General features: G+C 73.0%; 46 protein-coding genes and 1 pseudogene. 27 read left to right on the top strand and 20 right to left on the bottom strand.

The genetic code is table 11. The features are described 5' to 3' along the window. The first annotated feature begins 253 nt into the window (after positions 1-253). The 4 genes from ACFWU6_RS10885 to ACFWU6_RS10900 all read left to right on the top strand — a co-directional run bounded on the left by ACFWU6_RS10885 (position 254) and on the right by ACFWU6_RS10900 (position 3,558). Positions 254-1,840: a molybdopterin-dependent oxidoreductase gene (locus ACFWU6_RS10885; RefSeq protein WP_383980497.1), complete on the top strand. Its 1,587-nt coding sequence runs from the start codon at positions 254-256 to the stop codon at positions 1,838-1,840. Between the two features lie 92 nt (positions 1,841-1,932). Further along, a complete protein-coding gene (locus tag ACFWU6_RS10890; RefSeq protein ID WP_383812690.1) occupies positions 1,933-2,586 on the top strand; it encodes a fasciclin domain-containing protein in 654 nt (217 codons plus the stop codon). 169 nt (positions 2,587-2,755) lie between these two features. After that, the gene (locus ACFWU6_RS10895; protein WP_383812691.1) at positions 2,756-3,112 is read left to right on the top strand and encodes an STAS domain-containing protein; all 357 of its coding nucleotides are present in this window, start codon (positions 2,756-2,758) and stop codon (positions 3,110-3,112) included. Between the two features lie 11 nt (positions 3,113-3,123). Next, positions 3,124-3,558 carry an ATP-binding protein gene (locus tag ACFWU6_RS10900; RefSeq protein ID WP_383980442.1) on the top strand — a complete coding sequence of 145 codons (435 nt, stop codon included), beginning with the start codon at positions 3,124-3,126 and terminating at the stop codon, positions 3,556-3,558. A 24-nt stretch (positions 3,559-3,582) separates the two neighbouring features. Here ACFWU6_RS10900 and ACFWU6_RS10905 read toward each other — a convergent pair whose 3' ends face one another. Continuing rightward, on the bottom strand, positions 3,583-4,596 hold the full coding sequence (locus tag ACFWU6_RS10905) for an ABC transporter permease subunit (protein ID WP_383980444.1): 1,014 nt from the start codon (positions 4,594-4,596) through the stop codon (positions 3,583-3,585). Positions 4,597-5,259: 663 nt separating this feature from the next. On the opposite strand from ACFWU6_RS10905, the gene ACFWU6_RS10910 reads away from it, so the two are divergent. The 5 genes from ACFWU6_RS10910 to recQ all read left to right on the top strand — a co-directional run bounded on the left by ACFWU6_RS10910 (position 5,260) and on the right by recQ (position 9,874). After that, on the top strand, positions 5,260-5,763 hold the full coding sequence (locus tag ACFWU6_RS10910; protein WP_383812697.1) for an LLM class flavin-dependent oxidoreductase: 504 nt from the start codon (positions 5,260-5,262) through the stop codon (positions 5,761-5,763). Next, on the top strand, positions 5,760-5,954 hold the full coding sequence (locus tag ACFWU6_RS10915) for a hypothetical protein (RefSeq protein ID WP_383980446.1): 195 nt from the start codon (positions 5,760-5,762) through the stop codon (positions 5,952-5,954). The genes ACFWU6_RS10910 and ACFWU6_RS10915 overlap by 4 nt, the downstream gene beginning before the upstream one ends. Continuing rightward, complete coding sequence (locus ACFWU6_RS10920) at positions 5,951-6,913, top strand: ABC transporter substrate-binding protein (protein ID WP_383812698.1); 963 nt, start codon at positions 5,951-5,953, stop codon at positions 6,911-6,913. Before ACFWU6_RS10915 ends, ACFWU6_RS10920 begins: the two co-directional genes overlap by 4 nt. Positions 6,914-6,963: 50 nt before the next feature. After that, a complete protein-coding gene (locus ACFWU6_RS10925) occupies positions 6,964-7,728 on the top strand; it encodes an amino acid ABC transporter ATP-binding protein (RefSeq protein WP_383980448.1) in 765 nt (254 codons plus the stop codon). 124 nt (positions 7,729-7,852) lie between these two features. Continuing rightward, positions 7,853-9,874: a DNA helicase RecQ gene (gene recQ, locus ACFWU6_RS10930; protein ID WP_383980450.1), complete on the top strand. Its 2,022-nt coding sequence runs from the start codon at positions 7,853-7,855 to the stop codon at positions 9,872-9,874. 60 nt (positions 9,875-9,934) lie between these two features. On the opposite strand, the gene lysA is transcribed toward recQ, so the two are convergent. Together lysA and ACFWU6_RS10940 are read right to left on the bottom strand one after the other, a co-directional pair. Beyond that, positions 9,935-11,269 (bottom strand): diaminopimelate decarboxylase, encoded by a 1,335-nt coding sequence (gene lysA / locus ACFWU6_RS10935; RefSeq protein ID WP_383980452.1) that lies wholly within the window; start codon positions 11,267-11,269, stop codon positions 9,935-9,937. A gap of 13 nt (positions 11,270-11,282) precedes the next feature. Continuing rightward, complete coding sequence (locus ACFWU6_RS10940; protein WP_383801027.1) at positions 11,283-11,750, bottom strand: SAV_915 family protein; 468 nt, start codon at positions 11,748-11,750, stop codon at positions 11,283-11,285. 571 nt (positions 11,751-12,321) lie between these two features. Here ACFWU6_RS10940 and ACFWU6_RS10945 point away from each other — a divergent pair. The 3 genes from ACFWU6_RS10945 to ACFWU6_RS10955 all read left to right on the top strand — a co-directional run bounded on the left by ACFWU6_RS10945 (position 12,322) and on the right by ACFWU6_RS10955 (position 15,314). Then, positions 12,322-13,926: an ATP-binding protein gene (locus ACFWU6_RS10945; RefSeq protein WP_383980454.1), complete on the top strand. Its 1,605-nt coding sequence runs from the start codon at positions 12,322-12,324 to the stop codon at positions 13,924-13,926. Between the two features lie 159 nt (positions 13,927-14,085). Then, on the top strand, positions 14,086-14,733 hold the full coding sequence (locus ACFWU6_RS10950; protein ID WP_383801033.1) for a TetR/AcrR family transcriptional regulator: 648 nt from the start codon (positions 14,086-14,088) through the stop codon (positions 14,731-14,733). 116 nt (positions 14,734-14,849) lie between these two features. Next, positions 14,850-15,314 (top strand): hypothetical protein, encoded by a 465-nt coding sequence (locus tag ACFWU6_RS10955; RefSeq protein ID WP_383801035.1) that lies wholly within the window; start codon positions 14,850-14,852, stop codon positions 15,312-15,314. 30 nt (positions 15,315-15,344) lie between these two features. On the opposite strand, the gene ACFWU6_RS10960 is transcribed toward ACFWU6_RS10955, so the two are convergent. Together ACFWU6_RS10960 and ACFWU6_RS10965 are read right to left on the bottom strand one after the other, a co-directional pair. After that, positions 15,345-15,641, bottom strand: coding sequence for an STAS domain-containing protein (locus ACFWU6_RS10960; RefSeq protein ID WP_383980456.1), 297 nt, complete (start codon positions 15,639-15,641; stop codon positions 15,345-15,347). Next, a complete protein-coding gene (locus ACFWU6_RS10965; protein ID WP_383980458.1) occupies positions 15,638-19,843 on the bottom strand; it encodes a SpoIIE family protein phosphatase in 4,206 nt (1,401 codons plus the stop codon). The genes ACFWU6_RS10960 and ACFWU6_RS10965 overlap by 4 nt, the downstream gene beginning before the upstream one ends. Before the next feature lie 362 nt (positions 19,844-20,205). On the opposite strand from ACFWU6_RS10965, the gene ACFWU6_RS10970 reads away from it, so the two are divergent. Both ACFWU6_RS10970 and ACFWU6_RS10975 read left to right on the top strand, forming a co-directional pair. After that, positions 20,206-20,562, top strand: coding sequence for an STAS domain-containing protein (locus ACFWU6_RS10970; protein ID WP_383980460.1), 357 nt, complete (start codon positions 20,206-20,208; stop codon positions 20,560-20,562). Between the two features lie 122 nt (positions 20,563-20,684). Continuing rightward, entirely contained in the window at positions 20,685-21,149 is a 465-nt protein-coding gene (locus tag ACFWU6_RS10975; protein WP_383980462.1) for a DUF5709 domain-containing protein, read from the top strand. A 14-nt stretch (positions 21,150-21,163) separates the two neighbouring features. On the opposite strand, the gene ACFWU6_RS10980 is transcribed toward ACFWU6_RS10975, so the two are convergent. Further along, the gene (locus tag ACFWU6_RS10980; protein ID WP_383801050.1) at positions 21,164-21,526 is read right to left on the bottom strand and encodes an STAS domain-containing protein; all 363 of its coding nucleotides are present in this window, start codon (positions 21,524-21,526) and stop codon (positions 21,164-21,166) included. A gap of 158 nt (positions 21,527-21,684) precedes the next feature. Between ACFWU6_RS10980 and ACFWU6_RS10985 the strand changes: the two genes are divergently transcribed. From ACFWU6_RS10985 to araA, 7 genes are all read left to right on the top strand, one after another. Continuing rightward, positions 21,685-21,978, top strand: coding sequence for a WhiB family transcriptional regulator (locus ACFWU6_RS10985; RefSeq protein WP_383980464.1), 294 nt, complete (start codon positions 21,685-21,687; stop codon positions 21,976-21,978). A 530-nt stretch (positions 21,979-22,508) separates the two neighbouring features. After that, a complete protein-coding gene (locus ACFWU6_RS10990; RefSeq protein WP_383801055.1) occupies positions 22,509-23,036 on the top strand; it encodes a SigE family RNA polymerase sigma factor in 528 nt (175 codons plus the stop codon). Further along, on the top strand, positions 23,033-23,911 hold the full coding sequence (locus ACFWU6_RS10995; RefSeq protein ID WP_383980466.1) for a hypothetical protein: 879 nt from the start codon (positions 23,033-23,035) through the stop codon (positions 23,909-23,911). The genes ACFWU6_RS10990 and ACFWU6_RS10995 overlap by 4 nt, the downstream gene beginning before the upstream one ends. A 279-nt stretch (positions 23,912-24,190) precedes the next feature. After that, positions 24,191-25,222 carry a LacI family DNA-binding transcriptional regulator gene (locus ACFWU6_RS11000; RefSeq protein ID WP_383801061.1) on the top strand — a complete coding sequence of 344 codons (1,032 nt, stop codon included), beginning with the start codon at positions 24,191-24,193 and terminating at the stop codon, positions 25,220-25,222. Positions 25,223-25,444: 222 nt separating this feature from the next. Next, positions 25,445-27,169 carry a ribulokinase gene (locus ACFWU6_RS11005; protein ID WP_383980468.1) on the top strand — a complete coding sequence of 575 codons (1,725 nt, stop codon included), beginning with the start codon at positions 25,445-25,447 and terminating at the stop codon, positions 27,167-27,169. 7 nt (positions 27,170-27,176) lie between these two features. Further along, positions 27,177-27,845 carry an L-ribulose-5-phosphate 4-epimerase gene (locus ACFWU6_RS11010; RefSeq protein WP_383980470.1) on the top strand — a complete coding sequence of 223 codons (669 nt, stop codon included), beginning with the start codon at positions 27,177-27,179 and terminating at the stop codon, positions 27,843-27,845. Positions 27,846-27,856: 11 nt separating this feature from the next. Further along, complete coding sequence (gene araA, locus ACFWU6_RS11015; protein ID WP_383801069.1) at positions 27,857-29,362, top strand: L-arabinose isomerase; 1,506 nt, start codon at positions 27,857-27,859, stop codon at positions 29,360-29,362. Between the two features lie 47 nt (positions 29,363-29,409). On the opposite strand, the gene ACFWU6_RS11020 is transcribed toward araA, so the two are convergent. The 6 genes from ACFWU6_RS11020 to chvE form a co-directional block, all read right to left on the bottom strand. Further along, a complete protein-coding gene (locus ACFWU6_RS11020; protein WP_383980471.1) occupies positions 29,410-31,527 on the bottom strand; it encodes a SpoIIE family protein phosphatase in 2,118 nt (705 codons plus the stop codon). A 153-nt stretch (positions 31,528-31,680) separates the two neighbouring features. Then, complete coding sequence (locus tag ACFWU6_RS11025; RefSeq protein WP_383980473.1) at positions 31,681-33,441, bottom strand: glycoside hydrolase family 6 protein; 1,761 nt, start codon at positions 33,439-33,441, stop codon at positions 31,681-31,683. Then, positions 33,438-34,994 (bottom strand): cellulase family glycosylhydrolase, encoded by a 1,557-nt coding sequence (locus ACFWU6_RS11030; RefSeq protein WP_383980475.1) that lies wholly within the window; start codon positions 34,992-34,994, stop codon positions 33,438-33,440. The genes ACFWU6_RS11025 and ACFWU6_RS11030 overlap by 4 nt, the downstream gene beginning before the upstream one ends. Positions 34,995-35,338: 344 nt before the next feature. Then, a complete protein-coding gene (mmsB, locus tag ACFWU6_RS11035; protein ID WP_383801081.1) occupies positions 35,339-36,589 on the bottom strand; it encodes a multiple monosaccharide ABC transporter permease in 1,251 nt (416 codons plus the stop codon). Positions 36,590-36,592: 3 nt separating this feature from the next. Beyond that, positions 36,593-38,140, bottom strand: coding sequence for a multiple monosaccharide ABC transporter ATP-binding protein (mmsA, locus tag ACFWU6_RS11040; RefSeq protein ID WP_383980477.1), 1,548 nt, complete (start codon positions 38,138-38,140; stop codon positions 36,593-36,595). A gap of 106 nt (positions 38,141-38,246) precedes the next feature. After that, on the bottom strand, positions 38,247-39,344 hold the full coding sequence (chvE, locus tag ACFWU6_RS11045; protein WP_383801086.1) for a multiple monosaccharide ABC transporter substrate-binding protein: 1,098 nt from the start codon (positions 39,342-39,344) through the stop codon (positions 38,247-38,249). Between the two features lie 486 nt (positions 39,345-39,830). Between chvE and ACFWU6_RS11050 the strand changes: the two genes are divergently transcribed. Further along, the gene (locus ACFWU6_RS11050) at positions 39,831-40,145 is read left to right on the top strand and encodes a hypothetical protein (RefSeq protein ID WP_383801088.1); all 315 of its coding nucleotides are present in this window, start codon (positions 39,831-39,833) and stop codon (positions 40,143-40,145) included. 298 nt (positions 40,146-40,443) lie between these two features. On the opposite strand, the gene ACFWU6_RS11055 is transcribed toward ACFWU6_RS11050, so the two are convergent. The 4 genes from ACFWU6_RS11055 to ACFWU6_RS11070 form a co-directional block, all read right to left on the bottom strand. Then, positions 40,444-40,848 (bottom strand): SgcJ/EcaC family oxidoreductase, encoded by a 405-nt coding sequence (locus tag ACFWU6_RS11055; RefSeq protein ID WP_383980479.1) that lies wholly within the window; start codon positions 40,846-40,848, stop codon positions 40,444-40,446. A 167-nt stretch (positions 40,849-41,015) separates the two neighbouring features. Beyond that, entirely contained in the window at positions 41,016-41,420 is a 405-nt protein-coding gene (locus tag ACFWU6_RS11060) for an FKBP-type peptidyl-prolyl cis-trans isomerase (protein WP_383980481.1), read from the bottom strand. A gap of 432 nt (positions 41,421-41,852) precedes the next feature. Then, the gene (locus tag ACFWU6_RS11065; RefSeq protein ID WP_383801094.1) at positions 41,853-42,863 is read right to left on the bottom strand and encodes a TauD/TfdA family dioxygenase; all 1,011 of its coding nucleotides are present in this window, start codon (positions 42,861-42,863) and stop codon (positions 41,853-41,855) included. Positions 42,864-42,904: 41 nt separating this feature from the next. After that, positions 42,905-44,380 carry an aldehyde dehydrogenase family protein gene (locus ACFWU6_RS11070; protein ID WP_383980483.1) on the bottom strand — a complete coding sequence of 492 codons (1,476 nt, stop codon included), beginning with the start codon at positions 44,378-44,380 and terminating at the stop codon, positions 42,905-42,907. A gap of 616 nt (positions 44,381-44,996) precedes the next feature. Here ACFWU6_RS11070 and ACFWU6_RS11075 point away from each other — a divergent pair. Next, the gene (locus tag ACFWU6_RS11075) at positions 44,997-45,185 is read left to right on the top strand and encodes a hypothetical protein (protein WP_383801100.1); all 189 of its coding nucleotides are present in this window, start codon (positions 44,997-44,999) and stop codon (positions 45,183-45,185) included. Between the two features lie 740 nt (positions 45,186-45,925). Here the strand turns inward: ACFWU6_RS11075 and ACFWU6_RS11080 are convergent. The 3 genes and pseudogenes from ACFWU6_RS11080 to ACFWU6_RS11090 form a co-directional block, all read right to left on the bottom strand. Beyond that, complete coding sequence (locus ACFWU6_RS11080) at positions 45,926-47,995, bottom strand: pectinesterase family protein (protein ID WP_383980499.1); 2,070 nt, start codon at positions 47,993-47,995, stop codon at positions 45,926-45,928. 204 nt (positions 47,996-48,199) lie between these two features. Then, a pseudogene (locus ACFWU6_RS11085) lies at positions 48,200-48,391 on the bottom strand (tyrosine-type recombinase/integrase); the annotation flags it as partial. 289 nt (positions 48,392-48,680) lie between these two features. Next, positions 48,681-49,466, bottom strand: a complete 786-nt coding sequence (locus ACFWU6_RS11090) for a hypothetical protein (RefSeq protein WP_383980485.1) — start codon at positions 49,464-49,466, stop codon at positions 48,681-48,683. Positions 49,467-49,601: 135 nt separating this feature from the next. Here ACFWU6_RS11090 and ACFWU6_RS11095 point away from each other — a divergent pair, with 135 nt between their 5' ends. After that, complete coding sequence (locus tag ACFWU6_RS11095) at positions 49,602-50,516, top strand: oxygenase MpaB family protein (protein WP_383801104.1); 915 nt, start codon at positions 49,602-49,604, stop codon at positions 50,514-50,516. Positions 50,517-50,566: 50 nt separating this feature from the next. On the opposite strand, the gene ACFWU6_RS11100 is transcribed toward ACFWU6_RS11095, so the two are convergent. Next, on the bottom strand, positions 50,567-51,166 hold the full coding sequence (locus ACFWU6_RS11100; protein WP_383980487.1) for a class I SAM-dependent methyltransferase: 600 nt from the start codon (positions 51,164-51,166) through the stop codon (positions 50,567-50,569). Positions 51,167-51,334: 168 nt separating this feature from the next. On the opposite strand from ACFWU6_RS11100, the gene ACFWU6_RS11105 reads away from it, so the two are divergent. From ACFWU6_RS11105 to ACFWU6_RS11115, 3 genes are all read left to right on the top strand, one after another. After that, positions 51,335-52,114, top strand: a complete 780-nt coding sequence (locus ACFWU6_RS11105; RefSeq protein WP_383801110.1) for an MHYT domain-containing protein — start codon at positions 51,335-51,337, stop codon at positions 52,112-52,114. Between the two features lie 220 nt (positions 52,115-52,334). After that, on the top strand, positions 52,335-54,920 hold the full coding sequence (locus tag ACFWU6_RS11110; protein WP_383980489.1) for a nitrate- and nitrite sensing domain-containing protein: 2,586 nt from the start codon (positions 52,335-52,337) through the stop codon (positions 54,918-54,920). Beyond that, positions 54,917-55,159: roadblock/LC7 domain-containing protein (locus tag ACFWU6_RS11115; RefSeq protein WP_383980491.1), on the top strand; the 243-nt coding region annotated here is incomplete at its 3' end. The genes ACFWU6_RS11110 and ACFWU6_RS11115, both read left to right, overlap by 4 nt.

Here is a 55,159-nt window from a genome sequence, read left to right on the forward strand (position 1 = left end):
GCGGGCGCGCCCCACACCCCCGCCCGCGGGCGGGCGCCCCCGGGGGCCCCCCCCCCCCGACTCGGGTCCGACACGGGGACCGCGCCGCTCCTCACCGCCTCCGTACTCCCCGTATGACCCGATCGCGGTCGCCCAAACGGCCGGGGTCCGCGCGGTCCGACGGCGGTGGCTGCAGGAGGGGCGGCGCCGTCAACGGGAACTGTTTTCTCATCCGATCGATGGACGGACCAATCCGCCGTCCGGAGCAGAGCGAATACGAAGTGTGAGCACCTTCCGCACGACCCTCTCCCGCGGCGCGCCGGGCGCCGTCGCCGGCCTGCTGGCCGGTTTCACCGCTCTCGCGGTGGCCGAACTGGTGGCGTCGCTGGTGCGGCCGCAGGCCGGCCCGGTGACCGTGGTCGGCGGTGCGGCGATCGACCGGACGCCTGCGGCCCTCAAGGACTACGCGATCCGTACCTTCGGGGAGAACGACAAGATCGTCCTCCAGCTCGGCATCCTTGCCACCCTGGCCCTCCTCGCCGTCGTGCTGGGCATCGTCTCCCTGCGCCACCGGCGCTCCGGCGCCGCGGGCGTGATGGTCTTCGGCGCCGTCGGTGCGGCCGCCGCGCTCACCCGTCCCGACAGCGGGGGAGCCGCGGACGTCCTGCCCTCGCTGGTGGGCGCGCTCACCGGCGCGGCGGTCCTCTACCTCCTCGCCGGCAGGTGCTCCTCTCCCGCCTCCGCGTCGGGTACCGACCGGGCCGATGCGTCCTGGTCGCGCCGGGGCTTCCTGGTGGCGGCCTCCGCCACGGCGGTCGCGGCCACCGGGGCGGGCGCGCTGGGGCGGATGCTGACCGGCAGGAGCGGGAAGGGCGCCGCGGCCTCCCGGGCCGCGGTCCTGCTGCCCGCACCGGCGTCGCCGGCGCCTCCCCTTCCGGCCGGGGCGCAGCTGAAGGTGGCGGGCATCAGCCCCTTCACCACGCCGAACAAGGACTTCTACCGCGTCGACACCGCCCTCGTCGTCCCCACGGTCGATGCCGCCACCTGGCGCCTGCGCATCCACGGCAAGGGCGTCCCCCGGCCCCGGACCTACACCTTCCAGGACCTCGTCGAACGCCCGCTGATCGAGCGGGACATCACCCTGACCTGCGTCTCCAACGAGGTCGGCGGCCCCTACATCGGCCATGCCCGCTGGCTGGGCGTGCGCCTGGCGGACCTGCTGCGCGAGTGCGGGGTGAAGCCCCCGTCCGACGGCGGCGCCGCCGACCAGCTGGTCGCCCGGTCCGTGGACGGGATGACCCTCGGCTCCCCGGTCGAGGACGTGATGGACGGCCGGGACGCGATGCTCGCCGTCGGCATGAACGGCGAGCCGCTCCCCTTCGACCACGGCTTCCCGGTCCGGATGCTGGTGCCCGGACTGTACGGGTACGTGTCCGCCTGCAAGTGGATCGAGGACATCGAGCTGACCACCTTCGACGCCTACGACCCGTACTGGGTCAAGCGCAAGTGGGCCCGCAAGGCACCGATCAAGACGCAGGCCCGCATCGACACCCCCAAGCCGTTCGCCCGGCCCGCCGGGCCGGTCGTCACGGTCGCCGGCGTGGCCTGGGCGCAGCACCGCGGAATCGACCGGGTCGAGGTACGGATCGACGACGGACCCTGGCAGGACGCCGACCTCGCCCCCCAGGCGGGCCTCGACACCTGGCGGCAGTGGTCCTTCCCCTGGAAGACCACCCCCGGCGGCCACAACCTCACCGTCCGCGCGACCGACGGCACCGGCCAGGTCCAGACCGAGGAGCGCGCCCGCACCATCCCCGACGGAGCGAGCGGCTGGCACAGCGTCTTCGTGACCGCCGGATGACCCCCCGACCACCGGCCCCCTCCAGGGCCGGACAGCAGACCACCCGACACTCCCGATCAGCAGTTCCCACACCCACCAGGAGAAAAGCCACCATGTCCAGCACCCTGCGCATCCGCCGTACCGCCCTCGCCGTCGCCGCGGCGGCCGTCCTGCCCCTCTCGCTCGCCGCGTGCTCCGACTCCGGCAGCGACAGCGCGTCCGGGCCCGCCGCCGGCAAGACCACGGAGGCCCCGGCCTCGCAGTCGGCCGCCCCGGACGCCTCGACGGCCGGGGACGAGCCCTTCGGCCCCGCGTGCGCCGGCGTACCGGCCGACGGCGCCGGTTCCTTCGACGGCATGGCCAAGGACCCGGTCGCGACCGCCGCCTCCAACAACCCGGCGCTGTCCACCCTGGTCGCCGCGGTCAAGCAGGCCGGACTCGTCGACACCCTCAACAACGCGAAGGACATCACCGTCTTCGCCCCGACCAACGAGGCCTTCGCCAAGATCCCGAAGGCCGACCTGGACAAGGTCCTCGCCGACAAGGCCACCCTCACCAAGATCCTCACCTACCACGTCGTGGGCGAGAAGCTCACGCCGAAGCAGCTGGAGAACGGCTCCTTCGACACCCTGGAGAAGACCAAGCTCACCACCGCCGGATCGGGCGAGGCCTACAAGGTCAACGGAACCTCCAACGTCGTCTGCGGCAACGTCAAGACCGCCAACGCCAACGTCTACATCGTCGACACCGTCCTGATGCCGAAGTAACACCCGACCGCGGACGCCGTACGAACGCATCCCCCGGGGCCGCTCCCTCCCGAGCGGCCCCTCCCCGCCGACGCGGGCCCCGGTAGGCTTCTCACTCCCGGGCCCGCGCCCGGGGTTTCGCAACCCGTGAGGGAAGGCTCGGCGGGTGAGCAGGGTGAGGAGAGCTGGGGTGTCGCAGGATCTCGGCGGTCTCGTGGTCAGTGAGATCGTTTCCGACAGCGTCTGGGTGCGGGTGAGCGGGGACGTCGACGCCGATACGGCGCCCGTCCTGGAGGAGGCGCTGAGCGCGGGCACCACCTCGCGGTTCGCGGGCACGGTCGTCGACCTGTCGGAGACCAGCTTCGCGGACTCCTCCATCCTCCACGTGCTGCTCACCCAGCAGCGCGCCCACCGGGAAGCGGGCCGGACGTTCGTGCTCGCGGGTCCGTTCACCGTGGAGGTCGCGCGGCTCTTCGAGATCACTGGGACGCTCGCGGCGTTCACCGTCGCCCCGGACTCCCTCACCGCGCTGGGCTTTCAGAGGTGAAACGGACGGCGATGACCATGTACACCGGGGAGACCGGAGACCACTGCGCGCTGCCGCGCACCGCCGCGCAGGCACGGTCGTACGTCCGTGAGCTGGTGGAGTCGGGGCCCGTACTGGGCAGTGCGGAGCGGGAGGCCTTCCTGGCCGACGTCCTGCTCGTGGTCTCGGAGCTGGTGACCAACGCGCTCCGGCACGGCGGCGGGATCACGGAGTTCGAAGCCGAGGTGGGCGCGGAGGGACTGCGGCTGACGATCGGCGACGCCCGGAGCGAATTCCCCACCGTCCGCCCGCGGGAGGCCGGGGCGGGTGTCGTCGGCGGCTACGGCTGGCCGCTCGTCGCGCGCCTCTCGCAGCACGTCACCGTCACCCCCGTGCCCGCCGGCGGTAAGCGGATCGAAGTCCTCGTCCCCCTCGGCCTGGCCGCGGGCGAACCCCTCCCCGGCTAGTACCGCGCCGCTCCGGTCACAGCACTAGGTCCTGTCGTCAAAGTGGGCCCGGAGGGAGGTCAGCTGCCCGCGCAGCCGCTGCAGCGGCGTGGGCGGCAGGCCGCGGGTGGAGCCGCGCGCGTAGTACCGCTCGACGTGGTACTGCCCGGCGCTCAACACGGTGGTCACGGCGATGTACCAGAGGGTGGCGACCATCAGCAGCGGGATGACCTGGTAGTTCTGGTTGTAGACCAGCTGCACCGAGTACAGCAGGTCGTGCACGGCCAACACGCTGACGATGCTCGTGCCCTTGAGCGTACCGATCAGCATGTTCCCGGCCGTCGGCACGATCGAGCGCATCGCCTGGGGTACCACGATCCGGCGCAGGGTGCGCCGCTTGCTGAGGCCGAGCGCCTGCGCGGCCTCGGTCTGGCCGGGATCCACGGAGAGGATGCCGCCGCGCACCACCTCGGCGGCGTACGCGCTCTCGTGCAGGGTCAGGCCGATGACCGCGGTGAGGGTCGGGCCGAGCAGGTTCACCGTCTTGACGGAGAAGAACTCGGGGCCGTACGGGATGCCGAGTCCGAGCGTCGGGTACAGGGCGCCGATGTTGAACCAGAACAGCAGCTGCACCAGCAGGGGCGTGGACCGGAAGATCCATACGAACCCCCAACTCAGCGTCCGCAGCACCGGATTGTCGGAAAGCCGCATCACCGCGAGGAGGGTGCCGAGGAGGAAGCCGAGCACCATCACCGCACCGGTCAGCCACAGGGTCAGCAGCAGCCCGTCGAGCACGGCGGAGGTGGTGAAGTACTGCCCCACCAGCTCCCATTGGAAGGCCTCGTTGCGCACGACGGACACCAGCGCCATCGCGGACACGAACAGCGCTGCCGCGGCGGAGAGCCAGAGCCCGTAGCGCCGGCGCGGCACGATCGGCGGCAGGTCGGGGCCGGGCGCGCGGGGCGCGCCGTGCGCCCCCGGGGGTTTCATCACCGGATCGGCCGCCGCGGGGGCGTGGGGAAGGGCGGAGGCGTCGGAGACGTCGGAAGGGGTGGCCATGGGGCGGCTCTCCAGGGGAGGGAACGCGGGCGTGGGCGATCACCCGGCGTCGCGCGCCGCGGCGCGGCACGGGCGCCGCGTGACTGCGGCGCCGCCGGGGGGCTGTCCCCGTGTCGTCACGCTCGCCGCGTCCCTCAACGCGGCCGGAAGGACCCGCACGCACGGCGCGGACCTTCCGGGGCGATCGTATGTGCCTGCGGCACGGGCATGTCAACCGCCGTCGGCCCGGCCGGCCGCGGTGTCCGGCATCCGAGCCGCTGCTTGACGAAGAGCGTCATGTGCTGCTCAAGTAGTCGTATGAATGCCCATCAGCGCCTGGTCTCGCGCGACTACATCGACTTCGGTCGCGTGTGGTCCGCGGCGTGTTGCGCCTGATTCGGCAGCGGGCTGTCTGACCGGCCCTTCCCTCCCTCGGTGACCCCGTCGCGGGCCGAGCTCCCCCTTCGCACCACCACCTCCGCACCCGGGCGCCGCCCCGTGTGCGGACGCGGTGCCGCGAGCCCGGACGTGCGCTGCCGCCACCCCCGCTCATCCGACGTCCCGCGTCGTCACGCCTGCACCGCCTCGCATTCATCCACCTGAGGGCGCCTCAGACACCGCACCCCGCGCGGCAGTTCGCGCTGTCCGCGAGCGGTGGCGCGCCCCCTGCGAAAGGCCACCCCCATGCCCGCGGAATTCCTCGGCATCGCCGCGACCAACGACGGCTCCGAAACCACCGCACGCTCCGGCGGCGCCTTCGACAGGGAGTACACGCTCCGGCTCGCCCGAGCACACGAGGACCACGGCTGGGACCGGGTGCTGTTCGCCTACGGCTCCGGCACCCCGGACCCCGCCCCGGCAGCCGCGTACATCGCGAGCAGACTGGACCGCCTCCAGATCCTGCTCGCCCACCGGCCCAACGCGGGCAACTCCAACGCCCTGGTCGGCACCCCGGAGACGGTCGCCAAGGCGCTGCTGGACTACTACGACCTCGGCGTCGACATCCTCTCGGCCCGCGGCTACGACCTGCTGGGCGACGCCGTCGACTTCGGACGGTACGTGATCCCGATCGTCCGCGAGGAGGTCGCGAAGCGGGACGCGGAGATCGCCGCCGACGTGGAGGCCGATCGCGAGACGGCGCACGCGGCGCGCCCCGCACACCCGCATCCCGCGCCGGTGCGCGGGTGACCTCCGCAGCCCGCCCGTCGCACGAAGCCACCCCGACCGGCACGGCCACCACCCACTGCCCGCACGACCGGCACCGCCACCACACACCGCCCGCACGACCGGCACCGCACCACACCGCGACCACCCACCACACCGCCACCACCCACCGCACCGCCACCACGCACCGCAACGGAAAGGCCTCCCCGCTGTGAACCTCCCCGGGAACGGGATCCGCACCCGCCTGCGCACCGCCGCCGTCCTCCTGCCGCTCCTGCCCCTCCTGGCGCTCACCGGCTGCGGCTCGGGAGGCGGAGCTCCGGTGGCGGCGGGCGCCCAGGCCGCCCCCGCACCGGCCGACGACCCGGTCGCCGGCCTGCGGACCGTGGACGCGATCGCCGGCCTGCTCCCCGCCGACGTCCGCAAGGCGGGCACCGTAAGGGTCGGCAACTCCGTCGGCTCGCCGCCTTCGGCGTACTACCCGAACGGCCAGGACAAGCCGCCCGCAGGCCAGGACATCGACATCGCCGACGCGGTGGCGAAGGTCCTCGGCGTGAAGCTGGAGCGCCAGGACGCCTCGTTCGAGACGATCCTGCCCGCCCTCGGCAGCGGGAAGTACGACTTCGGCACCGGCAACTTCGGCGTCACCGCCGAGCGGCTGAAGACAATCGACTTCGTCACCTACATCAACGACGGCCAGGGCTTCGCGGTCAAGACCGGCAACACGACGCTGACCACGCAGGTCTCCGACCTCGCCCAGCTGTGCGGACTGACCATCGGCACCGGGGCCGGCACGACCTTCGAGAAGACCCTCACCGCGAAGAAGGACGTGTGCGCCGCGGCCGGCAGGAAGCCGTACGAGGTCAAGGTCTTCGCCGAGCCCGGAGCCGTCACCACCGCCCTCCAGCAGGGCCGGATCGACGTGGTCATGTCGACCATCAACGGGCTGCGCCACCAGGCCGCGCAGCCGGCAGCCCGGACCACCTTCCTCGGCGAGTACCACCGCCTCGACGTCGGCTTCGCGTTCAAGAAGGGCTCCCCGCTGACTCCCGCCTTCCAGGCCGCGGTCAACGAACTGATCAAGAACGGCACCTACGCCCGAATCCTGCAGAAGTGGGGCACCGCCCCCTCCGCGATCGACACCTCGCAGATCAACCCGGCCGAGCACACGTGAGGACCGCCCCCGGGCCAAGCCGCCGGGCCCCGTACCGGGAAGGAGAACCCATGGGCGACGTCATGGTCGACGTCCACCGCGTCCACAAGAGCTTCGGGCCGCTGGAGGTGCTGCGCGGCGTCGACCTGCAGGTCCGCGCCGGCGAAGTCACCGTGATCCTCGGCCCTTCGGGCTCGGGGAAGTCGACCCTCCTGCGGACCATCAACCACCTGGAGAAGGTCGACCGCGGCTGGATCGGCATCGACGGCGAGCTCATCGGCTACCGCAGCCACCGCGGCAGGCTGCACGAGCTGAAGGAGAAGGAGGTGCGCAGGCAGCGCACGCACGTCGGTTTCGTCTTCCAGAACTTCAACCTCTTCCCGCACCTCACCGTGCTCGACAACCTCGTCGAGGCCCCGGTCTCCGCCCTGCGCCGCCCGCGGGGGGAGGCGCAGGCGGCCGCCCACCGGCTGCTGGAGCGCGTCGGCCTCTCCGACAAGGCGGGTGCGTATCCGAGGCAGCTGTCGGGCGGCCAGCAGCAGCGGGTGGCCATAGCCCGCGCGCTCGCCCTCGAACCGAAGGTGCTCCTCTTCGACGAGCCGACCTCGGCGCTCGACCCGGAGCTGGTCGGCGAAGTACTGGACGTGATCAAGGACCTCGCCCGCGCCGGAACCACCATGATCATCGTGACGCACGAGATCGGCTTCGCCCGCGAGGTCGCCGACACCGTCGTCTTCATGGACGGCGGGACCGTCGTGGAGCAGGGGCCGCCGGCGGCCGTCCTGGACGACCCCCAGCACGTCCGTACCCGCGCCTTCCTCTCGAAGGTCCTCTGAACCGGCGGCCCGGTCTCCGCGGAGGCCGGGCCGCCGATCCGCGCGCCCCTGAACCGGCCCCCGGACCGGGCCTGTGAACCCGCCGGCGGGGCCGGGTGTCGGCGGGTGCCGTTAGGCTTCGTGGATGGCCTTTCCGGACGCTTCCCCCGAGATCTCCGACGCATCGCAGGTGCTGCACCGCGTTTTCGGATACACCTCTTTCCGCGGTGAGCAGCAGGAGATCATCGAGCAGGTCGTCGGCGGTGGCGACGCCCTCGTCCTGATGCCGACCGGTGGCGGCAAGTCGCTCTGCTACCAGATCCCGGCACTCGTCAGAGACGGCACGGGCGTGGTGATCTCGCCCCTGATCGCACTGATGCAGGACCAGGTCAACGCGCTCACCGCCCTCGGCGTACGGGCCGGCTTCCTCAATTCGACGCAGGACGTGCAGGAGCGGCAGGCCGTCGAGCGGGCGTTCCTCGACGACGAGCTGGACCTCCTCTACCTGGCCCCCGAGCGACTGCGCACGGAGAGCACGCAGCGCCTGCTCGACCGCGGCAAGGTGGCGCTCTTCGCCATCGACGAGGCGCACTGCGTCGCCCAGTGGGGCCACGACTTCCGGCCCGACTACCTCGCACTGTCCATGCTGCACGAGCGCTGGCCGAAGGTGCCGCGGATCGCGCTGACCGCGACGGCCACCGAGGCCACGCACGCCGAGATCGTGGCGCGGCTCGGTCTGGAAGAGGCCCGGCACTTCGTCGCCAGCTTCGACCGGCCGAACATCCAGTACCGCATCGTCCCGAAGAACAACCCGCTCAAGCAGGTGCTGGAGCTGATCCGGACCGAGCACGACGGGGACGCCGGCGTCGTCTACTGCCTTTCGCGGGCCTCGGTGGAGAAGACCGCGGCCTTCCTGGTGGAGCAGGGCATCGACGCCGTGGCCTACCACGCCGGCATGGACGCCCGTACGCGCGCGGCGAACCAGGCGCGCTTCCTGCGGGAGGACGGCGTCGTGGTGGTCGCCACGATCGCCTTCGGCATGGGCATCGACAAGCCGGACGTGCGTTTCGTGGCCCACCTCGACCTTCCGAAGTCGGTCGAGGGCTACTACCAGGAGACCGGGCGCGCCGGCCGCGACGGTGAACCGGCCACGGCGTGGCTGGCGTACGGCCTGCAGGACGTGGTGCAGCAGCGCAAGCTCATCGAGGGCTCCGAGGGCGACGACGCGCGCCGCCGCTCACTGGGCATGCACTTGGACGCCATGCTCGCGCTGTGCGAGACGGTCGACTGCCGCCGAACGGGACTGCTCACGTACTTCGGGCAGTCGGGCGAGCCGTGCGGCAACTGCGACACCTGTCTGACACCGGCCGAGTCCTGGGACGGGACGGTCGCGGCGCAGAAGCTGCTGTCCACGGTGTGGCGGCTGAACAAGGAGCGGCGGCAGAAGTTCGGCGCCGGCCAGATCATCGACATCCTGCAGGGCAAGAAGACGGCCAAGGTCATCCAGTTCGACCACGATGCGCTCTCGGTGTTCGGCGTCGGCTCGGACCTGAGCACCGCGGAGTGGCGCGGTGTCGTGCGCCAGCTGCTGGCGCTGCGGCTGCTGGCGGTGGAGGGCGAATACGGCACGCTCGTGCTGACGGACGGCAGCGGCGAGGTGCTCGGAGGGCGCCGCAGCGTCTCGATGCGGAAGGAGAAGGCGGCCGCCGGCCCGGCGCGCAAGGAGTCCGGCTCGCGCTCCGGGAAGGGCGCTCGCGTCCCGGTCGACCTGCCGGCCGGGGCCGAACCGGTCTTCCTGGCCCTGCGTGCCTGGCGGGCCGCGACGGCGCGCGAACAGGGCGTGCCGGCGTACGTCGTCTTCCACGACGCGACGCTCCGGGAGATCGCGACCCGGTTGCCCACCACGGTGGAGGAGCTGGGCACCATCGGCGGGGTCGGCGAGGCCAAGCTCACCAAGTACGCCCAGGGCGTCCTCGACACCCTGGCCTCCGGCAACGCTCCCGAGCCGGCGCCCGCCGCCGGCCCGTCCGCGCCGGCCGGGCGGCCCGCCCGGACCGGCCAGCCGCCGACAGCGGCGGCCCCGGCGGCCCGGCCCGCGCAGTCGGACGCGGACGAGCCGCCCTTCGACCTGGACGAGATGGATCCGCCCTGGGACGACTGGGAGTAGGCCGGACCCCGACGTCCCGTGGCTGCCGGGGTCGCGGCGCCCGGTACGCCGGCGCGACGCTCAGCCGCCGATGTCGCGGCCGCGGAGGTCGTCCAGTGTCTCGCGCCGGACCAGCACCCGCGCCGTGCCCTGGTGGACCGCGATGACCGGGGGGCGGCCGACCATGTTGTACCCGGATGCCATCGACAGCTGGTAGGCGCCGGCCACCGGGACGGCGAGCAGGTCGCCGGGGCGGACGTCGGCGGGCAGCCGCGCGTCCGCCGCGAGGACGTCGCCCGCCTCGCAGTGCCGGCCGACGACGGTGGCCGTGCGGTACCCCGCCGTGGAGTGGCGGCCCACGAGCCGGGGCGCGTACCGGGCCCCGTACAGGGCGGGCCGCGGGTTGTCGCTCATGCCGCCGTCGACGGCGACGAACACCGTCCCGCCGGTGTGCTTGACGGCGAGCACCCGGTACAGCGCCACCCCCGCCGGTCCCACCACGGCCCGCCCCGGCTCGACGGTGAGGCGCGGCACGGGCAGAGCGGCGGCGCCGCAGCTCTCGGCCAGTGCGGTACGCAGCTTGCGGGCGAGCGCGGTGAGGTCGAGGGCCGGCTCCCCGGGCCGGTAGGCGATGCCGTGACCACCGCCCATGTCCAGCTCCGGGAGCGTGACGCCGTGGCAGTCGCGGATCCGGGCCATCAGCCCGACCATGCGGCGCAGGGCCACGAGGTAGGCCTTCGCGGTGGTGATCTGGGAGCCGATGTGGCAGTGCAGGCCGGTCAGTTCGAGCTCCGGCCGGCCGAGGACGCGGGCGACGGCGTGCTGTGCGGAGCCGTCGGTGAGGGAGAGGCCGAACTTCTGGCCGTCCGTGCCCGTACGGATCTTCTCGTGGCCGCCGGCCGCCACCCCCGGCACCACCCGCACCATCACCTTCTGGCGTCCCAGGGGTCCGACGGCAGCGGCGATACGGGCGATCTCGGAGGGGCCGTCGATCACGATCCGCCCCACCCCGAGCCGCAGGGCGCTCCCGAGGTCCCGGGGGGACTTCGCGTTGCCGTGCAGCACGATGCGTTCGGGCGGGAACCCCGCGGTGACGGCGAGTTCCAGCTCGCCCGCGGAGCAGACGTCGAGGCCCAGACCCTCCTCCTGCACCCAGCGCACCATGGCGCGGGACAGGAAGGCCTTGGCGGCGTAGAGGACTTCGGCCTCGGGGAAGGCTGCCCGGTAGGTGCGGCAGCGCTCGCGGACCTCGCCCTCGTCCAGGACGTAGACCGGGGTGTCGAACCGCTCGGCGACCTCCGCCAGCGACACCCCGCCGACGGCCAGGCCGCCGTGCGGGAGGCGGTTCGTGGAGGCGGGCCACAGGGACAGGTCATCGGCGTCGGCCGTGACCTCGGGGAAGGCGGCGACGGTCATGGCGCCATCCCCTTCAGGCGGTCCGGGCCGTGGTCCGGGGCGCCCGCACGACGCCGCCGGGCGCCGGCCCGGGCGACGGCGCGGCGGGCACGGCGGGCACGGCCGGCCCGGGCGACGGCCCGGCGGACGCGACAGGCACGGCGGTCACGGCAGGCAGGGCAGTCACGGCGGGCACGGCGGTGCCCGCCGGTGCGGGAGCGGTCAGCGTCGGGTCGACGGTCAGCGAGGTCGCTCCGAGCGGTTCGGACAGCCCGCGGAGCGCCGATGCGGAGAGCCGGATCCAGGCCTGGTCGGCGCCGAGGGTGGCGGCCAGCCGCTCCGCGCTGGTGAAGCCGACGGCGGTACGGGCGCCCAGGGCGGTGCGGAAGAGGCGTACCACCACCCGCGCGGGCCCCGGCCGGACCGGCACGTACAGGGGCGCGGCCGGAGTCCGCTCTTCAGGGTCGGGGTCGGGGTCGTCGTCGTAGCGGAACAAGCACATGGGCCCTCCCAGGGGAACCACCGGCGGTCGGGACCCCCGGCCGCGGGAGGCGGCCCGGGGTGCGACACCGACGCTATCCCCGCCCCCCGGAGCTGTGTTCACCCGATGACGGACGCTTGACGGCGACCGGCTCGTTCCATACGCGTCGCTGATGCCGGGGCCCGGTGGCGGGGCCGGCCGGGCGCTCCCCCAGCTGCGGGGCGGACGGGTCGCGGTGTCCGGGTAGAAGGCGTCGATGCTCTGGCCGGTCTGCCGGACGCTCCGGCGGACCGCGCCGCATGTTTCGCCGATTCCCGGGTACTCGGCGCCTGCGCGATACGGCGTCCGCGGCAGCTGCCTGCGGGAACCGTTCGGTGCCGGCCGGTGGCGGCCGGGCCCGTAGCGCAGGGCCGTCGTGTCCGCGGCCGGAGCCGTGTCCTGCGGCGTCGTCCGCACGAGGGGGTTCCTGCCCGGCACACCCGGCACCGTGGGCCCCCGGAGCGGTCCGCGACAACAACTGTTGTCGAAACGCCTCTAGAGTGTGCGAGCCGTACCTGATCGAAGGCGGCCGTCGACGCGAGGAGTTCACAGGATGACCAGCGACGAGAGGCCGCCGCGCGCGCGGGGGCTTTCCACGTGGACCACCCGGCGCTGGCTGCGCGCCGGGGTGGCCGCGGCCCTGGCCGTCCTGGCGCTGCTCGGGGCGACGGGGGCGTGGGTCCTGGGGCGGACCGCTTCGATCAGCGCGGACCTCGCCGACGTGAAGTCGCCCGCGCTGACCACCGCCGTCCGGCTGGAGTCGGCCCTGCTCAACCAGGAGACCGGCATCCAGGGCTACGGGCTCACCGGCACGCCGGACTTCATCACCCCCTACCGGAAGGGACTCGCCGACGAGGCGACGTACACGGCGCAGCTCGCGGACCTGCTGGCGGGCGACGCCGCCGGTCTCGCCGACCTCAGGGCCGTGCGGAACGCCGCAGCGGCATGGCAGGAGCGGATCGCGCGGCCGATCGCCGCCTCACCGCGCGGCGCGCCCTCACCGCCGGCCACGGAGCGCGCCGCGGAGGGCAAGACCGCCTTCGACGAGCTGCGCACGGCCATGAGCGCCCAGCAGGAGCGGCTGCGCGCGGACCGGGTCCGGGCGCGGGAGGACCTGGCCGCCGCCATGAGCCTGCGCAACTGGCTGTTCTGCGCGATCGCCCTGACCATCGTGCTTCTCGCGGTGCTGGTCTTCGAGGCGCTGCGCCGCGGTATCACCTCGCCGCTGGAAAGGCTCGGGGCGGATGCCCGCGCCATCGCCGACGGGGACTTCGACCACCCCATCGAGCCCACCGGCCCCGCGGACCTGCGCCGGCTGAGCGGTGAGATCGACTTCATGCGCCGCCGGCTCGTACGGGAGCTCGCCTTCAGCGAGGAGGCGCGGCTGCGGCTGGACGCGCAGGCGGCGGACCTCCAGCGGTCCAACGCCGAGCTGGAGCAGTTCGCGTACGTGGCCTCCCACGACCTGCAGGAGCCGCTGCGCAAGGTCTCCAGCTTCACCCAGCTCCTCCAGCGCCGCTACGGGGGGCAGCTCGACGCCAAGGCCGACCAGTACATCGACTTCGCGGTCGACGGCGCCAACCGCATGCAGACCCTGATCAACGACCTCCTCGACTTCTCCCGCGTCGGCCGGGTCCACCACGACCACCGGCCGGTCGACCTGGACGAGGTGCTGGAGCGGACCCTGTCCGCGCTGAGCGTCGCCGTCGAGGAGTCCGGGGCGAGCATCAGCCACGACCCGCTGCCGACCGTGGTCGCCGACCCCACCCAGATGGGCATGCTCTGGCAGAACCTGATCGCCAACGCCGTCAAGTTCCGCAGGCCGGGCGAGATCCCGAGGGTCCACGTGTCGGCCGTGCGGGAGGACGCGCTGTGGCGCTTCACGGTGACCGACAACGGCATCGGCATCGCACCGGAGTACGCCGACAAGGTCTTCGTGATCTTCCAACGGCTCCACACCAAGGACGCCTACCCCGGCAGCGGCATCGGCCTGGCGATGTGCAAGAAGATCGTCGAGTTCCACGGCGGCACCATCTCCGTCGACCCCGAACACCGCAACGGCGCCCGCATCACCTTCACCCTGGCGCCCGAACCGGCACAGACGGGCCACCCGTCCGCGGTCGCCGAGGCCCTTCGCCCTCAGGTGGCCGACCGGTAGGGCGGAAGAACGCACGCAGCTGCTCCGCGTAGGGCGCGGTACGTCCGAGCCATGCCCGCAGGGGGCGGCCGTCCCACCGTCCGCGCTCTGCGCGAGGGCTCCGGACGGGTGCGGTGCACCGCGGGGACGGCTCGTCGACGCGGCGGTACAGTGCGGCGCGTGACTGCTGACGCGGGCCGGACGACACCGGGCGATCCCGAGAGCGGCGCCGGCGCCGCCCTGCGCGTCGACGCGATGGGCAACCGCAGCCGCGTCGTCGAGGTCGCCCGTGAGACGTTCGCCGAGCGGGGCCTCGATGTGACGATGCGGGAGATCGCCCGGCGCGCCGGCGTCGGCGTGGCGACGCTCTACCGGCGGTTCCCCACCAAGGAAGCACTGATCACCGAGGTGTTCGCCGAGCAGGTGACCGCGTGCCTGGCGGCCGTCGACGACGCCCTCGCGGATACCGACCCCTGGCGCGGTTTCTGCACGGTCGTCGGGAAGGTCTGCGCCATGCAGGCCGCCGACCGGGGCTTCTCGGGGGCGTTCCTGGCGGCGGTCTCCGGCGAGGCCGGCTTCGCGCGGGACCTCGACCGCAACGCCCGCGGCTTCGCGGAGCTGACCCGGCGGGCCCAGGACGGCGGGCTGCTGCGCGCCGACTTCGTACCGGGTGACCTCAGGCTCGTGCTCATGGCCAACGCCGGCGTCGTCGCGAACTCCCCCCACGGAGCGCCGGCCGCCTCCCGCCGTCTCGTCGCCCTGCTCCTGCAGTCCCTCCGCGCCCACCCGGAGGATCCCCCCGGACCCCTGCCCCCGCCGTCCTCCTGACCGTACGCAGCCGTCCGGCGCCACGAGGCGTTTTCACCCGTCGGCAGGAGCATCCCCGAGCGCCCTGCGGGCACACGCGCCCCATGCACGGACATCATGCGCGTCCCACGAGCACCTTGTTCCGTTCGGTCCCCGACGGCGGGGCGCCCCCGGCCGGGCGGGGAGGCAGGCACTCCCGCAGGCGGGGGATCGCGGACCGGCTGCGCCGCAGGATCCTCGCCTACCGCCACATCGAGCTGCTGGCCCCGCGCCTGCCGGGTGAGGCCGGCGCCGGCGAGGAGCGGCTGCTCCTCGTCCACGTCCGCAAGGTGGTCGGGGAGGTCCACTACCGGATCTGCCCGGCGTGCGCCGAGGGTGTGATCACCGTCGTCGACATCGACGCGCGCTTCCAGGGCACGGGCCTGGACACCCGGGCGCTCAGCCACTTGAGGTCGCGTCATCCGGGGATGTCCTGGCGCAGCACCCTGAGCCTGCGCACCACGCGCGACCTGCTGCGCCGGATGCGCATCCCGACCGCCGCCGTCGACAGCCTGTGCACGCACGCCCGCGCCCTGGCGACCCGGGCCCGGCCGGCCCTGTGACGGCGGGACGCGGAGAGCCGCGGCCTGCGGTCAGCCCTCGATGCCGCGGACGGTGGCCAGCTCCGTGAGACCGGAGATCGTCAGGACCGGTGCCAGGAGCGGGGTGACGAGCAGCTCGATGCGCCGGGCGTGGGCGAACAGCGCGGTGACCCCCGCACTGTCGAGGTACTGCACCTCGGTGAGGTCCACGACCAGCGGGCCGCCCGGGTCGGCGGCGAGCGCGGTGGCGAAGGCCTCGACGTTGCTCATGTCGATCTCCCCGGCGGCGACCAGGACCGGTGTGCCGTCCGGGCTGCGGTCGGCCGTGAGGGTCAGGGGAGTGGTCATGGTGTGATCCTCGTCTGCATGGTGACGGTGGTGCCGGCGTCGCCGGGCGTGATGGTGACGTTCTGCATCAGGGCCCGCATGAGGCCCGTGCCGCGGCCCCGGTGGGCGTTGGCCTGGGGTTGCGGCACTTTCCAGCGGCCGGTGTCGGAGACCGACAGGCTCAGGTCGTCGGCGGTGGCCGCCGCCCGGAGCCGGATCTGCGCCCCCGGGTTGTGGCGGTGGCCGTGCTCGATGGCGTTCGCGCAGGCCTCCCCGGCCGCGACCAGCACGTTGTGCGCGGTCTGCGGGGGGAGGCCGCACCGCTCCAGCCAGGTCCGCAGCGCCCCTCGCACCGGCGCCAGTTGGGCCGATTCGGCGCGGAAGGAGAGGTCCAGCGGCCCGGGGTGGCGGTAGACGAGCAGGGCGACGTCGTCGTCGTAGCCGCCGGGGGGCGCGAGGGCGCTCATGAGGTGGGTGGCGAGCTCCTCCACCGGAAGGGCGCGCGCCGCGTGGACGGCCGTACCGGCCTCGTCCATGCCCGCGGTCAGTGGCCGGCGGCGGCGCTCGACCAGGCCGTCGGTGTACAGCAGGAGAGTGGACCGCGGCGGTACGGCGCAGACGGCCTCGGGCCGGGGGTGCCCGGGCCGGACCGCCAGGGGCGTCGAGCGCCCCTGTTCGAGCAGGTGGGTGCTGCCGTCGGGGCGGGAGAGGATGCCGGGCGGGTGGCCCGCGCTGGAGTACGTGAGGTGCCCGGTGGCCGGATCGAGGACGCCGCAGAAGACGGTCGTGCACAGGGCGCCGGGGAGCAGCGCGGCGAACCGGTCGAGCGCCACGAGGGTCTGCGCGGGGCCGGCGTCCTGGAGGAGCAGGGCGCGGCAGGCACTGCGCAGCTGCCCCATGACGGTCGCCGCGGTGAGACCGCGGCCGACGCAGTCCCCGACGACGATGCCGATGCGGCTGTCGGGCAGCGTGACGGTGTCGTACCAGTCGCCGCCGACCTCCAGGGGAGGGGTCGCGGGTTCGTAGCGGACGGCGAAGCCGCTCGGCAGGTGCGGGGGGCCGAGGATGGCGCGTTGTAGGGCGAGGGCCGTCCGGCGCTGCTGGTCGATCTGGTGCGCGCGGTGGAGCTGCTGGCCGAGGTGCCCGGCGAGCAGGGTGAGGAGGTGGCGGTCCTCGCCCGTGAAGGGCCGGCCCCGGGGCAGTTCGATCCACAGGGCGAGGCGGCCGTCGGGGTGGTCCACCGTGATCCCGGTGCCGCCGTCCCGGGCGAGGGGGGTGAGCAGGGGCTGCTCGTCGTGCAGGGCGGTGAGCCGGGCGCGCAGTGCGGGGGGAGCGTGCCCCCAGTCCGCCTCGTGTTCCCGGTCCGCCTCCGGGCCGGCGCCGGTCAGGGTCGGACGGCCCGCGTCGTCGAAGACGGCGGCCAGGGCGCGGGGGGCCTCCCACACGCGGGCCAGCTCTTCGAGGGCTCCGCGCAGCGCCTCGCCGGGATCCGCGGCCTCGGAGGTGCGCAGACTCACGGCGGCGAGGGCGGTCTCGCGCTGGACGGCGTAGTGCTCGGCGGTGACGTCGCGGAAGGTGCCCACGGTGACGCGGCGCCCGGTGTCGGGGTCCTCGACCTGGTTGAAGGAGGCGGCGACCCACAGGCGTCGGCCGTCACGGTGGACGACGGGGACCACGTGCGTGCCGCGAGCGGCTCCGAGCAGCGCGCTGAAGGCATCGGCCATCCGTCGGTGGCCGTCCGGGTCGGTGTCCGCGTCGGGCCACCACGGATGGGCGGGTGCGTACGGCACGCCTTCGGGCCCGTAGCCGAGGATCGCCGTGAAGGCGGTGTTGATCTCGATGACGGTCCCGTCCTCGGCGCAGACGAAGAAGGCCTCCTGAAGGGAGTCGATCAGGGCGGTGCGCCAACGGGCGTGGTGGTTGCGCAGCCGGGCCAGCTCGATGTTGGCCCGGACCCGGGCGAGGAGCTCGGCGGCTGAGAACGGCTTGACGAGGTAGTCGTCGGCGCCGGCCCGCAGGCCCTCGATGGAGGCCTCCTGGCCCGCGCGGGCCGACAGCAGCAGGACGGGGACCGCCGCGGTGCGCTGGTCCGCGCGCAGGGCGCCGACGAGCCGGAGGCCGTCGAGCCGCGGCATCATGACGTCGGTGACGAGGAGGTCGGGCGCCGCTCCCCGGACGGCGTCGAGGGCCTCGCGGCCGTCGGCGACCGCCGTGACCGCGTAACCGGCGCCGCGCAGCAGCCGGGTGAGGTACTCGCGCATGTCGGCGTTGTCGTCCGCGACGAGCACGGAGGCGGTCTGCGGGACGGTCGGCGGGTACGCGGGGGCGCCGGGGCCGTCGCCGGGTCCGCCGTCGGGTCCGCCGTCCGGGCCCCCGTCATAGAGGGCGGCTGCGGCGCCCTCGGGCGCGGCCTTCGCCGGCCGGGCGGGCAGCCACCGCAGGGCTTCCTGTACGAAGGGGTCGGCGGTGGCGGACACCGCGCCGTGGCCGCTGGGACTCAGCGCCTCGGCGGGCAGGTGCGCGGTACCGAAGGGCAGTTCGATGGTGAACCGCGTCCCGCCGCCCCCGCCGCTGTCGGCGGCGATGGTTCCGCCGTGCAGCCCCACCAGTTCCTTCACCAGGGCCAGGCCGATGCCGCTGCCCTCGTTGGAGCGGGAGCGCGCGTTCTCGATGCGGTGGAAGCGCTCGAACAGCAGCGGCAACTCGTGGGCGTCGACCCCGATGCCGGTGTCGGCGACGGTGACCACGGCGCGGTCGCCGTCGGCCCTCACGGCCAGCCGGACGGAGCCGTCGAAGGTGAACTTCAGGGCGTTGCTGAGGAGGTTGAGAACGACCTTCTCCCACATGCCGCGGTCGACGCAGACCGGCTCGGGCAGGGGGGGACAGTCGACCTCGAAGGAGAGCCCGGCCTGTTCCATCGCGGAGCGGAACACGCTGGCGAGCTCGGCGGTGACCGCGGCGAGGTCGACGGGCTCGTACCAGGCCTGCATGCGGCCGGCTTCGATGCGGGAGACGTCCAGCAGGGTGTTGACCAGTTTGCCCAGCCGCAGACCGTTGCGGTGGATGACGTCCAGTTCCTCCCGGGTCTGGGTGTCGGCGTCGGCCGCTCGGGCGCGCAGCTCGGCCAGCGGGCCCATGATCAGGGTGAGCGGAGTGCGGAACTCGTGGCTGATGTTGGAGAAGAAGGTGGTCTTGGCCCGGTCCAGCTCGGCGAGCTCCTCCGCTCGCTTCTGCTGGGCCTGGTAGGCGATGGCGGCATTGACCAGCGCGGCGGTCTGGCCCGCGACCAGCCGCAGGAAGGAGTGGTACGCCTCGTCCAGGCGGCGGCCCGCCCCGGCGGCCAGCACCATCACGCCGATGTTCTCCGCGCCGGCCTCGCCCGTCAGGGGCAGGACGACCGCCTGGGTCGGGGCGGTCGGCCAACCGCCGCGGGGCAGCGGGGGGAAGCGGTCGGCCACGTCGTCGACCACGGCGGGCGCTCCGGTGGCCAGCACCTCGGAAAGGGGCCAGCCGCCGGGACCCCCGGGGAGGGGGACGGGCCCTCCACCGGCCGTCGTGGCGGCCGTCGGTTCGAGCGTGTCGGTACCGGGGCGGCGCAGGTACACGGCGGTGTAGGGCACGTCCTGCTCCGCCTGCCCGAGGGCCCGGGCGGCGAGTTGGCACGCCTCCTGCGGGGTGCGGGCGGTCGCTGCCTGGGCGGCGAGGCCCTGCAGCGCCGCGAGGCGCCGCTCTCCGACCACGCGCTCGGTGGTGTCGCTGACGGCGGTGAAGACGCCGCGGACCGCGCCGGCGTCGTCGTGGAGGGGACTGTAGGAATACGTCCAGAACGTCTCCTCCAGGTACCCGTGCCGGATGAGCGGCAGCAGCAGGTCCTCCGACCAGGTCGCCTCGCCCGACTCCATCACCGAGCGCAGCATCGGGCCGATGATGTCCCAGATCTCCGACCACACCTGGTCACCCGGTTTGGCGGTGGCCGGGTGGTTGGTGCCGAGGAGGGGCAGGTAGGCGTCGTTGTAGAGGAACCGCAGCTCCTCGCCCCACCACACGATCATGGGGAAGCGCGAGGTCAGGCAGATCCGCACCGCCGTGCGGAGGCTGGCGGGCCAGTCGGCCGGGTCCCCCATCGGCGTGGCGTCCCAGGCGTGGGCGCGCATCCGCCGGGACATCTCGCTGCCCCCGGGGAACACCAGCTCCGCGGGCGGCCCGCCCTGTGCTGCGCTCATCCTCCACGCCCTCCGATCCCGCTGCGGGCGGACTCCGTCCGCCCCGAACCCCGGTGGGCGAGAGCCCGTTCCCGCCGTGGGACGGCGCTCCCCGGCGGGGGGCGCGCGTACGGCGGAGATCCGTAGGATAGGGCGAAAACCCTCCGGCCCGTACGGCCGCCCTCCCCTTCCCGTGCCCGGTCCGGGGGCCTGTCCGCCGACCGCGCCGGGCCGGGGCCCGAACCGGCGTCCGGCTGCGGTGTCGCGGTCGACGCGCGCGATAGTTCCGGCATCGAGGGTAGGAGCGGGAGGGACAACACCCTTCGGCCGCGCCGCCGTTGTCCCCGCACCCGACCCTGCCCGCCTCTGCCCCAGGACACACGATGAGCGATCGCATCCTGACCGTCGACGTCCGGTCGACTCCCGGTGCCCCCCACCTGCTCATCGTGGCCGGGGAACTCGACCAGTACAGCGCGCCGAGCCTGGGCGACGCCCTGAGTCGCATCCCCGCTGCCTTCGCACCGGGCCTGGTGCTCGACCTGAGCGGGCTCACGTACTGCGACTCCACCGGGATCACCGTGCTCGTCGGTGCGTACCGGCGGGCGGAGGCCGGCGGGACCCGGATGGCCATCGCGGGGCTCAACGCCCACCTGACCCGGGTGTTCGGCACGGTGGGCCTGGACCAGCTCTTCTCCCTCCGGCCCACGGTGGCGGACGCGGTGCGTACGGTCACCGTCTGACCCCGGCACGTCCGAAGCCGGCACGTCCGAAGCGCGGCCGGGTGCGTGATCCGCCGATTTCCGGGGAGGCGCCCAGGGAAGCCGCTGCGCACCGGGCGGGGCGACGAGGAGAGGACGTGTCCATGAGTGAATCCGATGCCCGAGGCGACGACGTCTACCAGCCCCAGCCCGAGGACGAGCCGTCCGAGGGGCAGCCGGACATGGACGACAGCCTGAGCGGGCCCGATACCGACGCCATCCTGGACCAGGGCTACTCGCCGCCCGAGCGGCCCTACGCGAGTGACCGCCGGGCCACCACCGGCGAGGAGCAGCAGCAGGGCGAGAGCCTCGACGACCGGCTCGCCCGCGAGGTCCCGGATCTGGAGGCCCCGGCGGGGGACGGCATCGGAGACCTGGTCGACGGGGACGGCGAGCCCGTCGACCCGCAGGTGGGCACCGCACGAGCGGGGCGGCTGGCCGCCACGACCGACTTCCCGCACGAGAACAACGTGCTCGCCCAGGACGTCGGCATCGACGCCGGAGCCGCGTCCGCCGAGGAGGCGGCCGTGCACGTCATCGAGGACGAGGAGGACGCGCAGCGGCCGTGAACAGGCCCCTCGGGTCAGGTCTGGAGCGTGGCGGTGGCGAGGTCGGGGTACACGGTGACGACCTGGTCCGCGCCCGTCAGCGCCAGCAGGCGGGCGAGCTGGTGCGAGGGCCTGGCGATCCGCAGGTCGGTGAGGCGGCGCACCCGCAGCAGGACGTTGAGGCAGGTCGAGTCCGCGAACGTGACGCCGGCCGCGTCCAGGATCACGATGTGGTGGGAGGCCGCGGCCTGGCTCAGCGTCGCCTCCAGGGGTGGGAGCGTGTCGAGGTCCAGCTCACCGCGTGCCTCGACCACCCAGGCCGCTCCCGACGCGTGCTGGTAGCCCAGGGGGCCGGCTCCCGCCTCGGATGCTGCCGTGCCGTTCAGTTCTTCGCCCATGGCAGCGAGCATGCCCGATGATCATGAGATGGGCCAGACCCGCTCCCGTCCGGGGTCGGCCGACGGCCCTTCCCACGTTTCGAACAGGTCTGCGCGGCCAGACGTTGCCCTAGGAGATGCGTTCGATCATCAGGCTCACATCCGGCTGTAGGAGAGCAATGGGGACGGCGAAGGTGTCACACCTGCCCGGGAGGGCGGAACACCACTGGATCTGGCAGGCGGAGGCCGCGTGCCGCGGCGTGGGACCGGAAGTGTTCTTCCCTCCCGTGGGCGTGCGGGGGCAGGAGCGCGAGGCGCGCGAGGAAGCCGCCAAGGCGCTGTGCGCCGTGTGCCCCGTACGCGCGCGCTGCCTGGAGCACGCGCTGCGCGTGGCCGAGCCCTACGGCGTCTGGGGCGGGCTGACGGAGAAGGAGCGCCAGGCGGCCACCGGCTCCGACGCGGCGGCAGCCTAGAGCGGTGACCGGAAGGGCTTGCCGGGGCGCGGTGTCCGGTGCGGTGGATCGCAGGGCGGAGGGCCGCGGCTCGTACTGGGCGTACTCGCGGGTCCGACAACGCGGCGAGGTGCCGTGCCGGGCGCCGCGACCCGGTGAATCGTTCCGGTCGCAGCACTGGAGCTCCCCCCGAGCGGGCCGGGGCGACGGTGCTGGAGCCGCGCGGGCCCGCCGCCATCCGGAAGGGCGGGAGGCCGGGCGGGCCGCGCAGCGGCTCTCACGCCGCGGGCGCGCCGGGCCGGTCGCGGGTGGAGCGGCGGAGGCCGCCGCCGCCCGAGGCGGTCGGGTCGATCGCGACCGGCTCGACGTGCCGCCCGGGGAAGCGCTCCCGGAGGACGGCGCGGGCCCGGCCGTCGGCGGAACAACCGGCCGCAGCCCGCCCCGGACCCGGCCGGGGGAGGGAGGTGTCCGAACGGACGGTCGAACGGACTGCTACGCTCCGGCACCTGCCCGAGACCGCCCCCGTCGCACCGAGAGGCCGTACCGAGGCCATGACCGAACACGAGGCGGCCGCGGCTTTCCACGCGTTCTTCGAACGCCACCACGCCGAACTCTCCCGTCTGGCGTACCTGCTGACCGGAGAGGCGGACGCTGCGGACGACCTCGCCGCGGACGCGATGGTCGCGCTCTGGCACCGCTGGGACAGGGTCCGCCGCGCCGATTCGGCGGCTGCCTACGCCCGCGGAGTCGTCGCCAACCTCGCCCGCAGCCGGATGCGGAGCACGCTGCGCGAGCGGCGCCGCGTCCTGCTGTTCTGGTCGCGCCGCCCCGAGCGGACCGACGGGCCGGACACGGCCGCCGTGTTGGACGTGCGGGCCGCTCTGGACACGCTGCCGTTCCGCAAACGCGCCTGCGTGGTACTGCGGTACGCCTTCGACCTCTCGGAGAGGGACACGGCGGCGGCGCTCGGGATATCGGTGGGTACGGTAAAGAGCCAGACCTCGAAGGGGACGGCGGAACTGCAGCGGCTGCTCGGTGCCCGGGCCGCCGACGAACTGGTGGGGAGGGGGAGCCGATGACCGACGAACTGCGCGGCCGGCTGCGCGAGAGTGCCGAAGCCCACCGGCCCGACCGGGCACGCATGCTGGCGCGGGTCGAGCGCGGCGCGGTCCGTCCCGACGCCGGACGCCGCCCGCGGGACCGCGCACGCGTCCGCTTCCTGTCCTGGCCGAAGACCGCCCTCGCGACGCTGGCGACCGCCGGCACCCTGGCCGTGAGCGCCCTCGCGGTGGTGGCCGTCGTGCACACCCCTGACCCGCCGCGGAACCCGACGGCCGCGGCCCCGTCGGGCGCCCCGTCCGCAGCGGCCCCGTCCGCCGCTCCGTCCGCAACGGCTCCGTCGGCCGCCGCTCCGTCCGCGGGCGCTCCGTCCGCGACGACCCCGTCCCCAGGCGCTCCGTCCGCTGCCGTCCCGTCCGCCTCCGCTCCGCCCGCCTCCAGCCCGTCCGCCCCCGCTCCGTCCGCGCCCGCCCGCACGGCGCAGCCGATGGAGGGCAGCCGGACCGAGGACGGTCCGCTCCGGGCCGACGGCTCGGTCGATCCCCACAGCAACGCCTACTGGGCACAGAGCAACGTCACCCTCACCACGCGGAAACCGCTCTCCAGCCTCGTCGTCGAGCTGCGCATCGCCCTCACCGAGGGGGTGAAGGACACCGGCAGCTGGCGGACCCGGCCCGCCGCGGACTTCGACGTCTCCGCCCGCCGGGAAGGCGGCTTCCTCGTCTACCGGTGGACCCTCAAACCCGGCAGGACCGTCCCGTCCGGCGAACACGTCTTCGCGGGCCAGTACGACCACGCCGCCGGCGGGCGCGATGCGAAGGGCGACAGGTACCGGATCGACGCCGCCGCCGGTCCCGCGGAGCCCCCAGCCGCCGTGTGGGGCGGGTTCGCGTAGGGCGCGCACGCGTCCGCGCCCCCGCCGGGCCGGGGTCCCGCCGGCGGCGACGGAGATCGGCGGCCCGGTCCCCGGCCCGGCTCTCCGGGCCGCACCCGGGCATCGGCGGGCCCTGTGATCGTGAACACTTACACTCACCCACGTGGCGCCCCTGTGCAGGCACCACCGCGCATCCGGTCCGCGCACCGGAGTCCGGGCCGGCTGCCGCGGGCTCCGCCGACGAGAGGGCTCCCCGTGGGAACGGCACGAACGGAACAACCTGAACCGCGCCAGCCCGTGATGGCCGACGTCGCCCGCGTTGCCGGGGTGTCGCACCAGACGGTGTCGCGGGTGCTCAACGGCGCACCGCACGTTCGCCCCGGCACACGTGAGCGGGTGCTCGCCGCGATCCGCGAGCTGGACTACCGCCCCAACGTGGCGGCCCGGGCCCTGGTCACCCGCCGGTCCCAGACGCTCGGCGTGGTCAGTTTCGGCAGTGCGCTCTACGGTCCGGCCTCCATGCTCGACGGCATCGAGCAGGCCGCGCGCAGTGCGGGCTACTTCGTCAGCGTGGCGAGCATCCGGTCCCTGGACGCGCGCGCGGTGCAGGAGGCCGTGGACCGGCTCAGGGACCAGGGCGTCGAGGGCATCGTGGTGATCGCGCCGCAGACCCCGGCGGTACGCGCGATCGCCCGGCTGTCCACGGCAGTCCCCGTGGTGGCCGTCGGGTCGGGCAGCGGGTCGCGCGTGCCCACGGTCTCGGTCGACAACGAGGCGGGCGCCCAGGCCGTCACCCGGCACCTGCTCGACCTCGGCCACACCACGGTCCACCACATCTCCGGCCCGCCGGGCTGGCTGGAGACCACGGCCCGGCAGGCCGGGTGGCGCAGGGCCCTCGAGGAGGCGGGCGCCCCGGTGCCCGAGGTCCATCCGGGGGACTGGAGTGCCCGCGGCGGTTACGAGGCCGGCCTGCGGATCGCCGGGGACCGCACCGTCTCCGCGGTGTTCTGCGCGAACGACCAGCTGGCGCTGGGCCTGCTGCGCGCGCTGCACGAAGCGGGCCGGGCGATCCCCGGGGACATCAGCGTGGTCGGTTTCGACGACATCTCCGAAGCCGCGTACTTCGCCCCGCCGTTGACGACGGTCCGGCAGGACTTCGGCGAACTGGGCCGGCGTGCGCTGGAACTGCTGGTCGACGAGTTGACCGGGGACGAGCGCGCCACGGGTGGGCGGGGCGGGGAGCACGGCGGTGCGCCGGAGGCCCCCAGCAGGCACGTCCTGGTACCCACGGAGATCGTCTTGCGCCGCAGCACGGGCCGCGCGCCCCGGTAGGTCCGCGGAAGCCGATGCGTCCGCGCAGGTCAGCGGGGGCAAGGAGCTTCCGGTGCAACCGGGGGCATGAGGTCAAGATTGGGTAACGCTGCATGCCGGGCCTCTTGTGGACGTGGATTGTTAACGCTCACAATCTGAGCGCAAGGCCGCCCCGCGGGCAGCCGACCCCCGCCGCCCGGGGTGCGCCCCGGGAGCGCTGGGCTACGTACGAAGGATGTGAACGTGACCCCGTCCCGTCCCCCAGCCGCTCCGGACGCCGTGCGCTGTGTCGTCGGCGTCGACTTCGGCTCCCTGTCCGGCCGCGCGGTGGTGGTCCGCGTACACGACGGAGAGGAGCTCGGCTCCGCCGTCCACACCTACCGCCACGGCGTCATCGACCGTGAACTGCCCACCACCGGGGCCGCCCTGCCGCCCGACTGGGCACTCCAGCACCCCGACGACTGGCGCGAGGTGCTGCGCACCGCCGTCCCGGAGGCCCTCGCCTCCGCGGGCGTGGACCCGGCGCTCGTCATCGGTGTGGCGACCGCCTTCACCGCCTGCACGGTCCTGCCGGTACGGCGCGACGGGCAGCCGCTCTCGGAGACCGGGCTGGGCGACCGCCCCCATGCCTGGCCCAAGCTCTGGAAGCACCACGCCGCCCAGGGCCAGGCGGACCGGATCAACCACCTCGCCCACCTGCGCGCCGAGAAGTGGATCACCCGCTACGGCGGGAGGATCTCCGCCGAATGGCAGTTCGCGAAGGCGCTGCAGGTGCTGGAGGAGGACCCCGAGACGTACGCGGCGACCGAGCGCTGGATCGAAGCGGCCGACTGGATCGTCTGGCAGCTCACGGGCACCGAGACCCGCAACACGTGCACCGCCGGCTACAAGGGCATCCACCAGGACGGCAGGTACCCCGACGAGGACTACCTCGCCGCCCTGCACCCGGACTTCGGGGACTTCGCCCGCACCCGCCTGGAGCATCCGCTCTCCCCGCTGGGCTCCCGGGCCGGCTCGCTCACCGCGCGGGCCGCCGCGTGGACGGGCCTGCCCGAGGGCATCGCGGTCGCCGTCGGCAACGTCGACGCCCACGTCGCGGCCGCCGCCGCCCAGGCCGTCGAGAACGGCCGGCTGCTCGCCGTCATGGGCACGTCCACCTGCCACGTGGTGAACGGCGCCGCGCTCGCCGACGTCCCCGGCATCTGCGGCGTCGTGGACGGCGGGATCGTCGACGGAGCGTACGGCTACGAGGCCGGACAGAGCGCGGTCGGAGACATCTTCGCCTGGTGGCTCGCCCAGGGCGTCCCGGCCGACTACCGGGCCGAGGCCGACGCCCGCGGCGAGGACCTGCACCAGGCGCTGACCCGCAAGTGCGCCGACCAGCCCGTCGGCGGCCACGGACTGGTCGCCCTCGACTGGATGAACGGCAACCGCTCCCCCCTGGTCGACCACCACCTCTCCGGCGTCATCGTCGGCCTCACCCTGGCGACGAGGCCCGAGGACGTCTACCGCGCCCTGCTGGAAGCCACCGCCTTCGGCACCCGCACCATCGTCGACGCCCTGGACGCGGGCGGCGTACCGGTGCACGAGTTCGTCGTCACCGGCGGTCTGAAGAAGAACGCCCTGCTGATGCAGATCCACGCCGACGTGCTCCGCCGCCCGGTGTCCCTCGCCGCCTCCGCCCAGGGCCCGGCCCTCGGCGCCGCCATCCACGCGGCCGTCGCCGCCGGCGCACACCCGGACGTGCGGACCGCCGCGGCGGCCATGGGCCGCGTCCAGCGGGCCACCTACCTGCCGGACCCCGCCCGAGCCGATGCCTACGACGCGCTGTACGCCGAGTACCGCGCCCTGCACGACCACTTCGGCGCCGGCCCCGACAAGCAGCTGCACCGGCTGCGTGCCCTGCGCAACGCCGCCCTCGCCGCTCCGGCCACGACCACCCGGACCGCCCCGACCGAGAGGCCCTGAACCGCTCATGACGTCACCGATCGAGCAGCTGCGCCGCGAGGTCAGCGACCTGCACCAGGAACTGGTCCGCTACGGCCTCGTCGTCTGGACGGCCGGGAACGTGTCCGCCCGCGTACCGGGCGAGGACCTCATAGTGATCAAACCCAGCGGCGTCCCCTACGAGGACCTGGCCCCCGAGGGCATGATCGTCTGCGACCTCGACGGGAACGTGGTCGAGGGAGACCGCGCCCCCTCCTCCGACACCGCCGCGCACGCCTACGTCTACCGGCACATGCCGCAGGTCTCCGGCGTGGTGCACACCCATTCCACCTACGCCTGCGCCTGGGCGGCCCGCGGCGAGGCCGTCCCCTGCGTGCTGACCGCCATGGCCGACGAGTTCGGAGCGGAGATCCCCGTCGGCCCCTTCGCGCTGATCGGGGACGACTCCATCGGCCGGGGCATCGTCGAGACGCTGCGCGGCCACCGCTCGCCCGCCGTCCTGATGCAGAGCCACGGAGTCTTCACCGTCGGCAAGGACGCCCGGGCAGCGGTCAAGGCCGCCGTGATGTGCGAGGACGTCGCCCGCACGGTCCACATCTCACGCCAGCTGGGGGAGCCGCTGCCCCTGGCACAGAGCGACATCGACGCACTGAACCACCGCTACCAGAACGTGTACGGCCAGCCGGCCGACCGGTGAGGAGCTCTCCCGTGGCAACACCCGAAGAACGCGAAGTGTGGTTCCTGACCGGCAGCCAGTCCCTCTACGGGGACGAGACCCTCCAGCAGGTGGCACGGCAGTCCCGGCAGATCGCCGACACCCTCCAGGACGCCCCCGGCGCACCTGTCCGGATCGTCTGGAAGCCCGTCCTCACCGACGCCGCAGCGATCCGCCGCATCTGCCTGGAGGCGAACTCCGACGACGCCTGCATCGGCCTCATCGCCTGGATGCACACCTTCTCCCCGGCCAAGATGTGGATCGCCGGCCTCGACGCGCTGCGCAAGCCGCTGCTGCACCTGCACACCCAGGCCGACGTGGCCCTGCCCTGGTCGTCCATCGACATGGACTTCATGAACCTCAACCAAGCGGCGCACGGAGACCGGGAGTTCGGCTACATCCAGTCCCGCATCGGTGTCACCCGCAAGACGGTGGCGGGCCACGTCAGCGACCCCTCCGTGGCCGCCCGCATCGCCGCGTGGGCCCGGGCGGCGGCGGGGCGGGCCGAGCTGCGCGGCCTCAGGCTGGCCCGCTTCGGCGACAACATGCGCGATGTCGCCGTCACCGAGGGCGACAAGGTGGAGGCGCAGCTGCGCTTCGGCGTCTCCGTCAACACCTACGGGGTCAACGACCTCGTCGAGGCCGTCGACGCCGCCGCGGACGCCGACGTCACCGAACTGGTCAAGGAGTACGAGGACACCTACCGGGTGGCGCCCGCGCTGCGGGCCGGCGGGGACCGCCACGCCTCGCTGCGCTACGCGGCGCGCATCGAGCTGGGCCTGCGCGCCTTCCTCACCGCCGGCGGCTTCCGTGCCTTCACCACCAACTTCGAGGACCTCGGGGGCCTGCGCCAGCTGCCGGGACTGGCCGTGCAGCGGCTGATGGCCGACGGGTACGGCTTCGGCGGCGAGGGCGACTGGAAGACCTCGGTCCTGCTGCGCACGCTCAAAGTGGCGTCCGAGGGGCTGCCGGGCGGCGTGTCCTTCATGGAGGACTACACCTACCACCTGGAGCCGGGCGCGGAACTGATCCTCGGCGCGCACATGCTGGAGGTCTGCCCGACGATCGCGGCCGCAGTCCCCTCCTGCGAGATCCACCCGCTGGGGATCGGCGGCCGGGAGGACCCCGTCCGCCTGGTCTTCGACGCGCACACCGGCCCGGCAGTGGTCGTCGGACTCGCCGACATGGGCGACCGGTTCCGCCTGGTCGCCAACGCGATCGACGTGGTCGAGCCCGCCGAACCCCTGCCCAACCTGCCGGTGGCCCGCGCCGTGTGGCGGCCCCGGCCGGACCTGCGGACCTCGGCCGAGGCCTGGCTGATCGCCGGAGCCCCGCACCACACCGTGCTGTCCAGCGCCGTGGGGACCGAGGAACTGGGCGATCTCGCCGACATGCTCGGCACGGAACTGCTGGTCATCGACGGCGACACCGGAATCCGCCGGTTCACCCAGGAGATCCGCTGGAACCAGGCCTACCACCGGCTGGCGCAGGGATTCTGACGGCGCGGGTCCGCGCCCGTGGCCGTCCGGGCGCGGCGGCGCGGACCTCAGCCGTCCCCGAGGAGCTGTTCCGTCCAGATGGTCTTGCCGACCGCCGTGTACCTGCTGCCCCAGCGGTGGGTGAGCTGGGCGACGAGGAACAGGCCGCGGCCGCCCTCGTCGGTGGGCTGCGCCCGGCGCAGGTGCGGCTGCGTGTGGCTCGGGTCGGCGACCTCGCAGGTCAGCACACGGTCCTTGATCAGCCGCAGGCCGACCGGGCCGCCCGCGTAGCGGATGGAATTCGTGACCAGCTCGCTGACGATCAGCTCCGTGGTGAAGACCAGGTCCTCCAGCCCCCAGGCGGCCAGCTGGTCCGAGACGAGCGTGCGTGCCCGCCCGACGAGGGAGGGGTCGGCGGCCAGCTCCCATGCGGCGGTGGCATCCGCCGACACCTCCCGGACCCGTGCCACGAGCAGTGCGAGACTGTCGTGCGTCGGCTCGCCCGCCAGGGCGTCCAGGATGCCGCGGCCGATCTCGGTGACCGCGAGCCCGCTCGCGGCGCCGTCCCGCACGCCCGCCAGGACCGCCTCCCAGCGTCGCTCCGCCCGGCCGGTTCCCTCGGCGAGCGCTCCGCCGTAGAAGGCCAGTACGTCGCCGGGCCCCAGGCACAGTTCCGTCGGTTCGAACGGCTGCCCGCCGGTGCCCAGGACCGGACCGGGGCGGTAGGCCACCGGACCGCTCCCGGCCCGTCCCGTGGCCGCCAGCACGGGGGGCGGGTGGCCGGCGCCGGCCACCACGCAGGTGCGGGACACCGGGTCGTAGGTGGCGTAGAGGCAGGTGGCGCCGGTCAGCGCGCTCGGCGCGTCCGCGTCCGGCTCCTGGCGGTCATCGTCCTCGATGAAGCGCACCACGAGGTCGTCGAGGTGCGCCAGCAGCTCGTCCGGACTGAGGTCGAGATCGGCCAGGGTCTGTACGGCCGACCGCAGACGCCCCATGGCGGCCGTCGCGTTGAGGCCGTGACCGGCCACCGTGCCCACGACGAACGCGAGCCGCGTCGAAGGGAGTTGGATGACATCGAACCAGCTGCCCCCGACGGCCGGGGTCATGGTGGCGGGCACGAGGACCCCGGAGGTCTCCGCCCCGGTGACGTCCATGACCGGCCTGGGCAGGAGACTGCGCTGCAGGGCCTCCGCGGTACGGCGCTCACGGGTGAAGCGGCGCGCGTTGTCCATGCTCAGCGAGGCCCGGGAGCCGATCTCCTCGGCGAGGACCGCGTCCTCCTGGTCGAACGGGCGGCGGTCCGCCGTGCGCCACAGGACCAGCGCGCCGAGGACCGCGCCGCGCGCCCGCAGCGGGATCAGCATGAGGGAGTCGGCCTGGGGCGGAAGGATCAGCCGCGAGCGCTCCTCCTCGCCCGAGAGCACCGCGCGGAGCTCGGTCAGGTCGGGGAGGAAGACCGCCGAGCCCTCGCGCAGGTGGCTGCTCTCGACGCTCCGCAGCCGGATCGTGTCGCCCACCGGGTGGTTCTCGGGCGGCCACCGTCCGTCCCCGGCCCGTACGGCGACGCGCCGCATCGGCGCTCCGGTGACCAGCTCTCCGGGCTCCTCGCCGAGCAGTACCGGTGCGGTGAGGTCGACGGCCGCCAGGTCGGCGAACGCGGGGACGAGGAGCCTGGTCAGCTGCTCGGCGTCGCCCACCATGTCGAGGGAGCTGCCGATCTCCGCGGCGGCCGCGTTGAGCAGCGCCAGCCGCTCGGCCGCGCGCTGGTCCGCAGGCGGCAGGGGCGGCGACCGGCGGACGTCACCGGCTGCGGTGACCGGGACGGTGTGGTCCGGATCGGCGGCACGCAGGCGCAGCAGGAAGCGCGCCGACGAACCCTTCAGGAGGGCGATGACGTCCACGTCGGCGTCCAGCCGGCCGCCGTCCGGCCGCCGCAGCCGCGCGCGGGCGCCGCGCCGGGCACCTCCGACGGCTCCGGCGATCAGCCGGGCCCACAGGCCGGGATCCTCGAAGAGCAGCTCCGCGTCCAGCCGCTCGTGACCGGGACCACCGATGGCGTCGGGAGTGCCCAGGAGCGTCGCCGCCGCGCGGGTGCCCGTCAAGACCCCGCCGGAGGCGTCGAGGAGCAGGACAGCCGTGGGGAAGTCCGCTGCTGCGACGCGTTCTCCCGGGCCGTTGTCGCTCACGCGTGTCTCACTCCGGCAGGATCGAGGGCGCTCCTGATCTCATTGAACACCTCGCTCGCACAGGGCGCGCGCCGGTGCCGCACACCGTGCGGGCGCGGCCGCCGACGCCCCCGGGGGTGCCGACGGCCGCGCGTCACCTGCCTGCGGCGCCGATCAGCGCAGCGGCGGGTGGGCGTTGCGCATCAGCTCCTGGAACTGGGCGGAGAACCACCGGCCCGACACGGGCGCCCCCGGCAGGGCCCCCGACGGGTTGAACCCGTTGCGCGGATTGCCCCCGTACGTCGGGTCGCACATCCGGTCGAATCCCTTGCCCTCGTCGTTGGGGATCTGCGTGCTGGAGCCGTCGGACTCGCCGGGCGGCTTCATCCAGACGTACGCGTCGATCCCCGCGGCGGGGTGCGCCGTCGGACGCTCGCCGAGTCCCGCCCCGGACTGGTTGCACCAGTTTCCGATGTGGATGCGGCGGTCGAAGCGCCCCCCGTCGACGTACGGGTCCACGCCCGCCGCGGAGCCGGGGCCGCTGGGCCGGGCGGCGCCGCCCCAGCCGTTGCGGGAGGTGTCGATGAGCATGCCGATCCCCGGGTCGAAGCCGACGGAGACGAGCTTGGCGCGGAAGGCCTGCGCGAAGGAGAGCTCGTCCACGTAGCGGTTCCAGTCCACCCACTTCGACTCGCGGACGGACTTGCCCGCGACCGAGTCGCCGATCGAGAAGTGCTCCTCCTTCAGGGCGCTGTAGTTGGCGGTGTTGGTGATGAACCCGTGCACGGAGGCGACGGTGCCGCCCTCGGCCGTGGCGGCCTGCTTGAACAGGTCGGCCGAGGGGCCGAAGTTGTCGTCCCAGCCGATCCACCCGTGGTGCCCCGCGTCGACGTAGTTGTAGACGTTGGGGACGGCCCCGAGCTTCTTCAGGGCGTACCCGACGCCCTTCAGGTAGTTGCCGTTGGCCTTCATGGTGTCGCACTGCGGGGTGGCGGTCGGCCGGCTGCCGGTGTTGGTGACGAGATTGGGCAGGGAGTCGATCTCGACCGTGGTGACGATGCGCAGGCCGGCGTACCGGGGGTCGCCCAGGATCGCCGCGATCGGGTCGATGTACCGCGTCTTGTACGCCTCGATCTCGTCCGCCTTCAGCTCGCCGTTGGAGGCGAGGGCCGCGCAGTCGCGGCCGGGGAGGTTGTAGATGACGAGCTGGACGACCAGCTCGCCCGAGCCCTTCTGCCGCAGCGCCTCGTCGAGGTGCGCGCGCAGCCCCCTGCTGCTCGACGTGCCGGCGATGGCGGCGATCCGGTCCAGCCACACGCCGGTCGGCTGGCCGGAGATCCTGGTGCCGCCGGGCTCGGACGCGGCCTTCGCGGACCACTCGGGGTTCACGTAGACCGACGCACCCCGGTACGGGTTGTCTACACGGGTCCCGGGAGGGTCGGTGGGCCCGGGCGGGTCGGTCGGGCCGGGCGGGTCCGTCGGTCCGGGCGGGTCCGTGGGTCCGGGCCCGCCGCAGGTGACGCCGTTCAGCGTGAAGGCGGCCGGGAGGGCGTTGGCACCGCTGAACGAGGCGTTGAATCCGAACGAGGCGGAGGCGCCGGTGCCGAGCGACCCGTTGTAGGCGAGGTTCTTGGCGGTGACGCCGGTGCCGCTCTGCGTCAGCCCGGCGTTCCACCCCTGGGTGACCTGCTGGTTTCCGGCGAAGGACCACTGGAGCTGCCAGCTCTGGACGGCCGGGCCGGTGTTCGTGACGGTGACCGCGGCGGTGAAGCCGGAACCCCACTGGTTCTGGACGGTGTAGTCGACCGCGCAGCCCGCGGCGGCCCGTCCGGTGCTCGCGGTGGACACGGCGGTCGCGGTGCCGGTGGCCGCGGCGACGAGGGCCGCGGCCGCGAGTAAGGCGGTACGGGGACGGAGTGGAGTCGTGGAGGTCATGGTGTGTCCTTTCCATCGCGTGCGGGAAGGGCGCGCAGGTGGTCGCGCAGCCCGATGCCGAAGGCCGTGGGGACGCCTTCGTAGGAGCTGATCAGTGCGGGCCCGGCGGCGCAGTCCCACGTGTTCCAGGTCCAGCCGAGATAGGACAGCCCCCGGCCGTCGAACCACCGCATCACCCGGTCGACGAAGGCGTGAGCGCAGGTGTTCTCACCGATCTCGCCGGCCACGATCGGCAGTTCGGCCGCGAGCGGGCCGAGCACCGAGTCCCAGCAGGCCTCGTCGGCACAGGCGTTGAAGTTGTAGACGTGCCAGGCCGCGGCGAGATTGCCGGCCGGGTCGTGCGGTCGGTGCGCCCGCCACTGGCTGAGGTCGTTGGCGTACGCGATTCCGGCCGCCAGGACCAGGTTCCGCGCGCCGGTGGCCCGTACCGCGTCGACGAGGTCTTGCATGCCCGCCACCTCGTAGCCGATGCCGGGACAGCTGCCGCCGTCCCGCCAGCAGCTCCAGGCCTGGGCGGGGGTGCCGCCGGCCCGGTCCGGATAGGGCTCGTTGAACAGGTCGAGGACGACGGCGGGGTCGTCCTTGAAGGTGTTCGCGACCGAGGTCCAGAAGGCCGGCGCGTAGCGGGCGTCCGGCATGGGCTTCTGGCAGCTGGCGTGGATGTCCGCGCAGCCCGCGCTGTTGCCGGTGTACTGGCCCCAGGACCAGTGCAGTTCGACGACGGGGGTCATGCCGTGGTCCTCGATGCGCCGCACCAGGGCGGTCACCGCGTCACGGTAGCGGGCTCCGGCGTACTCGGGCCTGATGTTGTCCAGGCCGAGCCAGCACTCCTCGTTGAGGGGGATGCGGACCGCGTTGACGTTCCAGTCCGCGATGGCCGCGATGGCGCGGTCGTCCACGGGACCGTCGAAGATCCCGTGGCCCTGGACGCACATGAACTCGCCGCCGGAGCGGTTGACTCCGGTCAACCGTCGGGTGGCTCCGGAGGCGTCGACCAGTTTGTTATCGCTCACACGGAGGACGGGCGGATCTTCCACCGGTGTCGGTGTCGGGGTCGGTGTCGGGGTCGGTGTCGGGGTCGGTGTCGGGGTGGGGGTGGGCGTGGGCGTCGGCGTCGGTGGCTCGGACGGGCCGCCGGGCCCGGTGGCGCAGGTGTTGCCGTTGAGCGCGAACGCCGTGGGGGCCGGATCGCCCGCCGACCTGGAGGCCAGGAAGCCGAGGGTGACGCTCGATCCGGTGCCGAGCGCGCCGTTCCACGTCTCGTGGGCAGCCGCGGCGGTATGCGCGTTCTGGGACCACTTCGCGTTCCAGCCCTGGCTGACGCGCTGTGTGCCGGGAAGGTCGAAGGTAAGCGTCCAACCGGTGAGCGGGGCACCCTTGTTGGTGAGGGTGACCGCACCCTGGAAGCCCTGGTCCCAGCTGTGGGCGACGGAGTACTCGACGACGCAGACGGGTGCGGCCGCGGCCGCCGGCAGGTGGGGGAGGGGCGAGGCGCTCACCGTGGCGAGGGCCGCGCCCGCGAGTAACGCGGAAACGTGCGGGGGGTGTCGCATGAGCGACTCCTTGCAGCTCAGACGCCTTCGTGCTGCGGCGTCAACTGTCGGAATCGCTCCCACTGGTAAGGCTGGACCATAGCGCGCGGTCCGGCCGGCGGCCAGAGCCGTGCACGGCTTCGTCACGGCGGGCCCCCGATTTCTCGCGGGCTCGCGCATCTTGACCTCCTGCTCGGCCCGGGAGCATGGTGGGAGCGCTCCCACTGGTGCGTGACCCCGTTTTTCCGTCCCACGGACCCCTTCGTTCCCCCCGAGGAGGTGTGAGTTCCCGTGCCCTGGCACGGGCGGGCACGACGGTTCGCCCCGGCCCGGGCCCGGGGGCGAACCGTCGTCGCGCGGCGACCTCAGGAGCCGGCCCTGCGCTTGTTCCACACGTCGAAGCCGACCGCCGCCAAGAGCACGAGCCCCTTGATGACCTGCTGGTAGTCGGTGCCGATGCCGACCAGTGACATGCCGTTGTTCAGTACGCCCAGTACGAGGCCGCCGATGATCGCGCCGAGTACCGTGCCGACACCGCCGGAGGCCGAGGCGCCGCCGATGAAGGCCGCCGCGATCGCCTCCAGCTCGAAGTTGATGCCCGCCTGCGGCGTACCCGCGTTGAGGCGGGCCGCGAAGACCAGCCCGGCCAGGGCCGCCAGGACGCCCATGTTGACGAAGGCGAGGAAGACGATGCGCTTGCTCTTGACCCCGGACAGCCTGGCGGCGGGCTCGTTGCCCCCGATGGCGTACGTGTGGCGGCCCAGGATGGAATTGCGCATCACGTAGCCGAAGGCGACCAGGAGCACCCCGAGGATGAGCAGCACGATCGGGAAGCCGTGGTAGCTCGCGAGCAGCAGGGTGAAGACCGTCACCGCGCCGGTGATCGCGGCCAGCTTGGCGAGGAAGAAGCCCATCGGCAGCAGTCGCAGCCCGTAGGAGGCGGCCTGGCGGCGACCTCGGACCTCCTGTACGACCGCCAGCGCGAGCACGCCGAAGCCGAGCAGCAGAGTGAGGTTGTGGTAGTTCGTGTGCGGTCCGGCCTCCGGCAGGAAGCCGCTGCTGATCTGGCGGAAGCCCTGCGGGAAGGGGGCCACCGACTGGCCCTGGAGCAGGATCTGCGTCCCGCCCCGGAAGAGCAGCATCCCCGCGAGGGTCACTATGAACGACGGGATGCCCACGTAGGCGATCCAGAAGCCCTGCCATGCTCCGGCCGCGGCTCCGATGAGGAGCGCGGCGCCCGACGCCACCGGCCAGGGGATGTCGTGGTGCACCATCATCACCGCGGCCGCGGCGCCCACGAAGGCCGCCAGGGACCCCACCGACAGATCGATGTGGCCGGCGATGATGACGATCATCATCCCGATGGCCAGGATGAGGATGTAGCCGTTCTGCTGGATCAGGTTGGTGACGTTGAGCGGTTTGAGCAGTGTTCCGTCGGTCCAGATCTGGAACAGCACGATGATCAGCGCCAGGGCGACCAGCATGCCGTACTGCCTGATGTTGCCGCGCAGAAGGTGGACGAGGAGGGCGCGCGGACCCTCCGGCGCACCGGTGCGCTTGTCCCCGGCGGGGGCGGTGCCCCCGCCGTCGAGGGCGGGGTTCTGGATCTGGGTCATGCGTCACACCTGCTCGTTCTGGGTTGCCGCGCCCACGGTCATGAGGCGCATGAGGGATTCCTGGGTCGCGTCCGCCCGGGGCGTCTCACCGGTGATGCGCCCCTCGGCCATGGTGTAGATGCGGTCGCACAGGCCGAGCAGCTCCGGCAGCTCGGAGGAGATGAGCAGGACGGCCTTGCCCCGGGCCGCGAGCTCGGCGATCACCGCGTAGATCTCGGCCTTCGCCCCGATGTCGATGCCCCGGGTGGGCTCGTCGAGGATGAGCACCTCGGGGTCGGAGAAGATCCACTTGCTGAGGACGACCTTCTGCTGGTTCCCGCCGCTGAGCTTTCCGGTCTCCGCGAACACCGACGGCGCCTTGATGTTCATGGTCCTGCGGTACCCCTCCGCGACGCGGGTCTCCTCGTGCCGATTTACCCAGCCCCGGCGGGAGACCTTGCCGAGCGCGCTCAGCGAGATGTTGCGGCGGATGTCCTGCGCGAGGTCGAGCCCGAGGTGCTTGCGGTCCTCGGTCACGTAGGCGAGGCCGTGGGAGATCGCCTCGGGGACCGTGCGCGTACGGATCTCCTTGCCGTCGAGCAGGACCCGGCCGCTGGTGCGGCGTCCGTAGGACCGTCCGAAGACGCTCATCGCCAGCTCGGTGCGGCCCGCGCCCATCAGGCCGGCCATGCCGACGATCTCACCGCGCCGGACCGTGATCGACGCGGCGTCGACCACCGTGCGGTGCACGTCGATCGGGTGCAGGACGGTCCAGTCCTCGACGGCCAGCGCGACCTCCCCGATGTCCGGGGTGCGCTCGGGGTAGCGGTGCTCCAGGTCCCGGCCGACCATCCCGCGGATGATGCGGTCCTCGGACATCCCCTCGGCGCCGACCGAGACGGTCTCGATGGTCCGGCCGTCGCGCAGGATGGTGACGGTGTCGGCGACGCGGGCGACCTCGTTGAGCTTGTGCGAGATGACGATGCAGGCGATGCCCTGGGCCTTGAGTTCGAGGATGAGGTCGAGCAGTGTGCGGCTGTCCTCGTCGTTGAGTGCGGCCGTCGGCTCGTCCAGGATCAGCAGCTTGACCTCCTTCGCGAGCGCCTTGGCGATCTCCACGAGCTGCTGCTTGCCCACGCCGATGTCCGCGACGCGGGTCTGCGGGTGGTCCGGCAGGCCCACGCGCTCCAGCAGGGCCCGGGCGTGGGTGAGCGTCCGGTGCCAGTTGATGAAGCCACCCGAGGCGTGCTCGTTGCCGAGGAAGATGTTCTCCGCGATGGACAAGTAGGGTATGAGCGCCAGTTCCTGATGGATAATCACGATGCCGCGGCGCTCGCTGGCCCGGATGTCCGCGAAGGTGCACGGTTCGCCCTCGAAACGGATCTCGCCGTCGTAGGAACCGTGCGGATGTACGCCGCTGAGCACCTTCATCAGGGTGGACTTGCCGGCCCCGTTCTCGCCGCAGACGGCGTGCACCTCGCCGGCGGCGACGGTCAGATTGACGTCCGAGAGCGCTGTGACGCCGGAGAAGGACTTGCTGATCGAACGCATCTCGAGGACGGGTCCGGCCATGGTGGTGAGTCCGTTCGACTGGGGTGGTGCGGCGGGCCGGTCGGGGCGGCGCCGCACCACCGGCTCGTGGGCCCGGTGGCGGACCTGGTGGCGGGCCTGGCAGCGGCTAGTTCAGCTGGTCGGCGGTGTACTGCCCGGAGTCGACGAGCACCTTCCGGTAGTTGTCCCTGTCGACGCTGACGGGCTGCAGCAGGTAGGAGGGCACGACCTTCACCCCGTTGTCGTACTGCTCGGTGTCGTTGACCTCGGGGCGGCCGCCGGTCAGCAGGGCGTCGCCCATCTGCACGGTCACCTTCGCGAGCTCGCGGGTGTCCTTGTACACGGTCTGGGTCTGTTCGCCGGCGATGATGGACTTCACGGAGGCGAGCTCGGCGTCCTGGCCGGTGACGACGGGCAGCGGCTTGCCCGCGCCGCCGTAGCCGACTCCTTTGAGGGAGGACACGACGCCGATCGAGATGCCGTCGTAGGGCGAGAGCACCGCGTCGACGGTGGCGGCGGAGTACGCCTTGCTGAGCAGGTTGTCCATCCGGGACTGGGCGAGGCCGCCGTCCCAGCGCAGGGTGGCCGCCTGGGCGAATTCGGTCTGGCCGCTCTTGACCACGAGCTTCTTGGCGTCGATGTGGGGCCGCAGGACGCTCATGGCGCCCTGGTAGAAGAAGGCGGCGTTGTTGTCGTCCGGCGAGCCGGCGAAGAGCTCGATGTTGAAGGGGCCCTTGCCGTCCGGGAGACCGAGCCGGTCGGTGATGTACGTGGCCTGCAGGACGCCGACCTTGTAGTTGTCGAAGGTGGCGTAGTAGTCGACGTCCCCGGTGCCGCGGATCAAGCGGTCGTAGGAGATGACCGGGATCTTCGCGTCGGCGGCCTTCCGGAGTACGTCGCTGAGCGAAGAGCCGTCGATCGGGGCGATCACCAGAAGCCTGGCACCCTTGGTGATCATGTTCTCGACCTGGGCGACCTGGTTCTCGACGACGTTGTCGCCGAACTGGAGATCCGTCTTGTAGCCCTTGGCCTGGAACTGCTTGACCATGTTGGCGCCGTCGTTGATCCACCGCTCGGAGGACTTGGTCGGCATGGCGATCCCGACCAGGCCCCCCTTGGCGTCACCCGCGTCCGCTTCGCCCCCGACGCCGTTCGCGCTCTGGCCGCAGGCCGCCAATGTCAGGCCGAGGGCCGCCGCAACGACCCCTGTCCGGATTCTTCGCACGTTTCCTCCAGTGGTACGCCGCGACTCGGCGTGACGAGGGGGCCCGGCCCGGCGCGGCCCGGGTGTTCCCGGTCGGCGGCGTGGGCGTGGCGCCGGCCGCCGGTGTGTCCTGCCCTGCCGCACTGCTCTGGCCTGGCGTGACAAGAGTGTTAACGCTCACAACAACGCCGTCAAGACCCCCGGGATCACCTTTGCGCCCCCTCCACGAATCCCGGAACACCGGAGCCGACCCGCCAGCACCCCACGGTGTGTTCGTCCTTCGCGTCCTGACTCTTGAGCTCGTCATCGCCGCAGGGGGCTTCGAGCGCGCCGGGTTCTCGCCGGAATCCCGTTGCCCGTACACGGGGGCAACGATCGCTTCCGCGGTCGAACGGGGCAGAGGGGGGCGGACGGGGCCGGACGGGAGCCTCGGTCAGGCTGCCAGGGGAAGACCTTGCGGTAGCGGGCGGCGATCTCGCCCTCGGGTGAGACGGCGAGCGCGGTGTTGTGGATGTGCCCGTCCTCGGCTCGCTCGTAGAGGCTGCCCGCTTTCCGCCGCAGGCCGGTCTCCGCGGCGAGCGCGACAGTGCGCTGACGGAACGCCAGATCCCCGTGCACGCGGGAATCCTGGTCCTGGGCCAGGCGCAGGGCCATTTCGTCCTGCAGGCTCCGCCCCGCCTGCTGGCCGCAAGCTTCGTGGCCATGGAGGACGGCTACCAGATGGAGGTCCTGGCCGGCCGCCGCACCCGAGGCGAGGTCATCGCAGCCCTGTGGGCCTACGCCCGAGCCGTCACGGGCCGCGAGCTGGCCGAGCACTCCTGACGACGGCCGGACGGCAATGGCCGTGCCGCGACTCACTGCGGGGTCGGGGCATCCGGCGGACCATCCCGGAGAAGGCAGACTGCCGGGCCGTCCGCCCGCGCAAAGGCTCACGCGGCGGACGGCCGCCCGGCTCCGACGAGGAACGGGTCCAAGGAGCGCGACACCGTCGAACGGGCTGTCCGTCGGTTGGAGCAGCGCCGGGCGCTGCCACCCGCTACGGCAAGCGCCGTCATGTCGACCTCGGCACCGCCGCTGCGGCAGCGCTCACGATCCGGCTCCGACATGATCGACAGGAGGGCTAGCCGGCGACGACCCCCGTGTTCTGGCAGGCGGTCAGCAGCCAGCGGCCGTCGGCTTGCTTCGAGACCACGTACAACGGGGCGCCCTCGCTCTCCGCGCCCGGGGCCGTGTAACGCTGACGGACCTTGACCGCCGCGACGTCGGGGCGGATGAAGAGCACATGGACCACCTCGTAGGTGACCTTGCCGTCCCAGCTCGCCGTGGGGAGAACCTTGCGGGTGAACTCCGAGATCGCGTCGAGGCCGATGAGGACCTTGCCGTGGGCCGTCGTCCAGATCGCGTCCGGGTGGAAGAGGCCGAGGAACTCCTCCGGGTCCTTGTTTACTTGGGAGTGCTCAACGGTGGCGACGAGCTGGTTGATCGCTTCGATGTCTGCCGCGTGGGATGTGGATTCCGTGGTCATGTGGATCACCGTCACACCTCAAGGGTGATTGAGGTCAAGCGTGTGATCGCATGCCGATGTGAGGATGGCCGGACGATTGGGGCAGTCTCGGCACTGTCTGCCCGAGGAATTCGAGCCCGGGAAGACGAGCTGGGCGCGGGGCGTGTGCATGATCGGCCGGATGCGTCCTAGGTGTGGCTCCACCCGGCGGTGCTGGAATACGAGTCGAGCAGGTCCACCACGAAGACCAGGGTCGAGCCCGCCGGGATCAACGCCGAGGGCGACTGATTGCCGTATCCGAGACGCGGGGGCACGATGATCTCGCGCCGACCGCCGACCTTCATCCCCCTCACCCCCCGGTCCCAGCCCTTGATGACCCTGCCGCTGCCAAGGGCGAACTTGAACGGCTGGCCCCGATCCCAGGAGGCGTCGAACTCCTTACCGGACTCGAAGGTCACCCCGACGTAGTGGACCCTGACCACCATGCCCGGCTTCACCTCAACCCCGTCCCCGACGATCAGGTCCCGGATGGTCAGCTCGGTAGGAGCGTCACCCTGGGGAACGTCGACCTCGGGCTTCGTCAGTTCACTCATTGCAGCCTCATCACTCTCCGTCGAAGGCCCGGTACGGACCGGCCGCACCCGTGGACACCCGCGCGGCAGCTGGTCACGCTACCGAGAATGTCGACCCCCGGAGCACACCGCATCCGGGCTACCAGTTCACGTCGAGGCGTCGAGGCGTCGCGGACCGCGGAGGGTGGCGTTGAGGGGCCGGTTCTCTGGGCTGGTGGCTTCCGGAGTGGTGAGGGTGAAGCTGGGGAGGGCATCGGCGAGGGCGGTGAGTGCGTCGTGGGCTGCGGAGGCAAGCAGGAGCAGGAGACGGGATCCGGCGGGGACGGGTGTGTCCCCGGTGTGGGTGTCGCGGGTGGTGGCGCGCAGCCGGCTGGTCAGCGGGGGGTCGTGGCGCAGGGTTTCCTCGCTGGCTCGCTGGCTCGCTGGCTCGCTGGCTCGCTGGCTCGCTGGCGGTCAGCGGGCGAGTATGTGGCCGTCGTCGGGGCGGTGGTCGCGGGAGCGGCGCAGGTCGGTGGTGACGTAGGTGCGTTGCAGCCAGCGGTCTGCGCCGTCGTAGCGGGGGTGGAAGGCGGTGCGGCCGTGGACGGTGACGCGGTTGTCGATGACGACCAGGTCGCCGGAAGTCAGCCGCAGGGTGCGGGCCGTCGCCTCGCAGGCGCGGCCGAATTCGGCCAGCGCCGCAGCGGCCCGAGGAGTGAGCGGGGTGGTGACGAGTTGGGCCATGCGGATGTCGGGATCCTCGGCTGCTCCCGACAACACCGGCCGGGGCTCGACATCGGACCCGCTCGCGGCGGCGTCGGGGCCGAAGGAGGGCGGTGGTGTGGTGATGAACTCCGGTGCGAACAGGGCCTCGCGGCTGACCGGGGTGAGGAGCGGCAGCGCCTCACGGATACCGGCGACGCGCATGCCGGCGACCCGGTCGTGGTCGGCGCGCAGGCACAGGAAGGCCACGTAGTCGGGCGGGTGGGGGTGGAAGCCGTTCTCGGTGTGGAAGGACAGCGGCACCGATCCGGCGTTTCCGTGGAAGCTCTCCTGGCCGGGCACGGGTACGACGTCCTGCACGAGGGCGCCGGACTTCTCGGCCAGGTAGGCGAGGGGCTCGCCGAGCCCGCAGGCCACCATGGTGAGCACCGCGGCCGAGATGGTGGCCTGGCGCTGGACCGAACCGGGTACGGCCGGTGTCGCGGGCAGGGCCGCCTGGCCGACGGGCAGGCCGCCGATCACCAAGGTGCCGTGCGGGCCGGAGTGCCTTCGGAACCGGCGCACCCCACGACGCAGCGGAAGTGGAAGGTCCTCCCAGGCGTCCCGGGCCCGGGCCACCCACTCGAGGTTGTCGACCTGGTCGCGCTCGCCGGTGCACAGGCTGCGGGCCAGTTGCTCGCAGGCGCCGGTATCGGCCGGGGCAAGTGCCCAGTCGGCGGCGACGGCAGAGCGTGGGGTGGGGCCGGGCGTCGTGTCGGGCATCAGGGTCTCCTGCCGGCGGTGTGGGCGGCGGACGCTCGGACTCACGAGTGGCGCAGGCCGGCCACGGCGTCGGCGATGTAGTGGTCCCCGAATCGGATCAGGGAGGCGTACTGGGCCGCGCGGCGATGCCGCATGAGCCGTAGCTCGGCGACGGCGTTGTCGGGGCCTTCGGGCTTCTGAGCGATGGAACGACGCAGATGCACCATCGAGTACGCGAGGGTGACGTGCCGTTCACCGTCCACGATGTCGGCTTCCAGGAGCGCGCCCCGCGCCTCGGCCAGCTCCGGAGCGCGGGCCGCCAACTGCTCGTAGGAGTCGGGAACCACGGACAGCAGCTCCTTCATCGCCGCCCGGAACAGCTTGTATCCGCGATGCTGTCGCCCGCTCAACGGGATGTCCACCGACGGAGGCGCCATGGTGTGGCGTATCGCCGCCATGTAGTAATCGGCCGGGATCGTGCTGGCGTGGGTCATGGCGGCCGGGAAACCACGTACGTACGCGGTCGCATCTGCCAGCCGCAGCAGCGCGGCATCGCCGGCCCCGTCCCGTAAGTGGCGGGTGGCGTCGGCCACGGCGACCGCGGCGCAGACGTTGAACAGGACATGGACCTGGTGGCCGATGAGCCACCGAGCACTCCACACACTCTCCAACGGCGCCCCCGCGCCAGGCTCGGGGACGGCCACCGGCGGTACGTCGTCGGGGTCGGCGTCCGCCGCCGCGCCGGTGAGGTCGAGCACGGACTGTCGCATCCCGGCCACTTCCAGGGCGAGGTCGGCACCCGACAGGGGAGCGTCACACAGGTCCTCCAGTCCGCGGTGAATGACCAGCGCGCCGTGCAGAGCAGCCTGTTGATCTGACAGCTCCCCCTCGCGGACCCGGAAGTAGGACTGACTGGTCGACTCCGCCGGCAGTTCCTCACCGGCCACGGCCGGAGCCAGCGCCGCCAGCGCGGCCACCAACTCGCCGGCAACCTCAGTAGCCCGCCGCAGAGCGAACGTCCGCTCGACAGGTCTGGCATGGGTCGCCACCCCGGCCAGCACGCGCGCAATCCGCCTCGCCCCGGCATCGACCCGGGGGCCCAGCCCCGGGACGGGCCGCCCGCCTCGGGGCTCACGAAAAACGGCGACAGCAGGATGATCGGCAATCGGTGATAAGCCCATGGTTGAAGTACTTCGCCAAGAACACTCGATCCGAAACCCCGATCCGCTCTCGGCGACCGCGAGGGCCTCAAGGTTCCGCTCCATCCGGTCCGCGATGCGCAGCAGGACGCCGGACCGGACGGCGGCGGAGGTACGCCCCCAGGCCGGCGCCGCCGCGTGGGCCGCGTCCAAGGCCGCCTCCACGTCCTCGGCGGTCCCGCGCGCGACCTCCGTGAAGGGTTCGCCGGTTACGGGGGAGGGGTGGGCGGAGTACCGTCCGCGGACGGGCCCGACGTACTCGCCGCCGATGAAGTGGCCGTAGCGGGACGCGTACGACATGGGCGCCCCCTCGGTTCCGGGCGCAGCGTAACGGGCCATGACGTCCTCCCCTGACGGGCGCCGGCCACCGTCGGACGCCGCACGGCAGGAGGCTGGGCGCGCACGGGTTGCGGATACGTTGCGCACCTGCCGCGGCCCCGCTCCAGCCCCGCGTCCGCCCGCCGCGCCCCGAGTTCGAGGTCCAGGGCGCGTACGCGGGTCGGCGCGGCCGGCCTGCGCTCGTCGGACAGCGCGGCTGCCAGGGCCCGCCGCGCCTGCGCGTCGTCCGCACCCCACGGGCTGCACACCCGGTCCGTCAGCAGCCCGGCGTCGGCACGGGCGGTAAGGGGGCCGGCCCGGCCCGCGGCCCCCCGCCCGGGTGCTCGGTCCGGGTCACGCGTCCGTCCCGGGGCCCGGCCCGCCGGGGGGGCATGGACGGTCCCGACGACGGCGCGGGCGGTGAGGGTACGGACGAACCCGCGCGGCCGTGCGCCCGCGCCCCGCCGGCGGACAGGGCCCGGCCGGCCTCCCCGAGCACCACCGCGGGCGTCCGGCGGCCGGGGCGGGCCGTGGCCCGGCTCACTTCGCGGAAGCGCCCGGCGCTCCGCCGGGGAACGCACGGCCCCGGCGCCGCGTTGTGAGGGTAGTGGTCGACGGCAGAAGGAGGTGTCCGCAGATGTCCACGAGCGGAAAAGTGGCGGTTGCCGGAGTCGTGGCAGCCATCGTGCTGTTCTGGGCGGTCGGGTTCTGGGCGGGTCTGCTGGTCCTGATCGGTGTTCCCGCGGCCGCTTACCTGTTGCTGGACTCGTCCCAGCGCCGCCGACTGCGGGGCATGTCCCGCAGGCGCAAGCAGCTCGGCCGCTGAGGGCCGGGAGCGGCTGCGGCACGCAGTCGGACGCCCGGCGGGCGTCTCCCTGCGGTCGGGGCTCATGGCCCCGGCCGCCACGAGTCGCCGGCCTGTCCTCCCCGCGCGTCCCGACGGCCGGACCCGTCCGCAGGACGTGCGACGGAACGGTCCGCGGCCCGGGTCCCGGCCGGCCGGACGCGTGCGCACGGCCGACCCGCGCCCACCGTGCAGACCGCGCGGAGGCTGCGCGCCTTCTCTGCACCAACGGCACGAGTCGAATGCGCGAACCGGCTCTCAACATTGCTCGGCCTCCTGCGTCACGGCCTCTCAACTGGCGGAAGCAGGTTGTGCCACGACCTGGCGGCGTAAGCACTTGCCGAAGGATCGACGTCCGTACTGGCCAGCAGCCTCCCCGACGGGTGGATTGGTGTGCGACAACGTTGCGCAGGGCGGTGCCCGGTGGCTGGCACCGATGGAGGCAGGGGCAGGAAGTGGCGCGGTCTCCATCCCCGCCGAGGAGCGACCTGATGGGGAGGGAGACCGCCGTGGTGATCGGGTGCAAGCTGCTGATCGACGGCTGGCTCTTGCTGGTCTCGATCTGCGTGATCAGATTCGTGGACACCCGATCTCCCCCGCGAGCCCGCGCAGGCTCATCCCCTGTGCCGTGAGCGCCCGCCGGACGTGTGTGCCGACGGTAAACACCACCACACGCGGGGCGTCACCCGAAGGGGCCCGCGGGGAGCGCCGGATCTTGGGTCTCAGGAGGCGCTGGGTGTCCAGTTGCCCAGCCAGTCGGCGATCTCCTGGCCGCCGGCCTGGGCGTCGGTCAGCTGTGGGCGGTCGCCGCTTGCGCTGCCGGCGCCGGGCCCTGTGTTCTTGTACTCGGCGAACCGGTCCTTCTTCCAGGAGAAGCCGCCCATGTCGCTCCACGGGGTGGTGGTCTTGATGGCGCTGGGGAGGTAGGTGTTGCGCACGGTGGCCTGCGGGCGGAGGCCGGCGTCACCACCCCCGTGCCAGTTGCGGCCGAGGTAGAAACTCCCGTCGGACACGTCACCGTTCACGGTCGAGTTGATGACCAGGAAGCCCTTGCGGTCCGGCGGGGTGCCAGGCGCGAGGATGTAACCGCCCGAGGCGCCGTTCCAGCGCTTCTTCAAGGTGATCACGGACTTGTCCACCACAGCGGTCGCGCGGCCGTAAATGAAGTCGACGCTGCCGACGATGTAGGAGTTGGTGACGTAGACGCGGCTGAGCTTGTCCTTGCCGGCGAAGTCCATCAGCAACGTGTCCTGGTCGCCGTTGAGGATGAGACTGTCGAGAACGACCTTGTCGGCGGCGGTGCGCAGGGCCAGCGCCTGCTGTCCCCCCTTGCCCTGATTCGCGTCCTCGTCGAAGTCGTTGGTGATGGTGAGGTTGCGGGCCTGGAACTCGTCGGCCAGCGCTATGACTGCGGCACAGTCGGTGCCGTAGTCGCCCGAACCGTCGGGCTTGGGGGTGCCCGTGGATGCGTTGGAGATGATGACGGTGTCGTGGCGGCTGGCGCCCGAACCCTGGATGGTGACGAACGGCTTGTTCGCCGGGACCTTGACATGCTCGCGATAGGTGCCGGGGGCGACCATGATGACGACCCGTGAGGTGTTGTCGGCCGGGACGGCGTTCACCGCGGCCTGCACGGTGGTGTACCGGGCGGAGCCGTCCTTGGCCACGGTGAGGGTGGCTGCGGCGCCTGCCCCCGCGGAGGTGCCGGCCGGCTTACCGATCATGGTCTGGGGCCCGGAACCGGACTTCACGCGTGCAGGCACGTCGGCAGCCGCGTCGAGGGTGTACCTGTAGTACTTCTTCGGATCGAACGCCTCGCCTCCGTGCTCGTTGCGGCCGGTGGTGCCGACGAAGACGTTGCCGCGTTGGACGAGGGCGGCGGTGTCGTCCTTGATGACGGGGTTCCTGAACCCTTCGAAGTAGCTGTTCTCCAGCACCATCTTGGTTCTACCCCGGGCGTAGTTGCCGTAGGACGAGGTGATGGCCGTGCCCGGATCGTCCTGGAGGTAGTTGTTGTAGAGGTGCGCGTGCGCGACGTTGTCGGCGGACGGATTGCGCTGCTCGGTCTCGTGGAACCAGTTGTGGTGGATCGTGATGTCGGCGGTGGTATTGGGCGTCCAGCCGATGCCGAACGCCTTGTTGTGGGTCCGCAGCCGGTTCCAGGACACCGTCAGGTACGTCGTGTCCTTACGGCTGTCGATCAGGCCGTCCGCCATGTGGCTCAGATCGTTGTGGTCGATCCACACATGGTGGGCGCCATCCATCTGGATCGCGTCGAAGTCGTCAACCTTGTCGCTCCAGCGGTCCTGATAGGAGTCGCGGATCGTCAGATTGCGGATGATGACGTTGTGCACGCCCTGGCCGAGGAAGAACCCACCGCCGACGATGTGGCCCGAGGTCCCCGCGCCGACGATCGTCTTGTCCGAGGCGACCTTGATCTCCTTGCCCTTGGGGTTCATGGTGATCTCCGCCGCCACGACGATGACGTACGGCTTGGTCGCGGTTGCGTACTTCTCCAGGTCGGCGAGGTTCTTCACGGTGACGGTCTCGCCGTCCCGTCCGCCGTACGTGCCCCTCTGACCCATCGCGGTCACGGAGGCGAACCCATCGGCGACGTCGCTCGCCAAGGTCACCGCCTTCGCCGCCGACGCCCTCGGCTGGGCGTCCTTGCCGAACAACCCTGCCGCTCCGCCGTACGCCATACCGGCCGCGAGGACCACCGCTGTGGGAATCCCCACCGTCATGTGGAGCCGGCGCCTGCGGTGCCGCGCCTTGTGCTGGATCGTTTCCATCGTCTTGCCCGCCTTGGTGACCGAACTCGAAATCATTGCCTCGGCTGGTTGCCACTGCGGGCGGAAAGGTTGCCGTCGGTTGCGCATCGGTCGGGGAATGCCACTGCTCGGGTGCTGGTGGCGGTGAGAGTGGTTCGAGCTGCTGCCACATACTCGGGACCGCCAGACCGGCTGACCGTCCTCGGGGAGGCCAGCCTCCTCCAGGTAGGCCGCGAGGTAGGCCAGGCCAGTCGGAGAGACGGGGATCGGCTGCCGTTCCCGGCTTCCCTTCGAGATCACCCAGAGCTGGCCCTTTTGCCAGTCAATGTCACTCAACAGCAGTCCCAGCAGTTCGCTGGCCCGGGCCCCGGAATCGACGTAACAGGACAGCAGAGCCCGATCCCGAGTGCACAGCATCCGGCCGAACAACTCCTCCCACTGCGGGTCAGGAATCGCCCGCGGCTGGCGGGCCGGCACCGTCGGACGCAGCCTCCCTCGCCGGAATCGGACCGGGGCCGCGATCGGCGAGCGATGAGCCAAGGCCGCGCGACGAGCCCAGCTGACCGGCACCGGGTTGAGTACCGGACCGCGGCCGAAGTGAATGCTCTTGAACAGCACTTGCCGAGCCGAGTTGATCGTCACGTTGGTGCAGTCAACTGACCAGGCCGTGCATCAGGCACCCGGCCCGCGCGTCAGGCGCCGCGCGTCACGCGGGGCGTGCCGCTACGCGGTCCAGCGCCTCCAGCAGGCCCGGCAGCTCCGGCAGGTCCGGTCCCTCGCGGGGAACGGCCAGCACCTCGCCCGGCTCCTCGTCCAGCAGCACGAAGGCCGAGCCCCCGGTCCGGGCCACCAGGGACCAGCCGGCCCCGTCCGCCCGCAGCGTCCGGGCGCCCTCGCCCGCGAAGGAGGAGCGCACCCGGCCGGGCGGCGGCGGGTTCCGCGCATACCCCGCGGCCTGCTCCAGCGCACGGGCCAGTCCCGGATGCGCGGCCGCCGCCGCGCCCCCGTCCGTCGCCACGCGCTCGTGCCAGTCCGCCCACTCCCGTGCGATCTGGTCCGCTCCCATCCGGCGCTGCACCGGCCCCCACCCCTCGGCCGAGGGCGGCGCCAGGGGGACCCGCCCCGTGCCGTCGGCGCCCTGCTCCGGATCGTGCGGCTCCGGGATGCCCGAAGCGGCCACCGACAGCTCCAGCGGCCAGCCCGCCAGCGAGGCCACGATCGTCCGCTCGTCCGGGGACAGGTCGTACTCCATCCCGCAGTCCCAGGAAGCGATGGCGGCGGCCACGAGCGCGACGTCGTCCACGACGACCGTCCAGCGGGCCCCCTCCTCGTCCTGGCCGAGCACCAGCCCGTATCCGGACCGGGACGGCGCCACGCCCAGCTGGGAGCAGGCCTCGGGGAAGTCGTCACCCAGGACGCTGGGGAACTGCGTGGGGGTCAGCAGCACGGCGGTCAGCACGTACAGCGAGCCGCCACCCTCGTCGTCGGACACGTGGCCTCCCGGTAGCTCTCTCGTCGGCGCACCCTAACCAGCCGGTAACCCGCCCGTCGAGAGCCTGCGGGTGACGATTTCCAAGGCCGCCGCCCACCCGTAGAGTTGGACACCTGCCAACGGAAGGGACATCCGGTGCAGCGTTACGACCGGCTGAGGGAGATCCTCCGGCTCGACCCCGATCGGGACTTCCTCGCCATCTACCGGCTCACCGCCACCTACGAGTTCCCCTGGGACTTCACCCGTGCCCTCGAGCTCGCGCTCTTCCGCACCTACGCGGTCCCCGCCATCGGCCGCCTGCTGGCCGAGACGGCCGAGTTCACCGACCGCGCCCAACGCCGCTACGACGACACCGCCCTGCTCCTCGACGCGGTCCTGGAGCACGGCTTCGAGAGCGACACCGGGCGCACCGCGATCCGCCGCGTCAACCAGATGCACCGCAGCTACGACATCTGCGACGAGGACATGCGCTACGTGCTGTGCACCTTCGTGGTGATCCCGGCGCGCTGGCTGGACGCGTACGGCTGGCGCGCGCTGACCCACCACGAGCGCCGGGCCTGCGCGAACTACTACGCCACCCTCGGCCGCCACATGGGCATCAAGGAGGTCCCCGCCTCCTTCGAGGAGTTCGAGACCGCCCTGGACGCCTATGAGGAGGCCCACTTCGGCTGGGACGAGGGCGGCCGAAAGGTCGCCGACTCCACCCTGGCCCTGATGGCCTCCTGGTACCCGGCGCCCCTCGCCCCCGCCGTGCGCGGCGCGAGCCTCGCGCTCCTGGACGACGCGCTGCTCGACGCCTTCCGCTACGAGCGCCCCGGCGCGCGCGTGCGGCAGCTGGTCCGCGGTGCGCTGCGGCTGCGCGGCCGCGCGGTCCGGCTGCTGCCGCCGCGCCGCACCCCGCACTACGCCCGGCAGAACCCGGAGATCAAGAGCCGTTCCGGCGGCTACGACGTGGGCGGGCTCGGCACCTTCCCCGTGCCCGGCTCGGGCGGCTGCCCCGTGCCGCACCCCCGCCGGTCCGCGGAAGCCGAGGCCCAGCCCCCGGCGTGATCCCGGTGCCCGCGCGGGTCCCGGGTGCGGGGCCGACGTGAGGGACCGTGTCATCCGCGCCGTACGGCCAGCGCCAGGAAGCGGGCGTCCTCGTCGGCGTACGAGGCCATGTCCCAGCCCGAACCGGCCAGCAGCGGGCGGAGGTTGGCCTCGGCCCGCAGGTCCTGCGCGGTGAGCTCGCGGCCGTGGCGCGCCGCGAGGGCCGCCCGTCCGATCGGGTGGAAGAGCGCCAGACCACCGCCGGGGCGGACCACGCGGGCCAGCTCGCGCAGGTTCGCTCCCGGGTCGGGGAGGTGGGCGATCAGCCCGGCGGCGAACACCGCGTCCAGCACCCCGTCGCGCAGCGGCAGCCTGGCCACGTCCGCGAGCAGCAGGGCGCCCTCGGCGGCCCGCCCCGCGCGCTGCGCGGCAGCCAGCATCCGGGGGGTCAGGTCCGCGCCGAGCACCGTCCCGGTGGGGCCGACGGCCGTCCGCAGCGCGGGCAGTGCCCGACCGGTCCCGCAGCCCGCGTCGAGGACGCGGTCGCCGGGCCGCAGTCCGAACTCGGCCACGGCGGCGGCGAAGGCGGGCCCGTCCTGCGGGAACTTGCGGTCCCAGTCGGCGGCGCGCGCCCCGAAGAACTCCTGCACGTGCGTGTGGTCTTCGCTCATACGCCCATGATCCCCCACAGGCGCCGAGGCATCCGTCTGCGCACCGTGCGCAAGGTGGTACGCGGCGTGATCGAAGGAGAACGTATCTCTGTCATATCTCAGCAGTTCCAGCGGCTTTCGAAATGCGCCCCCTGTTCACGCCCTCACCCGGACTAGCGTCCCGTGGCCATGGGACACCTGGACCACGCCGCCTACGGCTGGCTGACACCCGCGCTGTCATATGTGATGGCATCCATCGGCGCCGCCCTCGGCCTGCGCTGCACCGTCCGCGCGCTCGCCGCGACCGGCACCTCCCGCCGCAACTGGCTCCTCACCGCGGCCTCGGCCATCGGCACCGGCATCTGGACGATGCACTTCGTCGCGATGCTGGGCTTCGAAGCCACCGGTACCGAGATCCACTACGACGTGCCGCTGACCCTCCTCAGCCTCCTGGTCGCCGTACTGGTCGTCGGCGCCGGCGTGTTCGCCGTCGGCTACGGAAAGGACCGCCGCCGGGCGCTCTTCCTGGGCGGCCTCACGACCGGCCTCGGCGTCGCCAGCATGCACTACCTGGGCATGGCGGCCCTGCGCCTGCACGGCGAGGTCGCCTACGAGCCGCTGACCGTCGCGCTCTCCGTCGCCATCGCCGTGATCGCGGCGACCGCGGCGCTGTGGGCGGCGCTCAACATCACCTCGCCGGCGGCCGTCGCCGTCGCCTCCCTCGTCATGGGAGCCGCGGTCAGCAGTATGCACTACACCGGGATGACGGCCGTCGCCGTCACGGTCAGCCCCTCGGCCGCGGCCCTGCCCGGTGCCACCGCGATGCAGCTCGTCTTCCCCCTCGCGGTCGGGCTCGGCTCCTACCTCTTCATCACCGCCGCCTTCATCGCCCTCTCCCCGACCGCCGAGGAGCGCGCGGCCTCGGCCTCCGCGCAGCACCTGGGGGAGCGCACCGCGGCCGCGCACTGAGCGCCGCTCCGGCGCCGCCGCGGGGGCCCGACCGCGCCCTCACCGGTCCACACGCCGTCCCGCGCAGGCTTCCCGTCCGCTGCCCCCGTCCGCGGCCCGCCCCGCGCGGTCCCCCCTCGCGCCGCTCCCGGTGCGCGCCCCCGCCCCGCGCGCCGCGGCACACCCGCGCCGCACGACCCGTACCACCGCGCCCTTAGGCACGTCCCGGAACGAGGAGCCCATGCGCACACCCCGCAGAAGACCGGAAGCAGCGGCGCCGCGGCTGCCCGCGCCACCGGCGCGCGGCCGCCGGGCGCACGCCGGACCCCCGGCCGACGAAGCGGGGGCGCGCGCAGCCTCCCCGCGCGGCGGGCCCGGCGCCACGGCCGCACAGCCCCACGGGCCCCGGCTGCGGCTGCGCCCCCGTACCGTCCGCGCGAAGATCGTCTCCTTGTTGATGGTCCCGGTCGTCTCCCTCCTCGCGCTCTGGGCCTTCGCCACCGTCAGCACCGCCCAGGACGTCGCCGGCCTCAGCCGCGTCCAACGCGTCGACGCCGAGATACGCACCCCCCTCGCGGCCGCGATCACCGAGCTCCAGGCCGAGCGCCGCACGGCCGTCCGCCTGCTCGCCGAGCCGGGCACGGACCAGGGCGCCGCCCTCGAGGAGCAGTCCCGCCGTACCGAGGACACCGTACGGAGGCTGCGGCTCGGCGACCGGCACACCGTCGCCGACTCCGGCGCCCACCGCGCCGATGTCGTGTCCCGCCTGGGCGAGTTCGTCTCCGCCGCCGAGGCCCTGGGGACGCCCCGCAAGGAGATCGCCGACCGGCGTGCCGCCCCCGAGGCCGCTTACGCCGCCTACACCCGCGTCATCGACTCCGCGCTGGCCGTGGGCGGCGCCCTGACCGGCGGGGACCGGGCAGAACTGGGCCCCGACGCCCGGGTCCTGCTCGAATTCGCCCGCGCCGCGGAGATGCTCTCCCGGGAGGACGCCCTCCTCGCCCTGCCGGGCCGGCGCACCGCCGAAACGCTTCGGCAGCTGACCGGCGCCGTCGAGACCCGCCGCGCGCTCACCGCCGGCGCGGCCCGCGACCTCCCCGCGGCCCAGCAGGCCTCCTGGCGGTCCGTCGCCGAGAGCGCCGTCCACGCCGACCTTCTCGGCGCCGAGGACCGGGCGCTGGCCGCCGCCGGTGGTACGGCCGGCGAGGCGCAGGGGGCTCCCGCCGGGTGGGAGGCCGCCCACGCGGGCGTCGCCGCCTCCATGCGGGAGATCGACCGGGCCGCACGGGCCGCCGCCGCGGACCGGGCCGACCCGTTCGCGGAAGGGGCGCTCAGTGCGTCCGGGGCCGCCGTACTGCTGGGCCTCGCCGCCGTCGCGGCCTCGCTCCTCATCTCCGTCCGCATCGGCCGCACCCTCGTCGTGGAGCTGGTGTCGCTGCGCAACTCCGCCCTGGAGATCGCCCATCGCAAACTGCCGGACGCCATGGACCGGTTGCGCGCCGGGCAGGCGATCGACGTCGCCGCGGAGACGCCGCAGGGGCTTCCGGCGGACGACGAGATCACCCAGGTCGGGGCCTCCCTCACCACCGTCCACCGGGCAGCCCTCAGCGCGGCCGTCGAGCGGGCGGAGCTGGCCGACGGGGTCTCCGGGGTGTTCGTCAACCTCGCCCGCCGCAGCCAGGTCCTCGTGCACAAGCAGCTCACCCTGCTGGACTCGATGGAACGGCGCGCCGACGACCCGAACGAACTCGGCGACCTCTTCCGCCTCGACCACCTCACCACCCGGATGCGTCGCCACGCCGAGAGCCTGATCATCCTGTCGGGAGCCGCCCCGGGCCGGGCCTGGCGGAACCCGGTCCCCCTCACGAACGTCGTCCGGGCCGCCGTCTCCGAGATCGAGGACTATCCGCGCATCGAGGTCCGCCGGCTCGCGGAGGCCGCCGTCATCGGGGGCGCCGTCGCCGACCTCACGCACCTGCTCGCCGAACTGATCGAGAACGCCGCCCAGTTCTCCCCGCCGCACACCAAGGTCCGGGTCAGCGGCGAACCGGTCGGCGCCGGCTACGTCCTGGAGGTCGAGGACCGTGGCCTTGGCATGGGCCGCGCATCCCTGGCCGACGCCAACCGGCGCATCGAACAGTCCGAGGCGCTCGACCTCTTCGACAGCGACCGGCTGGGCCTCTTCGTGGTCAGCCGCCTCTCGGCCCGCCACGGAATCCGCGTGCACCTGCGCACCTCGCCGTACGGAGGCACCACCGCGGTGGTGCTCCTGCCGAACTCCCTGCTCCAGGCGGCGATCACGGCGGGCGCCCCGGCCCCGGCCCGGGCCGCCCCGGCGGGGCCCGCGGCCGCGGAGCCGGATCGGCCGCCCGCCGCGGCCGCCGTACGGGAGGAGGGGCCGGCCCCGGTGGCGCCGCTCCGGCCCCGTCCCCCCGGGGGCGCGCAGGCGCGGACCCCCGGCGGCGCGGAGGCCCGTACGCCCGACGGCACTGAGGCCCGTACCTCCGGCGGTGCCGAGGCTCGTACCCCCGGCGGCGCGGAGGCCCGTACTCCGGTGTCCGCGGCGGGCGGGCCGGCCCCCGCACGCGGGGTCCCGGGAGCCTCGGTGACGGAACTGCCGCGCCGAGTGCGTCAGGCCAGCCTCGTCCCGCAGCTGCGCGAGGCGCCCGCCCCCGAGGAGCGGCCCGTCACCCGCGGGCCCGAGGGTTCGCCGCCGGGCCGCAGCCCGGAACAGGCCCGGGACCGGATGGCGGCCTACCGGGACGGCTGGGTCCGCGGGTCCCGGGAGAACACCCCCCACGCAGCCGGCGAAGGAGAAGAACGATGATCGAACAACAGAGGACCGGCCTCCAGGGCGCCCGCGGCCCGGGCGAACTGGACTGGCTCCTGGACGACCTGGTGGTCCGGGTCCGCGAGGTCCGGCACGCCGTGGTGCTGTCCAACGACGGGCTGGCCGTGGGCGCCTCCCGCGCCCAGAACCCCGAGGACGCCGAGCCCCAGGCCGCCGGGGGCTCCGGCGTCCCCAGCCTGGCCAAGGGCGCGGGCCGGCACATACACGCCCGTGGC

Source organism: Streptomyces sp. NPDC058674, from assembly GCF_042716505.1.
Taxonomy (GTDB): Bacteria; Actinomycetota; Actinomycetes; order Streptomycetales; family Streptomycetaceae; genus Streptomyces.

What these genes read in the sequence shown, in the direction of transcription:
- ACFWU6_RS10995 (WP_383980466.1), top strand. Translation starts at nt 23,033, where the DNA reads ATGACCGACGAACTGCGCGGCCGGCTGCGCGAGAGTGCCGAAGCCCAC.
- mmsB (WP_383801081.1), bottom strand. Translation starts at nt 36,589, where the DNA reads ATGACCCAGATCCAGAACCCCGCCCTCGACGGCGGGGGCACCGCCCCC.
- lysA (WP_383980452.1), bottom strand. Translation starts at nt 11,269, where the DNA reads ATGACCGTCGCCGCCTTCCCCGAGGTCACGGCCGACGCCGATGACCTG.
- ACFWU6_RS11105 (WP_383801110.1), top strand. Translation starts at nt 51,335, where the DNA reads ATGGGACACCTGGACCACGCCGCCTACGGCTGGCTGACACCCGCGCTG.
- ACFWU6_RS11065 (WP_383801094.1), bottom strand. Translation starts at nt 42,863, where the DNA reads ATGCCCGACACGACGCCCGGCCCCACCCCACGCTCTGCCGTCGCCGCC.
- ACFWU6_RS11075 (WP_383801100.1), top strand. Translation starts at nt 44,997, where the DNA reads ATGTCCACGAGCGGAAAAGTGGCGGTTGCCGGAGTCGTGGCAGCCATC.
- ACFWU6_RS11000 (WP_383801061.1), top strand. Translation starts at nt 24,191, where the DNA reads ATGGCCGACGTCGCCCGCGTTGCCGGGGTGTCGCACCAGACGGTGTCG.
- ACFWU6_RS10970 (WP_383980460.1), top strand. Translation starts at nt 20,206, where the DNA reads ATGAGCGATCGCATCCTGACCGTCGACGTCCGGTCGACTCCCGGTGCC.
- ACFWU6_RS10910 (WP_383812697.1), top strand. Translation starts at nt 5,260, where the DNA reads ATGCCCGCGGAATTCCTCGGCATCGCCGCGACCAACGACGGCTCCGAA.
- ACFWU6_RS11060 (WP_383980481.1), bottom strand. Translation starts at nt 41,420, where the DNA reads ATGAGTGAACTGACGAAGCCCGAGGTCGACGTTCCCCAGGGTGACGCT.
- ACFWU6_RS10975 (WP_383980462.1), top strand. Translation starts at nt 20,685, where the DNA reads ATGAGTGAATCCGATGCCCGAGGCGACGACGTCTACCAGCCCCAGCCC.
- ACFWU6_RS10960 (WP_383980456.1), bottom strand. Translation starts at nt 15,641, where the DNA reads ATGACCACTCCCCTGACCCTCACGGCCGACCGCAGCCCGGACGGCACA.
- ACFWU6_RS10990 (WP_383801055.1), top strand. Translation starts at nt 22,509, where the DNA reads ATGACCGAACACGAGGCGGCCGCGGCTTTCCACGCGTTCTTCGAACGC.
- ACFWU6_RS10985 (WP_383980464.1), top strand. Translation starts at nt 21,685, where the DNA reads ATGGGGACGGCGAAGGTGTCACACCTGCCCGGGAGGGCGGAACACCAC.
- ACFWU6_RS11100 (WP_383980487.1), bottom strand. Translation starts at nt 51,166, where the DNA reads ATGAGCGAAGACCACACGCACGTGCAGGAGTTCTTCGGGGCGCGCGCC.
- ACFWU6_RS10925 (WP_383980448.1), top strand. Translation starts at nt 6,964, where the DNA reads ATGGGCGACGTCATGGTCGACGTCCACCGCGTCCACAAGAGCTTCGGG.
- recQ (WP_383980450.1), top strand. Translation starts at nt 7,853, where the DNA reads ATGGCCTTTCCGGACGCTTCCCCCGAGATCTCCGACGCATCGCAGGTG.
- ACFWU6_RS11010 (WP_383980470.1), top strand. Translation starts at nt 27,177, where the DNA reads ATGACGTCACCGATCGAGCAGCTGCGCCGCGAGGTCAGCGACCTGCAC.
- ACFWU6_RS10940 (WP_383801027.1), bottom strand. Translation starts at nt 11,750, where the DNA reads ATGTGCTTGTTCCGCTACGACGACGACCCCGACCCCGACCCTGAAGAG.
- ACFWU6_RS10905 (WP_383980444.1), bottom strand. Translation starts at nt 4,596, where the DNA reads ATGGCCACCCCTTCCGACGTCTCCGACGCCTCCGCCCTTCCCCACGCC.
- ACFWU6_RS11070 (WP_383980483.1), bottom strand. Translation starts at nt 44,380, where the DNA reads ATGGCCCGTTACGCTGCGCCCGGAACCGAGGGGGCGCCCATGTCGTAC.
- ACFWU6_RS11110 (WP_383980489.1), top strand. Translation starts at nt 52,335, where the DNA reads ATGCGCACACCCCGCAGAAGACCGGAAGCAGCGGCGCCGCGGCTGCCC.
- mmsA (WP_383980477.1), bottom strand. Translation starts at nt 38,140, where the DNA reads ATGGCCGGACCCGTCCTCGAGATGCGTTCGATCAGCAAGTCCTTCTCC.
- ACFWU6_RS10890 (WP_383812690.1), top strand. Translation starts at nt 1,933, where the DNA reads ATGTCCAGCACCCTGCGCATCCGCCGTACCGCCCTCGCCGTCGCCGCG.
- ACFWU6_RS10945 (WP_383980454.1), top strand. Translation starts at nt 12,322, where the DNA reads ATGACCAGCGACGAGAGGCCGCCGCGCGCGCGGGGGCTTTCCACGTGG.
- ACFWU6_RS10980 (WP_383801050.1), bottom strand. Translation starts at nt 21,526, where the DNA reads ATGGGCGAAGAACTGAACGGCACGGCAGCATCCGAGGCGGGAGCCGGC.
- ACFWU6_RS10900 (WP_383980442.1), top strand. Translation starts at nt 3,124, where the DNA reads ATGACCATGTACACCGGGGAGACCGGAGACCACTGCGCGCTGCCGCGC.
- ACFWU6_RS11080 (WP_383980499.1), bottom strand. Translation starts at nt 47,995, where the DNA reads ATGGAAACGATCCAGCACAAGGCGCGGCACCGCAGGCGCCGGCTCCAC.
- ACFWU6_RS10965 (WP_383980458.1), bottom strand. Translation starts at nt 19,843, where the DNA reads ATGAGCGCAGCACAGGGCGGGCCGCCCGCGGAGCTGGTGTTCCCCGGG.
- ACFWU6_RS11025 (WP_383980473.1), bottom strand. Translation starts at nt 33,441, where the DNA reads ATGACCTCCACGACTCCACTCCGTCCCCGTACCGCCTTACTCGCGGCC.
- ACFWU6_RS11030 (WP_383980475.1), bottom strand. Translation starts at nt 34,994, where the DNA reads ATGCGACACCCCCCGCACGTTTCCGCGTTACTCGCGGGCGCGGCCCTC.
- ACFWU6_RS11055 (WP_383980479.1), bottom strand. Translation starts at nt 40,848, where the DNA reads ATGACCACGGAATCCACATCCCACGCGGCAGACATCGAAGCGATCAAC.